The organism is Alkalilimnicola sp. S0819 (genome assembly GCF_009295635.1).
GTDB lineage: Bacteria > Pseudomonadota > Gammaproteobacteria > Nitrococcales > WHIW01 > S0819.
In genome coordinates this window covers 1-55,519 of the sequence record NZ_WHIW01000014.1, presented here as the reverse complement: position 1 = coordinate 55,519, position 55,519 = coordinate 1, and the positions used below count along the sequence as shown (strand labels likewise).

Annotated in this window: 51 protein-coding genes (1 of these 51 cut by a window edge); 30 read left to right on the top strand and 21 right to left on the bottom strand. The window is 66.6% G+C overall.

Annotated features, from left to right (window positions below; translation table 11 throughout):
• Positions 1–1,448: the 3' portion of a PHA/PHB synthase family protein gene (locus tag GBG68_RS11680; protein WP_152147522.1), read on the top strand. It extends 340 nt beyond the left edge of the window; the window shows 1,448 of its 1,788 coding nt (coding positions 341–1,788); its start codon lies off the left edge, out of view; its stop codon occupies positions 1,446–1,448.
• 168 nt (positions 1,449–1,616) lie between these two features.
• Here GBG68_RS11680 and GBG68_RS11675 read toward each other — a convergent pair whose 3' ends face one another.
• The 3 genes from GBG68_RS11675 to GBG68_RS11665 form a co-directional block, all read right to left on the bottom strand.
• Complete coding sequence (locus GBG68_RS11675; protein WP_152147520.1) at positions 1,617–2,180, bottom strand: nitroreductase; 564 nt, start codon at positions 2,178–2,180, stop codon at positions 1,617–1,619.
• Between the two features lie 133 nt (positions 2,181–2,313).
• Positions 2,314–4,287 (bottom strand): bifunctional tRNA (5-methylaminomethyl-2-thiouridine)(34)-methyltransferase MnmD/FAD-dependent 5-carboxymethylaminomethyl-2-thiouridine(34) oxidoreductase MnmC, encoded by a 1,974-nt coding sequence (gene mnmC / locus GBG68_RS11670; RefSeq protein WP_152147518.1) that lies wholly within the window; start codon positions 4,285–4,287, stop codon positions 2,314–2,316.
• A 61-nt stretch (positions 4,288–4,348) separates the two neighbouring features.
• Positions 4,349–5,869 (bottom strand): fumarate hydratase, encoded by a 1,521-nt coding sequence (locus tag GBG68_RS11665; RefSeq protein ID WP_152147516.1) that lies wholly within the window; start codon positions 5,867–5,869, stop codon positions 4,349–4,351.
• Positions 5,870–6,006: 137 nt separating this feature from the next.
• Here GBG68_RS11665 and GBG68_RS11660 point away from each other — a divergent pair, with 137 nt between their 5' ends.
• The 3 genes from GBG68_RS11660 (at position 6,007) to GBG68_RS11650 (ending at position 10,774) form a co-directional block, all read left to right on the top strand.
• Positions 6,007–8,715 (top strand): EAL domain-containing protein, encoded by a 2,709-nt coding sequence (locus tag GBG68_RS11660; protein ID WP_152147514.1) that lies wholly within the window; start codon positions 6,007–6,009, stop codon positions 8,713–8,715.
• 95 nt (positions 8,716–8,810) lie between these two features.
• Positions 8,811–9,800: a response regulator gene (locus GBG68_RS11655; protein WP_152147512.1), complete on the top strand. Its 990-nt coding sequence runs from the start codon at positions 8,811–8,813 to the stop codon at positions 9,798–9,800.
• On the top strand, positions 9,800–10,774 hold the full coding sequence (locus GBG68_RS11650; protein ID WP_152147509.1) for a GGDEF domain-containing protein: 975 nt from the start codon (positions 9,800–9,802) through the stop codon (positions 10,772–10,774). The genes GBG68_RS11655 and GBG68_RS11650 overlap by 1 nt, the downstream gene beginning before the upstream one ends.
• A 2-nt stretch (positions 10,775–10,776) precedes the next feature.
• Here GBG68_RS11650 and GBG68_RS11645 read toward each other — a convergent pair whose 3' ends face one another.
• Positions 10,777–11,448 (bottom strand): phospholipid-binding protein MlaC, encoded by a 672-nt coding sequence (locus GBG68_RS11645; protein ID WP_152147507.1) that lies wholly within the window; start codon positions 11,446–11,448, stop codon positions 10,777–10,779.
• 63 nt (positions 11,449–11,511) lie between these two features.
• On the opposite strand from GBG68_RS11645, the gene msrA reads away from it, so the two are divergent.
• From msrA to GBG68_RS11625, 4 genes are all read left to right on the top strand, one after another.
• Complete coding sequence (gene msrA, locus GBG68_RS11640; RefSeq protein ID WP_152147504.1) at positions 11,512–12,048, top strand: peptide-methionine (S)-S-oxide reductase MsrA; 537 nt, start codon at positions 11,512–11,514, stop codon at positions 12,046–12,048.
• Positions 12,049–12,194: 146 nt separating this feature from the next.
• The gene (locus GBG68_RS11635) at positions 12,195–13,640 is read left to right on the top strand and encodes a glyceraldehyde-3-phosphate dehydrogenase (protein WP_152147501.1); all 1,446 of its coding nucleotides are present in this window, start codon (positions 12,195–12,197) and stop codon (positions 13,638–13,640) included.
• Positions 13,641–13,721: 81 nt separating this feature from the next.
• Complete coding sequence (locus tag GBG68_RS11630; protein ID WP_152147500.1) at positions 13,722–15,941, top strand: tRNA(Met) cytidine acetyltransferase TmcA; 2,220 nt, start codon at positions 13,722–13,724, stop codon at positions 15,939–15,941.
• Between the two features lie 38 nt (positions 15,942–15,979).
• The gene (locus GBG68_RS11625; protein WP_152147498.1) at positions 15,980–16,282 is read left to right on the top strand and encodes a hypothetical protein; all 303 of its coding nucleotides are present in this window, start codon (positions 15,980–15,982) and stop codon (positions 16,280–16,282) included.
• Between the two features lie 137 nt (positions 16,283–16,419).
• Here the strand turns inward: GBG68_RS11625 and ilvD are convergent, their stop codons facing one another.
• Positions 16,420–18,270 (bottom strand): dihydroxy-acid dehydratase, encoded by a 1,851-nt coding sequence (gene ilvD, locus GBG68_RS11620; protein WP_152147496.1) that lies wholly within the window; start codon positions 18,268–18,270, stop codon positions 16,420–16,422.
• A gap of 179 nt (positions 18,271–18,449) precedes the next feature.
• Between ilvD and GBG68_RS11615 the strand changes: the two genes are divergently transcribed.
• Complete coding sequence (locus GBG68_RS11615; RefSeq protein WP_152147494.1) at positions 18,450–18,947, top strand: REP-associated tyrosine transposase; 498 nt, start codon at positions 18,450–18,452, stop codon at positions 18,945–18,947.
• A gap of 50 nt (positions 18,948–18,997) precedes the next feature.
• Here GBG68_RS11615 and metH read toward each other — a convergent pair whose 3' ends face one another.
• The 3 genes from metH to GBG68_RS11600 all read right to left on the bottom strand — a co-directional run bounded on the left by metH (position 18,998) and on the right by GBG68_RS11600 (position 24,626).
• Positions 18,998–22,687, bottom strand: coding sequence for a methionine synthase (gene metH / locus GBG68_RS11610; protein WP_152147492.1), 3,690 nt, complete (start codon positions 22,685–22,687; stop codon positions 18,998–19,000).
• Positions 22,688–22,860: 173 nt separating this feature from the next.
• Complete coding sequence (locus tag GBG68_RS11605) at positions 22,861–23,643, bottom strand: gamma-glutamyl-gamma-aminobutyrate hydrolase family protein (protein WP_152147490.1); 783 nt, start codon at positions 23,641–23,643, stop codon at positions 22,861–22,863.
• On the bottom strand, positions 23,619–24,626 hold the full coding sequence (locus tag GBG68_RS11600; RefSeq protein ID WP_152147488.1) for an amidoligase family protein: 1,008 nt from the start codon (positions 24,624–24,626) through the stop codon (positions 23,619–23,621). Before GBG68_RS11600 ends, GBG68_RS11605 begins: the two co-directional genes overlap by 25 nt.
• 123 nt (positions 24,627–24,749) lie before the next feature.
• On the opposite strand from GBG68_RS11600, the gene GBG68_RS14575 reads away from it, so the two are divergent.
• Both GBG68_RS14575 and GBG68_RS11590 read left to right on the top strand, forming a co-directional pair.
• Positions 24,750–24,884, top strand: coding sequence for a hypothetical protein (locus tag GBG68_RS14575; RefSeq protein ID WP_264297989.1), 135 nt, complete (start codon positions 24,750–24,752; stop codon positions 24,882–24,884).
• Positions 24,885–25,149: 265 nt separating this feature from the next.
• Positions 25,150–26,427, top strand: coding sequence for an O-acetylhomoserine aminocarboxypropyltransferase/cysteine synthase family protein (locus tag GBG68_RS11590; protein WP_152147486.1), 1,278 nt, complete (start codon positions 25,150–25,152; stop codon positions 26,425–26,427).
• Positions 26,428–27,072: 645 nt separating this feature from the next.
• On the opposite strand, the gene GBG68_RS11585 is transcribed toward GBG68_RS11590, so the two are convergent.
• The 5 genes from GBG68_RS11585 to ettA form a co-directional block, all read right to left on the bottom strand.
• Complete coding sequence (locus GBG68_RS11585; protein WP_152147484.1) at positions 27,073–27,882, bottom strand: M48 family metallopeptidase; 810 nt, start codon at positions 27,880–27,882, stop codon at positions 27,073–27,075.
• 47 nt (positions 27,883–27,929) lie between these two features.
• Positions 27,930–28,367 (bottom strand): thioredoxin TrxC, encoded by a 438-nt coding sequence (gene trxC / locus GBG68_RS11580; RefSeq protein ID WP_152147481.1) that lies wholly within the window; start codon positions 28,365–28,367, stop codon positions 27,930–27,932.
• 4 nt (positions 28,368–28,371) lie between these two features.
• A complete protein-coding gene (locus GBG68_RS11575; RefSeq protein WP_152147479.1) occupies positions 28,372–28,530 on the bottom strand; it encodes a YqaE/Pmp3 family membrane protein in 159 nt (52 codons plus the stop codon).
• A gap of 96 nt (positions 28,531–28,626) precedes the next feature.
• Complete coding sequence (gene purU / locus GBG68_RS11570) at positions 28,627–29,499, bottom strand: formyltetrahydrofolate deformylase (protein ID WP_152147477.1); 873 nt, start codon at positions 29,497–29,499, stop codon at positions 28,627–28,629.
• A 91-nt stretch (positions 29,500–29,590) separates the two neighbouring features.
• Positions 29,591–31,258, bottom strand: coding sequence for an energy-dependent translational throttle protein EttA (gene ettA / locus GBG68_RS11565; RefSeq protein ID WP_152147475.1), 1,668 nt, complete (start codon positions 31,256–31,258; stop codon positions 29,591–29,593).
• Positions 31,259–31,423: 165 nt separating this feature from the next.
• On the opposite strand from ettA, the gene GBG68_RS11560 reads away from it, so the two are divergent.
• Positions 31,424–32,581: an iron-containing alcohol dehydrogenase gene (locus GBG68_RS11560; protein WP_152147473.1), complete on the top strand. Its 1,158-nt coding sequence runs from the start codon at positions 31,424–31,426 to the stop codon at positions 32,579–32,581.
• A 96-nt stretch (positions 32,582–32,677) separates the two neighbouring features.
• Here the strand turns inward: GBG68_RS11560 and GBG68_RS11555 are convergent, their stop codons facing one another.
• A complete protein-coding gene (locus GBG68_RS11555; RefSeq protein ID WP_152147471.1) occupies positions 32,678–33,565 on the bottom strand; it encodes an AraC family transcriptional regulator in 888 nt (295 codons plus the stop codon).
• Between the two features lie 121 nt (positions 33,566–33,686).
• Between GBG68_RS11555 and GBG68_RS11550 the strand changes: the two genes are divergently transcribed.
• Together GBG68_RS11550 and mmsB are read left to right on the top strand one after the other, a co-directional pair.
• Positions 33,687–35,216 (top strand): CoA-acylating methylmalonate-semialdehyde dehydrogenase, encoded by a 1,530-nt coding sequence (locus GBG68_RS11550; protein ID WP_152147469.1) that lies wholly within the window; start codon positions 33,687–33,689, stop codon positions 35,214–35,216.
• Positions 35,217–35,313: 97 nt separating this feature from the next.
• Positions 35,314–36,210 carry a 3-hydroxyisobutyrate dehydrogenase gene (gene mmsB, locus GBG68_RS11545; RefSeq protein WP_152147467.1) on the top strand — a complete coding sequence of 299 codons (897 nt, stop codon included), beginning with the start codon at positions 35,314–35,316 and terminating at the stop codon, positions 36,208–36,210.
• Between the two features lie 48 nt (positions 36,211–36,258).
• On the opposite strand, the gene GBG68_RS11540 is transcribed toward mmsB, so the two are convergent.
• Positions 36,259–36,696 carry an SDR family NAD(P)-dependent oxidoreductase gene (locus GBG68_RS11540; protein WP_226801783.1) on the bottom strand — a complete coding sequence of 146 codons (438 nt, stop codon included), beginning with the start codon at positions 36,694–36,696 and terminating at the stop codon, positions 36,259–36,261.
• A gap of 25 nt (positions 36,697–36,721) precedes the next feature.
• The gene (locus GBG68_RS11535) at positions 36,722–37,552 is read right to left on the bottom strand and encodes a DODA-type extradiol aromatic ring-opening family dioxygenase (RefSeq protein ID WP_152147450.1); all 831 of its coding nucleotides are present in this window, start codon (positions 37,550–37,552) and stop codon (positions 36,722–36,724) included.
• A gap of 120 nt (positions 37,553–37,672) precedes the next feature.
• Here GBG68_RS11535 and GBG68_RS14455 point away from each other — a divergent pair, with 120 nt between their 5' ends.
• Entirely contained in the window at positions 37,673–38,095 is a 423-nt protein-coding gene (locus tag GBG68_RS14455) for a LysR family transcriptional regulator (protein WP_226801782.1), read from the top strand.
• Positions 38,019–38,465: a substrate binding domain-containing protein gene (locus tag GBG68_RS14450; protein WP_264297988.1), complete on the top strand. Its 447-nt coding sequence runs from the start codon at positions 38,019–38,021 to the stop codon at positions 38,463–38,465. The genes GBG68_RS14455 and GBG68_RS14450 overlap by 77 nt, the downstream gene beginning before the upstream one ends.
• Here the strand turns inward: GBG68_RS14450 and rimK are convergent.
• Positions 38,413–39,318 carry a 30S ribosomal protein S6--L-glutamate ligase gene (rimK, locus tag GBG68_RS11525; protein ID WP_152147568.1) on the bottom strand — a complete coding sequence of 302 codons (906 nt, stop codon included), beginning with the start codon at positions 39,316–39,318 and terminating at the stop codon, positions 38,413–38,415. The two genes, GBG68_RS14450 and rimK, sit on opposite strands and share 53 nt — an antisense overlap.
• 29 nt (positions 39,319–39,347) lie before the next feature.
• Positions 39,348–39,821, bottom strand: a complete 474-nt coding sequence (locus tag GBG68_RS11520) for an ATP-dependent zinc protease (RefSeq protein ID WP_152147448.1) — start codon at positions 39,819–39,821, stop codon at positions 39,348–39,350.
• Positions 39,822–39,952: 131 nt separating this feature from the next.
• On the opposite strand from GBG68_RS11520, the gene GBG68_RS11515 reads away from it, so the two are divergent.
• The 12 genes from GBG68_RS11515 to fnr all read left to right on the top strand — a co-directional run bounded on the left by GBG68_RS11515 (position 39,953) and on the right by fnr (position 49,753).
• Entirely contained in the window at positions 39,953–40,963 is a 1,011-nt protein-coding gene (locus tag GBG68_RS11515; protein WP_152147566.1) for an asparaginase, read from the top strand.
• Positions 40,964–41,202: 239 nt separating this feature from the next.
• On the top strand, positions 41,203–42,468 hold the full coding sequence (gene glyA / locus GBG68_RS11510; RefSeq protein ID WP_152147446.1) for a serine hydroxymethyltransferase: 1,266 nt from the start codon (positions 41,203–41,205) through the stop codon (positions 42,466–42,468).
• A 9-nt stretch (positions 42,469–42,477) separates the two neighbouring features.
• On the top strand, positions 42,478–42,930 hold the full coding sequence (nrdR, locus tag GBG68_RS11505) for a transcriptional regulator NrdR (protein ID WP_152147444.1): 453 nt from the start codon (positions 42,478–42,480) through the stop codon (positions 42,928–42,930).
• Between the two features lie 27 nt (positions 42,931–42,957).
• Positions 42,958–44,061 carry a bifunctional diaminohydroxyphosphoribosylaminopyrimidine deaminase/5-amino-6-(5-phosphoribosylamino)uracil reductase RibD gene (ribD, locus tag GBG68_RS11500; protein WP_226801780.1) on the top strand — a complete coding sequence of 368 codons (1,104 nt, stop codon included), beginning with the start codon at positions 42,958–42,960 and terminating at the stop codon, positions 44,059–44,061.
• 11 nt (positions 44,062–44,072) lie between these two features.
• The gene (locus tag GBG68_RS11495; RefSeq protein WP_152147441.1) at positions 44,073–44,738 is read left to right on the top strand and encodes a riboflavin synthase; all 666 of its coding nucleotides are present in this window, start codon (positions 44,073–44,075) and stop codon (positions 44,736–44,738) included.
• A gap of 67 nt (positions 44,739–44,805) precedes the next feature.
• Positions 44,806–45,921, top strand: a complete 1,116-nt coding sequence (gene ribBA, locus GBG68_RS11490; RefSeq protein ID WP_152147439.1) for a bifunctional 3,4-dihydroxy-2-butanone-4-phosphate synthase/GTP cyclohydrolase II — start codon at positions 44,806–44,808, stop codon at positions 45,919–45,921.
• Positions 45,918–46,379 (top strand): 6,7-dimethyl-8-ribityllumazine synthase, encoded by a 462-nt coding sequence (gene ribE / locus GBG68_RS11485; RefSeq protein ID WP_152147437.1) that lies wholly within the window; start codon positions 45,918–45,920, stop codon positions 46,377–46,379. Before ribBA ends, ribE begins: the two co-directional genes overlap by 4 nt.
• 13 nt (positions 46,380–46,392) lie before the next feature.
• Positions 46,393–46,857 carry a transcription antitermination factor NusB gene (nusB, locus tag GBG68_RS11480; RefSeq protein WP_193222313.1) on the top strand — a complete coding sequence of 155 codons (465 nt, stop codon included), beginning with the start codon at positions 46,393–46,395 and terminating at the stop codon, positions 46,855–46,857.
• A gap of 3 nt (positions 46,858–46,860) precedes the next feature.
• On the top strand, positions 46,861–47,406 hold the full coding sequence (locus GBG68_RS11475) for a DUF2889 domain-containing protein (RefSeq protein ID WP_152147435.1): 546 nt from the start codon (positions 46,861–46,863) through the stop codon (positions 47,404–47,406).
• Complete coding sequence (gene thiL, locus GBG68_RS11470; RefSeq protein WP_152147433.1) at positions 47,407–48,369, top strand: thiamine-phosphate kinase; 963 nt, start codon at positions 47,407–47,409, stop codon at positions 48,367–48,369.
• Between the two features lie 47 nt (positions 48,370–48,416).
• Positions 48,417–48,899, top strand: a complete 483-nt coding sequence (locus tag GBG68_RS11465) for a phosphatidylglycerophosphatase A (RefSeq protein WP_152147430.1) — start codon at positions 48,417–48,419, stop codon at positions 48,897–48,899.
• Positions 48,900–48,982: 83 nt separating this feature from the next.
• Complete coding sequence (gene fnr, locus GBG68_RS11460; protein ID WP_152147428.1) at positions 48,983–49,753, top strand: fumarate/nitrate reduction transcriptional regulator Fnr; 771 nt, start codon at positions 48,983–48,985, stop codon at positions 49,751–49,753.
• A 9-nt stretch (positions 49,754–49,762) separates the two neighbouring features.
• Here fnr and GBG68_RS11455 read toward each other — a convergent pair whose 3' ends face one another.
• Positions 49,763–50,029, bottom strand: a complete 267-nt coding sequence (locus tag GBG68_RS11455; RefSeq protein WP_152147426.1) for a hypothetical protein — start codon at positions 50,027–50,029, stop codon at positions 49,763–49,765.
• A 305-nt stretch (positions 50,030–50,334) separates the two neighbouring features.
• On the opposite strand from GBG68_RS11455, the gene GBG68_RS11450 reads away from it, so the two are divergent.
• Positions 50,335–51,204: a hypothetical protein gene (locus GBG68_RS11450; RefSeq protein WP_152147424.1), complete on the top strand. Its 870-nt coding sequence runs from the start codon at positions 50,335–50,337 to the stop codon at positions 51,202–51,204.
• A 91-nt stretch (positions 51,205–51,295) separates the two neighbouring features.
• Here the strand turns inward: GBG68_RS11450 and GBG68_RS11445 are convergent, their stop codons facing one another.
• Positions 51,296–52,540, bottom strand: a complete 1,245-nt coding sequence (locus tag GBG68_RS11445; protein WP_152147423.1) for a multidrug effflux MFS transporter — start codon at positions 52,538–52,540, stop codon at positions 51,296–51,298.
• A 120-nt stretch (positions 52,541–52,660) separates the two neighbouring features.
• The gene (locus GBG68_RS11440; RefSeq protein ID WP_152147422.1) at positions 52,661–53,581 is read right to left on the bottom strand and encodes a LysR family transcriptional regulator; all 921 of its coding nucleotides are present in this window, start codon (positions 53,579–53,581) and stop codon (positions 52,661–52,663) included.
• A 151-nt stretch (positions 53,582–53,732) separates the two neighbouring features.
• On the opposite strand from GBG68_RS11440, the gene GBG68_RS11435 reads away from it, so the two are divergent.
• Entirely contained in the window at positions 53,733–55,064 is a 1,332-nt protein-coding gene (locus GBG68_RS11435) for a replication-associated recombination protein A (protein ID WP_152147421.1), read from the top strand.
• Positions 55,065–55,519 lie beyond the last annotated feature (455 nt).

The window sequence follows — 55,519 nt, the reverse complement described above, 5'->3', positions numbered from 1 at the left end:
ACGAGGCCTGGGAAGAGAACCCGCTGTTCGACTTCATCAAGCAGTCCTACCTGCTGACCTCCGACTACATTCACTCGGTGGTGAAGAACGTCGAAGGCCTGGATGATCTCACCGCCAAGAAGGTGAACTTCTACACCCGCGCCTTCATCGATGCGCTGTCGCCCACCAACTTCGTGATGACCAATCCCGAAGTGCTGCGCAAGACCCTCGATACCCGCGGTCAGAACCTGCTGAACGGGCTGAACAACCTGCTCGACGACCTCTCCAAGGGTGGCGGCATCACCATGACCGACCTGGAGGCCTTCGAGGTGGGCAAGAACATTGCCATCACCCCGGGCAAGGTGGTCTACCAGACCGATATGATGCAGCTGATCCAGTACAGCCCCAGCACCGAGAAGGTGCACAAGCGGCCGGTGCTGTTCATTCCGCCCTGGATCAACAAGTTCTACATCGTCGATCTGCGCCCCAACAACTCGCTGCTGAAGTGGCTGGTGGATCAGGGCCACACCGTGTTCGCCATCTCCTGGAAGAACCCGCCGGCGGAATACGCCGACAAGGGCTTCGAGGACTATATGCTGGAAGGCCCCGTGGCCGCGCTGGACGCCATCGAACAGGCCACCGGCGAGCGCGAGATCAACTCCATCGGTTACTGCCTGGGCGGTACGCTGCAGGCCTGCACCCTGGCCTATCTGGCCGCCAAGGGCGATGACCGGGTCAAGAGCGCTACCTATTTCACTACCATGCTCGATTTCGAGCAGCCCGGTGAGCTGGAAGTGTTCATCGACGAGGAGCAGATCACCGCCCTCGAGAAGCGCATGAACGAGAAGGGCATGCTGGAAGGCAAAACCATGGCCACCACCATGAGCAGCCTGCGCGCCAACGACCTGATCTGGTCCTTCTTCGTCAACAACTACCTCCACGGCAACGATCCGTTCCCCTTCGATCTGCTGTACTGGAACTCCGACGCGACCAACATGCCGGCGCGTATGCACAGCTTCTATCTGCGCAATATGTACCAGCACAACCGTTTGAAGGAGCCGGGCGGCATCGAGCTGGCGGGCGAGAAGATCGACCTGAGCAAGATCACCATTCCGGTGTTCTTCATCTCCGCCATCGACGACCACATCGCCCCGTGGAAATCCACCTACGCCGGCACCCAGCTGCATGGCGGTCCGGTGAAGTTCGTGCTGGGCGGCTCCGGCCACATCGCCGGCATCGTCAACCCGCCGGAGAAGAACAAGTACGGCTACTGGACCAGCACCAAGAAGACCGCCGATCCGGACGAGTGGCTGGAATCCGCCACCCAGAATGAAGGTTCCTGGTGGCCGGAGTGGGGCAAGTGGATCGCCCACAAGGCCGGCGCCAAGGTCGAGGCGCGCCAGCCCGGCGACGGCAAGCTCAAGCCCATCGAGGACGCCCCTGGCTCCTACGTGAAAGAGAAGGCCTGAGCCCGCAGCCAGGCCTGAACCGAAAACGCCCGCGTAAGCGGGCGTTTTTTATTGTCGGGTTCTTAACCGCAGCGGCGCGGAGGATCACAGAGTTAAACAGAGGAATCTGGCACTCAACCTGCTCGGTGGATCGCTGTGAACCTCTGCGCCTCGGCGGTTAAAACACGCTCAGGGCAATTCCACCAGACTGGCGGAGGCGGGCCGGCGGCGGCTGTCCGGTTGCTCGTCCGGGTAGCCGTACCAGATCAGCCCCACCACCTGCTCGGCCTCGGGATCCACCCAGATCAGATCGTAGAAGTCCGCCTCGCGGGTGATCGGGCCGGTGCTCCACTTGCTGCCTATGCCCTGGCCCCAGAGCGCGAGCATCAGGTTCTGCACCAGACAGCAGCAGGCGGCGTAGTCCTCCTGCTGGCGCAGGGGGTCCTCGCTGCGCTCGCAGGTCACCACCAGCCAGCCCGGAATGGCGCTCCAGCGTTCCCGCTTCGCCTGGGCGGCCTCCGCGCCTTTGCTCCGCGCCACCAGGGTGCTGTTCAGGTCGAGGATCTGCGCTCTGGTTTCTTCACCGATCAGGTAAAAGTGCCAAGGTTCGCTCAGATAATGATTGGGCGCCCAGCGCGCCAGTTCCAGCGCCTCGTGAATGATCGCCGGGTCCACCGGGCGCGGCTGGAAGCGGTTGATGGTGCGTCGCCCGCGGATGGCGGCGACAAGATCGGTATCGGGCATCAGGCTCATGGGGGTTACCGTTGAATTGGTTGTGACATCGCTCATGGTAAAACAAGCCGGGCGAGGACGGGCGCTGGCCTTGATGGCGCCCCGGCGCAAGCCGGTTCGCCGCCAAGGCCCAAGGGGCTCGATCAGTGCGCCCCTAGAGTTCGCGCCGTCGCAGCGCGCGAATGAGAAAGCGCCCCGGGTGCACCGCCCGGATCAGCGTCTCGTCCAGCGGCGGGGTTTCGCCGCACAACTGTGCCGCCAGCAGTTCGCCGGCGAGCACGCTGCCGGCAATGCCTCGCGCGCCGTGTCCCAGGTTATAGTACAGCCCCGGTTGCCACTGTGGCGGCGGGTAGCGGCTGTGGGGGCTGCCTCGGCGCAGATCGGCGTAGTCCTCCAGCCAGCCGGCCCAGTGGGGCGCGGGCCCTATGACCGGCAAGCGGTCCGGGCTGGTCATGCGCACGCTGGCGCGCCCCTGGCAATCAGCGGGCGCGGAGCCCGATAAGGCCGCCGCCAGTGTCGGCAGATTCTCGCTCAGCGCGTGCAAGTTGCGCGCATGGTCGCTGGGACGTACGTGCGTATCCCGCTCCCGGTTGTCCACCGTGGCGCCCACGCTGTGCCAGCCGCGCACGGCCGGGGTGACGTAGCCCTTGTGGCATACCACGCAGCGCGGCAGGTCGGAGCCGGCGTCGGGTAGCAGGGTGACCGCACCGCGGGCGGGGCGCAGCGGCAGATAGCGACTGTTGAGCCAGGGCGCCGGCACGGCACCGCTGCATAGCACCACCGCGTCCGCGTCCAGGGTTTCACCGTCGTCCAGCGACACCCGCCAGGCGTTGGGCAGCGCCTGCAATTGCACCACGGTAGCGCCAAAGCGGCGCTGCAGGTGCCCCCGGTGTCGCGCCCATTCCAGCTGGCCTTCGCACAGGCCGGGGGGGTGCAGCCAGCCGCCACCGGGTATCCACAAGCCCGGCCCCAGCGCCAGGCCGGCGTAAGGGGTGCTGTCAGAGCTGAAGCGAAGCCCCAGCGCCGCCAGCGCCGGCTCCTCGGCAATGCGGGCATAGCGCGTCATTGCCTGCTCGCTGCGTGCGGCCAACCACACACCGCAACGCTGGCCCTCCACCGCGATTCCGGCGCTGTCCAGCTCCTTCAGGCGCGTTTGCAGCGTCTCCACGGCGCGCAGGGAATAGCGGCTCGCGGGGTTCAGATCCTGGCTGAGCAGCGGGTACCAGGCGCCCGCCAGATTCCCGGAGGCTTCGGCGGCGGCGTGGGGGTGTTGATCGAGCAGCACACAGTCCACGCCGCGCCGGGCCAGGCTGTAAACGGTGGCACTGCCGGCCAGCCCCGCGCCGACCACCAGTACGCGTTCTGGCCGCCCGGGCGCGGCGGGCCGAAACCAGGGGGCGGTGTGGTCCGGTTGGGGGGGCATCAGTTCGCCGCGGAGCATCTCGCGTTTGCGGCCGAAACCGGCGCGTTTCTCCACCCGAAAGCCGGCCTGCTCCAGGCCGCGGCGCACCCGCCCGGCGGCGGTGAACGTGCCAAAGCGCGCGCCCGCGCGGCTCAGGCGGGCCAGGGCATGGAAGACGTCCGCCGTCCACATCTGCGGGTTGCGGGCCGGCGCGAACCCATCGAGGAACCAGGTATCCATGCCCGCCGCTTTGCCGGTTCGCAGCGCCGCCAGGGCCTGGTCCACCGCCTGAAAGTGCAGGCTCAGGCGCAGCCCGTCCTCGGGCCAGTGTGCTTGCAGCACGTGTCCTGGCTGCTCCGGCCAGACGCTCAGCAGCGCCTCGGCGCCGTCGGCAAGCTCCGGCCAGGCGGCAAGCGCCCGGCGCAGTTGTTCTCGGCTCAGTGGCCAGGCTTCGATGGAGATAAAATGCAGCTGGTCGGTTTGGCGTTGCGACCGCAGCGAACGCCACAGCGCCCGGCAGGCGAGAAAATTGAGCCCGGTGCCGAAACCCAGTTCGCCGATGCGAAAGTCAGGACGCGCTTCCTCCCGCCAGCGGCGGGCAAGTTCGGTGCTCTCCAGAAAGACATGGCGGGATTCCGCCAGCCCGTTCTCGGCGCTGAAATAGACGTCGCCGAAGCGCAGGCTGCGCGGCGCGCCTTGTTCGGTCCAGTCCAATTCGGGATTCATAAGGTTGGGGGGCGCCTGTTGCCCGGGCAGGCGACGCTTGCCCGGGCAACAGGCGGCGGCATCAGGCGGGTTCGACGGTGACCGGGATCTTGCCGATGCGCTCGCGCCAGATCCGCGGGCCGGTCTGATGAACCGATTCGCCCTGGGCGTCCACGGCCACGGTCACCGGCATGTCCTCCACCACGAACTCATGAATGGCTTCCATCCCCAAGTCCTCGAAGGCCACCACCCGGGATTTCCGGATAGCCTTGGAGACCAGGTAGGCGGCACCGCCCACGGCCATCAGATAGACGGCCTGGTGCTTCTTGATCGCCTCGATGGCGCCCGGGCCGCGTTCGGCCTTGCCGATCATGCCCAGCAGCCCGGTGCGCTCCAGCATCATGTCGGTGAACTTGTCCATGCGGGTGGCGGTGGTGGGGCCGGCCGGGCCCACGACTTCGTCGCGCACCGGATCCACCGGGCCCACGTAGTAGATGAACTTGCCGCGGAAATCCACCGGCAGCTCCTCGCCCCGCGCCAGCATGTCCTGGATGCGCTTGTGGGCCGCGTCCCGGCCGGTGAGCATGGTGCCGGAGACCAGCAGGCTCTCGCCGGGCTTCCAGCTGCGCACGTCCTCCGCGGTGACGGTGTCCAGATTGACCCGGCGCGCCTCGCCGCCGCTGCGGCTGACTTGCGGCCAGTCGTCCAGCGAGGGGGCGGGCAGGGCGGCCACGCCGGAGCCGTCCAGCACGAAGTGGGCATGGCGGGTGGCTGCGCAGTTGGGGATCATGGCCACGGGCTTGTTGGCCGCGTGGGTGGGATAATCCAGCACCTTCACGTCCAGCACGGTGGTCAAACCGCCCAGGCCCTGGGCGCCGATGCCCAGCTGGTTGACCTTCTCGTAGAGTTCCAGGCGCAGTTCCTCGGCGGCGTTTCGCGGGCCGCGGGCCTTCAGCTCCTGGATGTCGATGGACTCCATGCAGGCTTCCTTCGCCAACAGCATGGCCTTCTCGGCGGTGCCGCCGATGCCGATGCCCAGAATCCCCGGCGGGCACCAGCCCGCGCCCATGGTGGGCACGGTCTTCAGCACCCAGTCGACGATGGAGTCGGAGGGGTTGAGCATGACGAACTTGGATTTGGCCTCGGAACCACCGCCCTTGGCGGCGACCACCACGTCCACCGTATCGCCGGGGACCAGCTGGGTGTGGATCACCGCCGGGGTGTTGTCGCGGGTGTTCTGGCGCTTGCCGGCGGGGTCGGCCAGCACCGAGGCGCGCAGCACGTTGTCCGGGTGCTGGTAGGCTCGGCGCACGCCTTCGTTGATCATCTCCTCCAGGCTCAGCGAGGCATCCCAGCGCACGTTCATGCCCACTTTCACCAGCACGGTAACGATGCCCGTGTCCTGGCAGATGGGCCGGCGGCCTTCAGCGCACATGCGCGAGTTGATCAGGATCTGTGCCAGCGCGTCCTTCGCCGCCGGGGATTCCTCGTTTTCCCAGGCCTGGGTCACGGCCTGAATGAAATCCTTCGGGTGATAATAGGAGATGTACTGCAGGGCGTCGGCGACGCTCTGTATCAGGTCGTCCTGGCGAATAAGGCTCATGGTGTGCTCCGGGCCGGGCTGTTCCTAAGGATGTGATCTTTCGGGCGGCATGTTATACCACAGGCAGGTTTCGGGCCCTAAGGAGGCCGATGGGAATTGGATCAGCGTCTCCTCGAACAGCAACGATAACGGAAAGAATGCCCTTCAAGTCGAACAGCGAATCCGTGAGCGAGGCACCCTGGGCCCTCTGGCTTCCACTGCTGGCCCTGCCGGCGGCGCTGCTCATCATCTGGGCGGTGGCCTTCGCGGTGGTGAAGCTGCAGCGTGAGGAAGTGATCGCGGTGCTGGAGAAGGAGCAGCAGGCGTCGCTGGCCGTGCTCGCCAGCCATGCCGAGGGGGAGTTGCGGCTCTACGGCCGAGCCCTGCAGATCGCCGCCGACGCCTTGCCCGTGGACGATTTCGAGGATCCCGAGGCGCTCACCGCCTTTCTGAAAGCCCGTGAGCCGCTGCGAACCCTGTTCGACGACGCGCTCATCGTGGTCTCGCCGGACGGGCGCATCATCGGCTCGGCCCCCGTTACCCATGCGGGGCAGGACGTGAGCCAGCGGCTGTATTTTCAGGAGGGCCAGTACGCCTACGAGCCCTTCGTCGCCAGACCCTTCGTGGCCTATCGCACCGGCGAGCCGGTGATTCCCGTGGTGGTGCCGCGCCGTGACCGGCGGGGCGATCTGCGTGTGCTGGTGGTGGGGGGGGTGAACCTGGCGCGGCGCAATGTGCTGGCCAACCTGGATACCCACAGCCTGGGGGAGACCGGCTTTTTCTTTCTGTTGACCGCGGACGGTACCGTGCTCAGTCACCCGCGCTGGGAGCCCATGAGCAGCCCGCCGCAAGCCTGGGCACTGGCGGAATCCGTGGGGCCGGGTGGACGCAATCTGATTCACGAGGAGGTGCTCTACAGTTTGCGCCCCTTCAACGAGGGTCGCTGGCTGCTGGGGGTAGGGTTTCCGCTGGCCGAGGCCCTGGCGCCGGTGCAGGATCTGCGCGAGCGGGTGTTTGCCGTGGGCCTGGTGGTGAGCCTGCTGGCCATGTTGCTGGCATTCTCCGCTTTTCGCGGAATCTCCCGGCTCAAGCGCAGTGAAGCCCGCTATCGGGAGTTCAGCCGATCCCTGGAGGTGCGGGTGGACGAGCGCACCCTGGCCTTGAAGCAGAGTCGGGAGCGTTTGAGCATGGCCGTGCAGGCTGGTGGCGTGGGCCTGTGGGACTGGGATCTGGAGCAGGACCAGGTCTCCCTGTACCGGCCGGAACGGCCGGATCTGCCCCCGCGCAGCATGGGGGCTTTGCTCGATCGGGTGCACCCGGCCGACCAGGAGCGGGTCCGTGAGATCATCCAGCGCTATCTGGACGAGCCCTCCAGCATCTACGAGTGCGAGTATCGGTATCGACGGGAGAACGGCTCCTACGCCTGGGCGCTGAGCCGGGGGCGGGTATTCGAATGGGCCGCCGATGGCAGCCCCCGGCGTATGACCGGGGTGGTGCAGGACATCACCCAGCGGAAACAGGCCGAACAGCGTATCGAGTACATGGCCCACTACGATGCGCTCACCGAACTTCCCAACCGGGTGCTGTTCCGTGACCGTGTCAGTCAGGAACTGGCCGCGGGTCGCCGCGAAGGCAGGCGCTTCGCGCTGTTCTTCATCGACCTGGACCAGTTCAAGCACGTCAACGATGCCCTGGGGCATCAGGTGGGCGATGAGCTGCTGCGCATCGTCGCCGGGCGGCTGCAGGCCTGCCTGCGCGAGCCCGATACCCTCTCGCGCCAGGGGGGCGATGAGTTCCTGCTGCTGGCACCGGATATAACGAGCCCCGGCGACGCGGCGGTGGTGGCCGAGAAGCTGCTGGAGGCCATGCGAGAGCCGGTGGCGGTGCAGGGGCAGGAGCTGCGCGTTTCGGGCAGCGTCGGCATCGCTCTGTATCCCGACGACGGCGATACGGTGGATGCGCTGATCAAGCATGCGGATCTGGCCATGTACCAGAGCAAATCCGCCGGGCGCAATGCCTATCATTTCTTCACCGCCTGCATGGATCAGCAGGTGGAAGAGCTGGTGACCCTGGGCAGCGATCTGCGCTCGGCGCTGAGCGGCGATCAGTTCCATCTGGTGTATCAGCCCCAGGTCGACAGCAGCAGCGGGCGAGTGATCGGCGCCGAGGCGCTGCTGCGCTGGGAACACCCGCGCCGCGGACCGGTAAGCCCCGGCAGCTTTATCCCCATCGCCGAGGATACCGGCCAGATACTCGCCGTGGGGGAGTGGGTGCTGCGCGCCGCCATAAGGCAGCTGCGGGAATGGCGGCGCATGGGCCTGGCGGATCTGCCGGTGGCCGTGAACCTCTCACCGCGTCAGTTCCGCCAGCCGGACCTGGCCGAGCAGATCGGCGCGATGCTGGACGAGGCCGGGGTGCCGGCCGCGCTACTGGGGCTGGAGATCACCGAGAGCGCGCTGGTGGAGGAGGCCGAGAGCACCCTGGAGGCCCTGCACGAGATGGGGTGTCGTCTGTCGGTGGACGATTTCGGCACCGGGTATTCCAATCTGCGCTACCTCAAGCGCTTCCATATCGACAAGCTCAAGATCGACCAGTGTTTTGTGCGTGATGTGCCCGGTGACAAGGAAGACGAGGCGGTGGTGGAAGCGGTGATCAGCCTGGCCCGCTCCCTGGGGATGGGCGTGGTGGCCGAAGGGGTGGAGACCGCCCGGCAGCTGGAGTTCCTGCTCGCCCGCGAGTGCACGGAAGTGCAAGGCTTCTATTACAGCCGGCCGCGCTCCGCCGCCGACTTCACGACATTGCTGCGTGGTAGTCGCCGGCTGGCGGGCGCCGACGTGCGGCAAAACCAGCGGACGGGCACGCGCTGATGGGGTGTTCCGGGGGGCGATTGGTCAAGAGAGCGCGGTGCTGCTATAAATGGCAGACTTCCGAAAGGCCCAAAAACCATAAGACGAACGGCTGAATGAGCACTCCGGTCCTGATCTGTGATGATTCCAGCATGGCGCGCAAGCAGATTGCACGCGCCCTGCCGGAGGGCTGGGGCGTGGAGCTCAGCTTTGCTGGCGATGGCGCCGAGGCCCTGGACGCCTTACGTCAGGGCAAGGGCGATATCCTGTTCCTGGACCTGACCATGCCGGTGCTGGATGGCTACCAGACGCTGGAAGCCATCGCCGAGGAAGGCCTGAGCACCAAGGTCATCGTGGTATCCGGTGATATCCAGCCCGATGCCCGGCGTCGGGTGCTGGAGCTTGGCGCGCTGGAATTCATCAAGAAGCCGGTGGACGGCGAACAGCTCGCCGCCGTGCTGGAGCGCTTTCATCTGATCGGTCGCAAGGCCGCGGCGGCGCGAGGCGCCCCCGAGATCGCGGTGGACATCTGGGACTGCTACCGGGAAGTGGCCAATGTGGCCATGGGCCAGGCGGCGGACCTGCTGGCGCGTATGCTGGACGTGTTCGTGATCCTGCCCGTGCCCAACGTCAATTACCTGGAAGCCAGTGAGCTGCGTATGGCGCTTACGGCCACCGAGGACTACGACAGCATCTCCGCGGTCTGCCAGGGCTACATCGGCGCGGGCATCGCCGGCGAGGCGCTGCTGCTGTTCAACGACGCCAGCTTCAAGGACATGGCGCGGCTGATGAAGTTCGAGGGGCGGCTGGACAGCTGCGCCGAGCGTGAGCTGCTGATGGACGTCTCCAACATCCTCATCGGCGCCTGCCTCAAGGGTGTGGCGGACCAGCTGGACATACGCTTCAGCCAGGGACACCCCACGGTGCTCGGCCAGCACAGCAAGATCTCCGATCTGCTCCAGGCCAACGCCGGGCGCTGGGCGCGCACCCTGGCCATCGAGATCAATTACGCCATCGAGGACTACAACATCAATTGCGATCTGCTGTTGCTGTTCACCGATGAATCCATCCCGGTTCTCAACGACAAGCTGACGCATCTGCTGTAATGAGCGCACCCACCCAAAGCAATATGGCCGAAATCCACTGGATGATGGAGATGTTCCAGAACATCGACGTCGGCCTGGTGGTGCTGGATCGCACTTACAGCATCCATGTCTGGAACAGCTTCATGGAGAACCACAGCGGCCTGAGCCCCGAGCGGGTGCGCGGCGAGACAATCTTCCGGCTGTTTCCGGAAGTGCAGGAGGACTGGCTGCGGCGCAAGTGCGACACCGCCTTCCTGCTCAATAACCGCGCCTTCCTGATCTGGGAGCAGCGTCCCTATCTGTTCCGTTTCCGCAACTATCGGCCCATCACCGGCACTGCGGAGTACATGTATCAGAACGTCACCATCATCCCGCTGACCTCGGCCAGCGGCGAGGTGGACAATATCTGCCTGATCGTCTACGACGTCACCGACGAGGCCGTGGCCAAGCAGTCCATGCAGGAGGCCAACAGCCAGTTGGAGCAGCTCAGCCGCACCGACCGGCTGACGCGGTTGAACAACCGGGGTTTCTGGGAAGAGTGCCTGGAGCGGGAATTCCAGCGCTGCCAGCGCAACGGCGCGGCGGCGACCCTGGTCATGTTCGACATCGACCACTTCAAGGCGGTCAACGACACCTACGGTCACCAGGCGGGCGACGAGGTGATCCGCAAGGTCTCCGACGTGCTGCGCAAGAACCTGCGGGCCACCGACATCGCCGGGCGTTACGGCGGCGAGGAATTCGGTGTCGTGCTGGTGGATACCGACGCGCCGGCGGCGCGCTTTTTCGCCGAGCGGCTGCGCAAGCAGTGTGCCGCGCTCAAGGTGGAGCACGACGGCCAGATCATCGAATTCACCATCAGCCTGGGTATCGCCCAGTTCGGCTCGCGCATGGTCAACCACCAGGCCTGGATCGAGCAGTCCGATCAGGCGCTCTATCAGGCCAAGGAGGGCGGGAGAAACCAGGTGGTGGTGTACGGCGAGGCCGCACCGGCCTGAGTTCAGCGCGCGGCGCTCTTCGGTCGGGCTCCGGCCAGGCGCCGGTTGCGCGCCTCCAGCTGGGCGATCAGCTCATCCAGGCTCTGCCGCCCCAGCAGCGAGGCCAGCTCCGCCCGGCGATTGGCGATGAAGCTGATGCCCTCGATGATCACGTCGTAGACCTTCCAGCGATCTTCATCCACGCGCATGCGGTAATCGATGCTCACCGCCGGGCCGTTGGTCAGCAGCCGGGTGCGCAGCAGCATGCGGCCATTGCGCACTTCGCGCACGGGTTCGGTCTCCAGTAATCGCTCGCGCCCCTCCAGATGCGCCACGGCGGTGGTCGCGTGCTCGGCCAGCAACAGGGCGTAGGTGCGCAGCAGGGATTCCCGGAAAGCGGCCACGAAGGCCTGGCGCTGGCGCGGATTCGCCCCCCGCCAGTGGCGGGCCAGCACCAGGCGGCTGACCAGTTCGAAATCGATGTGCGGGGCCAGCTCCGACTCCAGCAGCGCGTAGGCGGCGCCGGGGTCTTCGCGAATGGCCTGCTCGCGGGCCTGCAGGCCCTCCACCGCCCGGGTGAAGCTGCGCTCGATCAGCCGCGCCCCGTCCTCGGGGGCCGGCGCGGCCAGGGCCGTACCCAGGCACAGGGCGAGCAGGGCGATCAGGTGGCGGCTTCGCTTGCAGAATTGGCGCATGGGCCTGATGCTTCCCTGTCTGATGGAACGGATTCCCGTACATAGTAGCCGAGGTGAGCGCCCATGCAGTCCGAAACCCTTGAAACGGCCACCCTGGGTGGCGGTTGCTTCTGGTGCCTGGAGGCGGTCTTCCAGGCCCTGGACGGCGTCGAATCGGTGGTATCCGGCTACGCCGGCGGCTCCTTGCCCGACCCGGATTACCGCCAGGTCTGCTCCGGCGCCTCGGGGCACGCCGAAGTGGTGCAGATCCGCTATGACCCTCGGCGCCTGAGCTTCGAGGGCCTGCTGGAGGTGTTCTTCGCCATCCACAACCCCACCACGCCCAACCGTCAGGGTCATGATGTGGGGCCCCAGTACCGCTCCATCATCCTCTACGCCGACGATGATCAGCAGGCTCGGGCCCGAGAGGTCATGGCGCGGGTGGCCGATCAATGGGCCGACCCGCTGGTCACCGAGCTGGTGCCGCTGGAGCGCTTCTATCCGGCGGAGGATCATCACCAGAATTATTACCGCAACAACGCCGGCGCGCCCTACTGCCAGATGGTGATCGCGCCCAAGCTGGCCCGGGCGCGCGAGTATTTCCACCTTCATGAGGGCTGAGGCGCGACGCGCTTCCTTTGCCGCGCCGCCGCGTTTGTCGTAAAGTTCGCGCCGCCAAGGGCGGCTTTTCGTTGCCCGCCAACGCTTCATCAGATAGAGCCGCGTCCAGGGACGGGGGTGGCCAGCGCCTACGTGGGGGTTGAGGTATGGAACAGCAGGAAACCGTGTTGAAGAACTGGCGAGAGCAGCAGGAGCTCGCCGAGCGCATGCTGCCCTTGCTGGGCAAGCTCTACCGCGACCGGGGCATCGTCATGAAGATGTATGGCCGGCCGCTGAACAATGCCTCCACCGTGGATATCCTCAAGGCCCATCGCTTCGTCAAGCAGTACGAGCGCAAGATGCTGGACATCCGTGACAGCTTCCCGGTGCTGGAGGCCATGGCTGCGCTGGAACTGGGTCCGGCCCGCGTTGACCTGGGCCGCCTCACCGCCAATTACCTCAAGCTCGAAGGCGACAAGCCGGCGCTGGATGCGTACCTGCGCGGCGAGCTGGCCGAGATCGTCGGCCGCGACGGTCAGCCCCTGGCCGAACCCCAGGACGTGGTGCTCTACGGCTTCGGCCGCATCGGCCGCCTGCTGGCCCGTCTGCTGATCGAGCGCACCGGCGCCGGCAACAAGATGCGCCTGCGCGCCATCGTGGTCCGCGGCAAGAAGGGCGACGACATTCACAAGCGTGCCAGCCTGCTGCGCCGCGACTCCGTGCACGGCCCCTTCAACGGCTCCATCTGGGTCGAGGAAGACGAGAGCGCCATCGTTGCCAACGGCAACTACATCAAGGTGATCTACGCCGACTCCCCGGACCAGGTGGACTACACCGAGTACGGGATCAAGAACGCCATCGTGGTGGACAACACCGGCAAGTGGCGTGACGAGGAAGGCCTGGGCCTGCATCTCAAGAGCAAGGGTGTGTCCAAGGTGCTGCTCACCGCCCCCGGCAAGGGCGAGATGAAGAACGTGGTGTTCGGCGTCAATGACGATGTCATCGGCCCGGACGACACGCTGATCTCCGCGGCCAGCTGCACCACCAACGCCATCACGCCGGTGCTCAAGGCGCTGCACGACAAGTACGGCGTGCAAAGCGGCCACGTGGAAACGGTGCACTCCTACACCAACGATCAGAACCTGATCGACAACTACCACAACGGCGCCCGGCGCGGCCGCAGCGCGGCGCTGAACATGGTGATGACCGAGACCGGTGCCGCCAAGGCCGTGGCCAAGGCTCTGCCCGAGCTCAAGGGCAAGCTCACCGGCAACGCCATCCGCGTGCCCACCCCCAACGTCTCGCTGGCGGTACTGAACCTGAACCTGGACAAGAACGCCACGGTCGAGGAACTCAACGCCTACCTGCGGGAAATGGCGCTGTACTCGCAGCTCTCCGAGCAGATCGACTACACCGCCTCCACCGAGATCGTCTCCACCGACCTGGTGGGCTCGCGACACGCCGGCGTGGTGGATTCCTCCTCCACCATCGCCAACGGCAACAGCTGTGTGCTCTACGTCTGGTACGACAACGAGATGGGCTACAGCTGCCAGGTGGTGCGCACCATGCAGAAGATGGCGGGGCTGAGCTTCCCCTTCCTGCCGCGGGCCTGAGCCCTCGGGCCATCGGTTTGAGAAACGGCGCCCGCGGGCGCCGTTTTGCTTTGTGGGCGGGGCACTATACTGGCCGGCAAGATGAACACAGCACCCTCGGAACAGTTTAGCCTCGCGGTGCGGCGTCTGCGTGAGCAGGCCTTGGCCGCGGGGCAGCGTCGACTGCTGGTGCTGGCGGGCGAGCGCGGCTGGGGTCAGGCAGCCGCGGAGCGCGCCCTGGCAACGGCCGGGATCGAGGACGCCCCCTGGCTCAGTGACCAGGGGCCCGAGGCCCTGCGCCTGTCTCGAGAGCAGGCGCACGGGGAGCTGGGGCGCGAGCTCGGCGGGCTGGTTTTCGATGCCTGGGCGGGCTTCGATCCGGATGCCTTCGGCCTGCTCAGTGGCGCGCTGAGCGCCGGTGGTTTGTTGATCCTGCTCTGCCCGCCGCTGGCCGCCTGGCCGGAGTACCCCGACCCCGATCGTGCCCGCCTGGCGGTGCTGCCCTGGCGGCCCGAGCAACTGGCCGGGCGTTTCGTGGCGCGGCTGGTACGAGTGATACGGGAAGACCCCCATGTCCTGGTGATAGAGCAGGACAAGCCTGTGGCGCACCCCAAGCCGCCCGGCGATCCCCCCCGCAGGCGCGGTGCCTGGCCGCGAATGCCTTTATCCCGATCAGTGTTGGAACCAGCCCCATTGCGGCCAGAAGCCGTGCTTGCAGGGAGCGTCGAGCCCTGGGCCGCCGCCTGCCGGACGCCGGACCAGTGGCAGGCCGTGGAAGCCCTGCTGGCGGTGTGCCGTGGCCGCGCGCGGCGGCCACTGGTGCTGTTGGCCGATCGGGGGCGGGGAAAGTCCGCGGCCTTCGGCATTGCGGCGGCGGAGTTGCTGCGAACCGGGGTGGAGCGCATCCTGGTCAGCGGCCCACGCATCAATGCGGTGGATGCGGTGTTCCGGCATGCCGCGCAAGGCCTGCCGGGCGCCCAGTGTCGTCGTGGCCTGCTGCAGTGGCAGGGGCGGGAGCTGCGCTACGCCGCGGCAGATGCCATGGTCCGCGAGACCCCGCCGGCGGACCTGCTGCTGGTGGACGAGGCTGCCAGCCTGCCCGAGCCGACCCTGCTGGCCTTGCTGGAGTATTATCCGCGGCTGGCCTTCGCCAGCACGGTGCACGGTTACGAGGGCACGGGGCGTGGTTTCGAACTGCGCTTCAAGCCCGCGCTGCAACGGCTGGCCCGGGATTGGCGAGAACGGCGTCTGGAGACGCCGGTGCGCTGGGCACCCGGTGACCCGCTGGAAGCCTTCACCTCGCAGGCATTGCTGCTGGCGGCGGAGCCCCCGCCCGCGAAGACGCCGGACTCCGAGCGGATGCGGGTGGAGCGGCTGGACCGGGATGCGCTGCTCGCTGATGAAGCCTCGCTGAGCGGCTTGTTCGGCCTGCTGGTGCAGGCCCATTACCGTACCCGGCCCTTCGATCTGCGCCACCTGCTGGACGGCCCGAATCTGAGCGTCTACGTGCTGCGCCAAGAGGAAGTGCTGCTGGGCACCGCGCTGGTCGCCGCCGAAGGTGACCTGCCCGAGAATCTGGTGCCCGAGGTGCTGGCCAACCGGCGCCGGCCCCAGGGGCACCTGGTGGCGCAGTCCCTGGCGGCACATCTGGATCTGGCCGAGGGCGCTCGACTGCGTACCGCGCGCATCATCCGCATTGCGGTGCATCCGGACCTGCAGGGGCAGGGATTGGGCAGCGCCCTGCTCGCAGCCTTGCCCCGGGCGCTGGCGGCCCAGGGGTTCGATATGCTCGCCTCCAGCTTCGGCGCCACCGCGCCGCTGCTGCGTTTCTGGCGGCGTCAGGCCTTGTATCCGGTGCGGGTGGGGGTGAAGCGCGCGGCCAGCAGCGGCGCGCATTCGGTGATGGTGCTGCGGGGACTCAGCGCGGCGGGTGAGCGGCTCGCGGCCCAGGCGCGCGGATACCTGGCCGCGCAGCTGCCCACGCAGCTTGGAGACGTGCTGCGCGAACTGGAGCCGGCTATCGCCAGGGAGCTGCTCTACGGGCTGGAGAGCCCGCCGGCCGATACGCATGACCGAGCGCAATTGCAGGCCTTTCTGGCGCAACGCCGGGCCTATGAGGATGTGCCGGGCTCCCTGCGCCGCTGTGCGCTGCGGGCCTTGAGCCAAGGCTCACGGGGAGAGGCCGAGGCGGTGGTGATGAAACTGCTGCAGGGGCGCCCCTGGGAGGACGTGGCGCAGGCCCTGGGGCTGCCCGGACGGCGGGGCGTGCTGGACGCGCTGCGCGAGGAGCTGCGCATGGCATGTTTCGGCCAGGGTGACTAGAATGCCCGGCCTTGGAACCGGGTCGGAGAACTGGGTATATGAGCGACGATCATCAGGCTGTATACGACGCGGCGGCGCAGCAGACCGTGGAGCTGGGCAACCAGATGGCCGATGCCGATGAGCAGGCGGATCTGTGGGACATCGCCGACGGCATCCTGGCCGGGGCCGTGCAGTATTGGCTCTACACCCGCCAGCCCTGCGACGATCCGGCTTGCGAGGATTGCGCGTCCATACGCACCGGCGAGCTGCGTCTGGCGGACCTGCGCAAGCTGGTGGACGATTTCGCCCGCAACAGCGAGTATTTCCACTCGCCCAATGATTTCGGTGCCGGCCGGGCCTGAGCGCGACGGCCAGGTTGGTGGGGGGCGGCGGCTTCCCGCCTTCGGCTCTGGCCGGGCGACCGGGTGGGGCCGGAGTCGCCCCACCCGGTCGCCGCCGTGCTGAGCAGCGGAATCGTGGATCCCGCGGCCCCAGGCCGTTAGTCCAGCATCTCCAGGTCGCGCACCGCGCCCTTGTCGGCACTGGTGGCGAACTTGGCGTACACCTTGAGCGCCGTGCTCACCTTTCGCGTCCGCTGGATGCTCGGCTTCCAGGCATCCGCCCCTTTCGCCTCCATCGCTTCCCGACGCCGCTGCAGTTCCGCCTCGTCCACCGCGATCTCGATGCGGCGGTTGGGGATGTCGATGCGGATGGTGTCACCCGGCTCGATCAGCGCGATATCGCCGCCGGCCGCGGCCTCCGGCGAGACGTGGCCGATGGACAGCCCCGAGGTGCCGCCGGAGAAGCGCCCGTCGGTGATCAGCGCGCAGTCCTTGCCCAGGCCCTTTGATTTCAGGTAACTGGTGGGATAGAGCATCTCCTGCATGCCGGGGCCGCCCTTGGGGCCCTCGTAGCGGATGATGACCACATCGCCGGCCTGCACCTGATCACCCAGAATGCCCTCCACGGCGCTGTCCTGGCTCTCGAAGATCACCGCCGGGCCCTCGAATTTGAGGATGCTCTCGTCCACCCCGGCGGTCTTCACGATGCAGCCGTCCTCGGCCAGGTTGCCGTAGAGCACGGCAAGCCCGCCGTCCTGGCTGTAGGCGTTCTCCACGGTGCGAATGCAGCCGCCGGCCCGATCGTTGTCCAGGCTCGGGTAGCGGGTGGATTGGCTGAAGGCCTGCTGGGTGGGAATGCCGGCGGGGCCGGCCTGATAGAACCGGTGCACCGCCTCGTCGTCGGTGCGCATCACATCCCACTGATCCAGCGCTTCTTTCAGGGTGGCGCTGTGCACGGTGGGCAGGCTGGTATCCAGCAGCCCGCCCCGGTCCAGCTCACCCAGGATGCCCATGATGCCACCGGCCCGGTGTACGTCTTCCATGTGGTAATGGGCCACGGCGGGGGCGACCTTGCACAGGGTGGGCACGCGGCGGGAGAGGCGGTCGATGTCGCTCATGTCGAAATCCACCTCGCCCTCCCGGGCGGCGGCGAGCAGATGCAGCACGGTGTTGCTGGAGCCGCCCATGGCGATGTCCAGGCTCATGGCGTTCTCGAAGGCGGCGCGGCTGGCGATGTTGCGAGGCAGGGCGCGCTCGTCGTCATCCCGGTAGTAGCGCTGGGCCAGTTCGACGATGGTGCGCCCGGCGCGGCGGAACAGCTGTTCGCGATCGGCATGGGTGGCCAGCAGCGAGCCGTTGCCCGGCAGGGACAGGCCCAGCGCCTCGGTCAGGCAGTTCATGGAGTTGGCGGTGAACATGCCCGAGCAGGAGCCGCAGGTGGGGCAGGCGGAGCGTTCCACCTGTTCCACCTCCTTATCGGAGACCGTGGGGTCGGCGGCGGCCACCATGGCATCCACCAGGTCCAGGAACACGTCCTTGCCGGCGAGCTTCGTCTTGCCGGCTTCCATGGGGCCGCCGGAGACGAACACCACGGGGATGTTCAGCCGCAGCGCGGCCAGCAGCATGCCCGGGGTGATCTTGTCGCAGTTGGAGATGCACACCAGCGCATCGGCGCAGTGGGCGTTGACCATGTACTCCACGGAGTCGGCGATCAGCTCCCGGGAGGGCAGGGAGTAGAGCATGCCGTCGTGGCCCATGGCGATGCCGTCGTCCACCGCGATGGTATCGAACTCCTTGCCCACGCCGCCGGCTTTCTCGATCTCCTCGATTACCAGCTGGCCCAGATCCTTCAGGTGTACGTGTCCGGGCACGAACTGGGTGAAGGAGTTGGCCACCGCGATGATGGGCTTGCTGAAATCCTCGTCCTTCATGCCGGTGGCGCGCCACAGGGCGCGGGCGCCGGCCATGTTACGGCCGAAGGTGGAGGTGCGTGAGCGGTAGGCGGGCATGGGGTCGGATCCTCTGCGAACGCTTCAGGTTTGTTTTGACACAAGGACGAAGTTTAACAGGCCGCGCAGTGCCGCGGGCAATGCCCCGCTCGGCACGCCCTTGAATTGCGTGGATTCGGACCAGAACTGGTTGGATAACCAGTGGTCGAAGAACAAGCGAATCCACCAAGGGAGCGTGAATGGTCAATTATCGTCACACACGGGTACCCGGCGGCACCTACTTCTTCACGCTCACACTGCAGGATCGGCGCTCGGACCTGCTGATACGGGAGGTGGCCTTGCTGCGGGAGTTGATCTCCCAAGTGCGGCAGGCGCGGCCCTTCCATATCCTGGCGGCCGTGGTAATGCCGGAACATCTGCACATGGTCTGGCGGTTGCCGGTGGGCGATGCGGACTATCCCGAGCGCTGGCGGGCGATCAAGGCGGGTTTCAGTCGGCGCCTGAAGCTGCCGGGCAGCCCCTGGCAGCGGCGGTGTTGGGAGCATTGCATCCGCAACGCGCATGACCTGGCGCGGCATGTGGACTACATCCATTACAACCCGGTGAAGCATGGTCTGGTCGCGCGGGCGGTGGACTGGCGGTATTCGTCCATGCACCGGTACATCGCCCGGGGGGAGATGTCGGCGGATTGGGGCTGTGCGCCGGTGGTGATGGCGAGCGGACGGTTTGGAGATTAGGCGCCATCGGCCGGGCGGATTGGCCCGGCCTGCCGTCGCTCATTCGCCGCTCAGTTTTCCGGTTCGTACCCCAGCACCGGGGCCAGCGCCTGCTCGGCTTCCGCCAGGCTCCAGCCCTTGCGCGCGGCATAGTCGTCCACTTGGTCGCGGTAAATCCTGCCGATACCGAAGTAGCGCGAGTCCGGGTGGCCCATGTACCAGCCGGAGACCGCGGCCGTGGGCACCATGGCGTAGCCGTGGCTGAGGGTGATGCCGGCACGGCGTTCCACGTCCAGCAATTCCCACAGCAGCGCCTTCTCGGTGTGGTCCGGGCAGGCGGGGTAGCCGGGGGCCGGGCGTATGCCGCGGTATTCCTCGCGGATCAGCGCATCGTTCTCCAGCTGCTCATCGGCGGCGTAGCCCCAGTATTGCTTGCGCACCCGTTCGTGCAGGCGCTCGGCGAAGGCTTCGGCCAGGCGGTCGGCCAGGGCCTTCAGCAGGATGGCGTTGTAGTCGTCGTGGTCGGCCTCGAACTCCGCCAGCTTCTCTTCGATGCCGATGCCCGCGGTCACCGCGAAGGCGCCCATGTAGTCGGCCAGGCCGCTCTCCTTCGGGGCGACGAAGTCGGCGAGTGACTGGTTGGGCTTGTTGCGAGGTTTTTCCGCCTGCTGGCGCAGGTGGTGCAGGGTGGTCAGCACCTCGGTGCGCGTCTCGTCGGTGTAAAGCTCGGTATCGTCCCCCACGGCGTTGGCCGGGAACAGGCCGAACACGCCCCGGGCGGTGAGCCATTTCTCGTCGACGATCCGCCGCAACAGGGCCTGGGCGTCATCGAACAGCTTGCGTGCTTCCGCACCCTTGTGGGTGTCCACCAGAATCTTCGGGTAGCTGCCGGGCATCTCCCAGGCGTGGAAGAAGGGCGACCAGTCGATGCGCTCGACCAGTTCCTCCAGCGGGAAGTCATCCAGCACCTGCACGCCCAGTTGGGCGGGCCGCACCGGCTGGTAGTCGGACCAGTCGATGGGGGTGCGGTTCTCGCGGGCGGCGTCCAGGGAAATCCACTTGGCCTTCTTCTGACGCGCGGCGTGCTGTTCGCGCACTTTCTGGTACTCGGCGCGGATGCCCGCGGCATAGTCCTCGTAGAGGGTGTCGCTGATCAGGTTGGACACCACGCCCACGGCGCGGGAGGCATCCTTCACATAGATCACGTCCCCCTGGTAATGCGGGGCGATCTTCACCGCGGTATGCACCCGGGAGGTGGTCGCGCCGCCGATCAGCAGCGGGTGCTCGAAGCCCTGGCGCTGCATCTCCTTCGCCACATTGGCCATTTCCTCCAGCGAGGGGGTGATCAGGCCGGACAGCCCGATGATGTCGCAACCTTCCTCCCGCGCGGTGTCGAGGATTTTCTGGGCGGGCACCATCACCCCCAGATCCACTACTTCGTAGTTGTTGCACTGGAGCACCACGCCGACGATGTTCTTGCCGATGTCGTGCACATCGCCCTTGACCGTGGCCAGCACCACCTTGCCCTTGGCCCGGGCGCTGGTGTCCTTCTCGGCCTCGATGTAGGGCAGCAGGTAGGCCACGGCCTTCTTCATTACCCGGGCGGATTTGACCACCTGGGGCAGGAACATCTTGCCGGCGCCGAACAGATCGCCCACCACGTTCATGCCGTCCATCAAGGGGCCTTCGATCACGTGGATGGGGCGCTCGGCCTGCTGTCGGGCCTCTTCGGTGTCTTCCTCGATGAAATCGGCGATGCCCTTCACCAGGGCGTGCTCCATGCGCTTGGCCACGGGCAGCTCGCGCCAGGCCAGGTCCTGCTTGCGCTCCCGGGCGCCGCCGTTCTTCACGGTTTCGGCGAACTCCAGCAGCCGCTCGGTGGCGTCCGGGCGGCGGGCGAGGATCACGTCCTCGCAGCGCTCCCGCAGCTCCGGGTCGATCTCCTCGTAGACCTCCAGTTGCCCGGCGTTGACGATGGCCATGTCCAGCCCCGCCTGGATGGCGTGGTAGAGGAACACCGAGTGCATGGCCTCGCGCACCGGGTTGTTGCCGCGGAAGGAGAAGGACAGATTGGACAGCCCGCCGGAAATGCGTGCATGGGGCAGCTTCTCCTTGAGGATGCGCACCGCCTCTATGAAGTCGACGGCGTAGCGGTCGTGCTCCTCGATGCCGGTGGCCACGGCGAAGATATTGGGGTCGAAGATGATGTCCGCCGGGTCGAAGCCCACCTCGTGGACCAGCAGTTCGTAGGCCCGGCTGCAGATGTCCACGCGGCGCTGCAGGGTGTCCGCCTGGCCCTGCTCGTCGAAGGCCATGACCACGGCGGCCGCACCGTAGCGCTTCACCAGCCGGGCCTGCTCCATGAAGGCGGCCTCGCCCTCCTTCATGGAGATGGAGTTGACGATGCCCTTGCCCTGGATGCACTTCAGGCCCGCCTCGATGATCTCCCACTTGGAGGAGTCGAGCATGATGGGCACTCGGGCAATGTCCGGCTCGGCGGCGATCAGGTGGAGAAAGCGCACCATGGCCTCTTTCGAGTCCAGCATGCCCTCGTCCATGTTGATGTCGATCACCTGGGCACCGTTCTCCACCTGCTCCCGGGCCACCTCCAGGGCGGTGTCGAAGTCGTCTTCCTTGATCAGGCGCTTGAAGCGCGCGGAGCCGGTGACGTTGGTGCGCTCGCCGATGTTCACGAACAGCGAGTCGGCGCCGATGTTGAAGGCCTCCAGGCCCGACAGGCGCATCTCCCGGGGCAGTTCGGGGATGGCGCGGGGCGTGAGATCGGCCACGGCCTCCGCCATGGCCGCCACGTGCTCGGGCGTGGTACCGCAGCAGCCGCCGATGATGTTGACGAAACCGCTCTCGGCGAATTCGCGCACCAGCTTTGCCATGTGTTCGGGCGACTGGTCATACTCGCCCATCTCGTTGGGCAGGCCGGCGTTGGGGTAGATGCATACCCGGGCGTCGGCCACGCGGCTGATCTCCTGCACGAAGGGGCGCATTTGCTCCGCGCCCAGGGCGCAGTTGAGCCCCACGGACCAGGGGCGTGCGTGGCGCACGGAGTTCCAGAAGGCCTCGGTGGTCTGGCCGGAGAGGGTGCGGCCCGAGGCGTCGGTGATGGTCCCGGAGATCATGATGGGGTACTCGCGCCCCAGTTCCTCGAACACTTCCTGGCAGGCGACGATCGCCGCCTTGGCGTTCAGGGTGTCGAAGACGGTTTCGATCAGGAGCAGGTCCGCGCCACCCTCGATCAGGCCGTGGGCCGCCTGCATGTAAGCGGTCTTGAGTTCGTCGAAGCTGATGTTGCGAAAGCCCGGGTTGTTCACGTCCGGGGAGAGGGAGGCAGTGCGGTTGGTCGGCCCCAGCGCGCCGGCCACCAGACGGGGGCGATCGGGGGTGCGGGCGGTCATTTCGTCGGCGGCGGCCCGGGCGATGCGAGCGGCCTCCACGTTCAGCTCATGGGCCAGGGCCTCCAGCTGATAGTCCGCCTGGGCGATGGTGGTGGAGCTGAAGGTGTTGGTCTCCAGGATGTCCGCGCCGGCTTCCAGGTTCTGCCAGTGGATCTCGCGGATGATGTCGGGGCGAGTCAGCACCAGCAGATCGTTGTTGCCCTTGATATCGCAGGGGTGGTCCTTGAAGCGCTCGCCGCGGAAGTCCGCCTCGTCCAGCGGGTAGGACTGGATCATGGTGCCCATGCCGGAATCCAGCACCAGGATACGGCGGGTGGCAGCGTCTTGCAGGCGGTACAGGCGATCGCTCATGGCGGTGTCGAGGTCTCCGGGCGTGAGTGAACAGCTAAGTATACGGCAGTGCGGCAGGCTCGGCTAAATTGGCGCTGGTTCTATATTTTCAAGGGGCGCTGATAGATTCCCCCGGGGCCTCTGGCCGTCTGGCGAGTTCGCCGCCCAGGCCGAGGGGGGGAGCGGTGCCTTCTTTAAGTATTCGCTGCGCGCACCAGCGCGGCGAACAGCCGCTGCTGACTCTCTTGTTGGGGCAAATATTCCGGATGCCACTGCACGCCCAGCACAAAAGGGTGGTGACTGTGCTCGATGGCCTGGATGACGCCGCTGTGCTCCCATGCCACCACACGCATGTCCTTCCCCAGTCGATCTATGCCCTGGCGGTGCAGGGAGTTCACCAGACAGTCGCTGGTGCCGAGGATCGCCGCCAGGTGGCTGCCCGGCTCCACCACGATGGGCTTGGCGGGCCAGACGGTGTGAGCCTGGGGGATTTCCTCGTAGAAGTCCGATAGATCCTGATGCAAAGTGCCGCCACTGCGCACGTTCAGCAGCTGCAGGCCACGACAGATACCGAGTATGGGCAGACCGCGGTGCAGGGCCTGGTCGATCAATGAGCTCTCCAGCTCGTCTCGGGCCGCGTCCCGGCCCTGGTGGCGGGGCAGAGAGAAGAGCTTGCGCAGCAGGAAGATCAGCGGGAACAGCAGCAGCCCGAGGAGATAGCGCCAGCGGGAAGGCTCACGGCGGCGGAACTCTCCCAATTCCGCGGCTTCGGCGCCATAGAGCTCCGGCGCCACATCGGCGCCGCCGCCCACGATCAGGCCATCCAGCCGCGCCAGGTCGCGCGGGGGGCGCGACGGGGTGATACGGCAGGCGCGGGCGCCGGCGCGGCGCAGGGCGCGGCGGGTGAACCACCAGGCCACCGCGCCGCCGCGATCCGGACCCGTGACTCCGATCAGTGGTCGAGCTTTTCCAGCCATGCAGGAGTCTCTGCGGCCCAGTTCTCGTCGTGCCCCGCGAAGGGTTCCCGGCGGCGCTCCAGATACGCGCGGCTCATGGCCTGCAGAAGTTCCGGGGCATCGGCCAGCGCCTCCACCGCCGCCCAACCGTTCCACTCGAAGCCGATGCTCCAATTGGCATCGTCGATGCGGCAATTGGGCAGGCGGTAATGGAAGGTGGGCCGGGCCTTCACCTGGGCCATATTGTCGATGGCCCCCACCAGGCGTTCCTCGTCCAGCAGCCGGAACAGGGGCAGCAGATCCAGGGGCCGGTTGCGGGTGGGGTTGGATTCCAGGTAGTCGTTGATCAGCCGACGCTGGTTGGGTCGGTAGTCCGGGTCCACCACCATGCGCTGGTAATCGTCGGGGAAGGGTTTGATGTAGGGGGTGAAATAGCGTCGCGAGACATCGGTGTCGCCGCGCTCGTGGATCCAGTCCAGCAGCAGGAAGAAGGCCCGCAGATAGCCGAGGATGGTCTCGGTTGCCAGGTCCGGCAGTTCCGGGTTGAGGTGCAGGCCGAAGGCGTACAGGGGCGAGGCGCTGGTGCCCAGGGCGTGGCGTTCGCGCAGTCGCTCGCGCAGTTGTTCGATGGCCTCGACCTCGTCCAAGGGGATGGGTGGCGAGGCGATCTCGTAGGGCACCACGGTGGCGGCCAGCCGTTCCAGGCTGTCCTCCAGGCGGTTGCGCCGGTTGTCTTCGTTCAGGTTCACCCCCAGGCGCTGCAGAAATCGCTCGTAGCCCCGGTCCTTGAGCAGCGCGGCGTCGATCTCCACCGTGAAATCCCCCCAGCGGGCACCGCGGATCTTGCGCAGGAAGCGGTTCTCGCGTTCCTCGGTGCCGCCGTAGCAATCGATCACCGCTTCGCAGGCACTGTTCAGGTCCACCCCCGCGAATTCCAGTTCGATGCCCAGACGGCGGGTTTCGCCATCCTGGTTCCGCAGGCGGCGAGGCAGCTGGAAAGGCATGCGTGCTCCTTGGGTCAGGGGTTGCTTGCTTTCCTACAGTGTGGTCCCAATCTGCTCTAGGAGCCAAGAGCAACCTTGCTTCCAAGGTCATCAATCTTCAATAAAGGCACAAGGAGGTGTTCCGTGCGCAAATTCATCGCGCTGATCCTTTTCAGTCTGCCGCTGCTTCTGCTCGGCTGTGACAACGAAGGCCCCATGGAGCAGGCCGGTGAGAACCTGGACGAGACCGCCGAGGAGGCTGGCGAAGTCGTGGAATAACCGTGGCATAAATGGCCTGCGGTCTGGTCTGCCGGCTTGAGGCACTCTGAATGGGGCCTTGCCGTCGTGCCACCGCGCCAGTTCCCTACGACCGGCCGGCGCCACCCTTCCCCCTGATTGCCGCGCCGGTCCTTTTTATATCTACGACCCGCCAGCTATATCCAAATTACCGTTTGGCTCTTTGTCGGCGGCCTGGTCGGCGGTAGGCTGTGGTCGCGCGAACCCCATAAAGCGGGACCCAGGCAATGACAAGAGGGAACAGGCCTTGAAGATCGAAACCATCGCAGTTCACGGCGGCTACAAGCCCGACCCCACCACCAAGGCGGTGGCGGTGCCCATCTACCAGACCACGTCCTACGCCTTCGACAGCACCCAGCACGGGGCGGACCTGTTCGACCTGAAGGTGGAAGGCAATATCTATACCCGCATCACGAATCCCACCAATGCGGTGCTGGAACAGCGGGTGGCGGAGATGGAAGGCGGCATCGGCGGTCTGGCCTTGGCTTCCGGCATGGCGGCCATCACCTACGCCATCCAGTGCATCAGCCGTACCGGCGACAACATCGTCAGCACCAGCCAGCTCTACGGCGGCACCTACAACCTGTTTGCCCACACCATGCCCACCCTGGGCATCGATGTGCGCTTCGCCGCCGCCGATGACTACCAGCGCATCGAGAGCCTGATCGACGGCAAGACCCGCGCGATCTTCTGCGAGAGCGTGGGCAACCCGCTGGGCAATATCATCGATGTGGAGCGCCTGGCACAGATCGCCCACGCCCACGGCCTGCCGCTGATCGTGGATAACACTGTGCCCAGCCCTTACCTGTGGCGGCCCATCGAGCACGGCGCCGACATTGTGGTGCACAGCCTGACCAAGTACCTGGGCGGCCACGGCACCACGGTGGGCGGTGTCATCGTCGATTCCGGCAAGTTCCCCTGGGCCGAGCACGGTGATCGCTTCCCGATGATGGTGGAGCCGGACCCGTCCTACCATGGCGTGGTGTACACCGAGGCGCTGGGCGCGGCGGCCTATATCGCCCGTTGTCGGGTCGTGCCGCTGCGGAATATGGGGGCGGCGCTGTCACCCCTCAGCGCCTTCCAGATCCTGCAGGGCATCGAGACGCTGCCGCTGCGCATGGACCGGATCTGCGAGAATGCGCAGAAAGTGGCCGAGTATCTGGAAAGCCACCCGCAGGTGAAGTGGGTGCGCTACGCGGGTCTGAAGAGCAGCCCGGAACATGCGCTGGCTCAGAAGTACATGAATGGCCGCGCCTCGGGCATCGTCACCTTCGGCATCGAGGGCGGCGTGGAAGCGGGTGCGAAGTTCATCGACGCGCTGCAGCTGCTGACTCGCCTGGTGAACATCGGTGATGCCAAGTCCCTGGCCTGCCACCCGGCGAGCACCACGCACCGTCAGCTCAACGAGGAGGAGCTGGCCTCCGCCGGTGTCAGCCCCGACATGACCCGTCTGTCCCTGGGCATCGAGCACGTGGACGATATCCTGGCGGACGTGGAGCAGGCCCTGGCCGCCGCCAAGGGCTGATGTGCGGGCACAGCCGCCGCCTTCGCGCGGCGGCAGCGCAAAAAAACGGGCGTGCCGGTCTATGCCGGCACGCCCGTTTTTTAGGTTCATCGCGTTTAAGCGGGAAAATGGCGGCATAGGGAATCGGCCCTGTGACTAGCCTTATGGAGTAGGTGCCGGTCCCGGGGTGGGTGCGGCCTGGGGCGGCCCACGATTTGGCCCGGCTGCGCCGGGCTCCCCTGCGCTTCTCGCCGGAAAGGGGCGGGTTGCAAACTCGCTACGCTCAAACAGGCAACCCGCTTTTCCCCTTTCCGGCTGCGATGCTCGGCTGCATCGACGTCCGCCCCAGGCCGCACCCACCCCGGAACCCCATCTGTCGGCGCAAGCTCCACCGCTGAAAGCGGGGAGAGATGCGCTCGCGCCGGCGCGATGTCGCGAAGCGAAAGCGTGGTCTCTCTTTGTTTCACTCTGGATCGAGCAGCAGCCACCCGGACACGGCGGCAGCCACCGACGCTCATGCCTGACTTCTCATGCTGCCCGGATCGGCAAAGCAATGGTGGTTTCCCCCTAACCCGCGATGAACCGTTTTCAATGGGTATTCACCGGGGGAGTCTGCGCGGCCTGTGTGCTCTGTGTGTGGGAGCGGCTCCGTCCCGGGGGCGCAGGCTATAGTCGGCAGCCGGGGCGTCGCCCCTGGCTGCGGGCCTGTTCATACAGCGGCAGCGCCTGCTCCATGCGGCGCTGCAGGCCTTCTATGCGCGTGTCGTGCCCCGGGTGGGTGGACAGGAACTCCGGCCCCTGGCCGCCACCGGCCTGGGCCATGTTCTGCCATAGCTGCACCGATTCACGTGGGTCGAAGCCGGCGCGCGCCATGGCGTCCAGGCCGATCTGGTCGGCTTCGCTTTCCTGGGTGCGGCTGAAGGGGAGCAGAATGCCCACCTGCGCGCCCAGCCCCAGCACGGCCATGGCGATCTGCTGCTGCTCGCCGCCCTGGGTGCCGGCGAGCACTTGCGCGACCTGCAGGCCGGCTTGGGTGGCGTAGGTGGTGGACATGCGCTCGTTGCCGTGTTCGGCGATGACGTGACCGATTTCATGACCGATGACGGTGGCCAGCTGGGCGGGGGTCTTCGCGACCTTCAGCAAACCGGTGTTCACGCCGATCTTGCCACCGGGCAGGGCGAAGGCATTGGCGCTGTCATCCTCGAACAGCACCACTTCCCAGTTGTCGCGGGCGTACGCGGGGGGCAGGGTGTCGGTGATGTGTCGGGTCACGCAGTCCACGTAGCGTTGCGCGGCGGCATCCTGGCTGCGGGGTGTCTGCTGCTGGATTTCCTGGAAGGCGGTCGCCCCCATCTCCACCATCTGCGCGTCATCGAAGAGCTGCAACTGGGAGCGGCCGGTGGGGGAGGTGGCACAGGCGCCGAGCAGGGCGCCGAACAACAGGCTGTAGGCCAGGGTGCGCAGGGCGTGCTTCATGGTGTTTCTCTCTCCTGACAAGGCCGCCGGCGGCGGCTTGCATCGATTTATTGCAGCTGGCCGTGCAGCCAGCGATCCAGCCCCGTGGCGTCCAGCGCGCCCGACTGGCGCGCCACTTCCCGCCCGTGGCGGAACAGGATAAGGGTGGGGATACTGCGGATGCCGTACCGGGCCGCCGCCTGGGGGGCGGCTTCGGTGTCGAGTTTGGCGAAGCGCAGCCGCGGCTCCCAGTGGGCGGCGGCCTGGGCGAAGATCGGCGCCATCATCTTGCACGGGCCGCACCAGGCGGCCCAGAAATCCACCAGCACGGGGATATCGTTCCCCCGCAGATGCTTCGCCAGGGTGTCCTCGTTGAGCTCTACCGGTTCGCCGCTGAACAGGGGGCGTTTGCAGCGCCCGCAGCGGGGGGAGGCGGCCGAGCGCTCGGCCGGGAGCCGGTTGGTGGTGGCGCAGTGCGGGCAAGTGATGTGCAGGGCTTCGCTCATGGTGCTACTTGCGCAGGATCACCCACACGGCGTGGATGATGCCGGGGATATAACCCAGGATCGTGAGCAGGATGTTCAGCCAGAAGTGCAGGCCGATGCCCACCTGCAGAAACACTCCCAGCGGCGGGAGAATGATAGCCAGCAGTATGCGCAAGACGTCCACGGGTGTCCGGCCCTCGGTCCATGGTGAGTGGGATCACTCTCAGTCTTGGGCTGTGCCGCGTAAAAGTAAAGCATCGGCCCGGCCGGTGGTGCCGCCTCAGCCCAGCACCACGGTGCGGTTGTCGTAGCAGAGCACCTTGCGTTTGATGTGGTGCCAGATGGCCCGGGCCAGGACCAGCTTTTCCAGATCCCGCCCCTTGCGTACCAGGTCATCCACGGCGTCTCGATGGCTCACATGGGCGACGTCCTGGGCGATGATGGGGCCGGCGTCGAGTTCGCTGGTGACGTAGTGGCTGGTCGCGCCGATGATCTTCACGCCCCGGGCATGGGCGGCGTGGTAGGGGCGCGCGCCGGCAAACGCCGGCAGGAAGGAGTGGTGGATGTTGATGATCCGCTCCGGGTACCGGGCGATGAACTCCGGCGAGAGAATCTGCATGTAGCGCGCGAGCACCACGAAGTCCACCTGATGGCGCGCCAGCAGCTCGAGCTGGGCGGCTTCCTGCTCGGGCTTGTTCTCCGGCGTGATGGGCAGGTGGTAGTAGGGGATGTCGAAGCGCTCGGCGATGTGCGCCAGGTCCTGATGATTGCTGATGATCAGCGGCACCTCCACCTGCCACTCCCGCGCCTGGATGCGCGAGAGAATGTCGTACAGGCAGTGGGAGAGGCGCGAGACGAACAGCGCCATGCGCGGCACCTCGTTGGAGAAGTGCAGCTGCCAGCGCATCTGCAGCGGCTGTGCCAGCTCGTATTCGAAGCGGTTGGCGATCTGCTCGGCCGGAATGTCGAATTGCTCGATGTCCCAGACCACGCGCATGAAGAACACCTGTTTTTCGGCATCCACATGCTGATCCAGATCGAGGATGTTGCCACCGTTGCGGGCGATGAAGCCGGTGATCTCGCCCACCAGCCCGCTGCGGTCGGGGCAGTGGATCAGCAGGGTGGCGGCGCGCGGTTCGTGGCTCGGGCTCATGGGGTGTCCTGAATGTTGGTGTAGGAGCGGCTCATGGCCGCGATTGTTGTCAGGCCAAAGGCAGTCGCGGCCCTGAGCCGCTCCTACGGTGTTAGTCCGCCAAGCGGCGGTACTTGATCCGGTGCGGGTTCAAGGCATCGTCGCCCAGACGGCGTTTACGGTCCGCCTCGTAGTCCTGGTAGTTACCCTCGAACCAGGTGACCTGGCTGTCGCCCTCGAAGGCGAGGATGTGGGTGGCGATGCGGTCCAGGAACCAGCGGTCATGGGAGATGACGATGGCGCAGCCGGGGAAGGTCAGCAGGCCTTCCTCCAGGGCGCGCAGGGTCTCCACGTCCAGGTCGTTGGTGGGTTCGTCCAGCAGCAGCACGTTGCCGCCGCTCTTGAGCAGCTTGGCCAGGTGTACCCGGTTGCGCTCGCCCCCGGACAGATCGCCGATGTACTTCTGCTGGTCCGAGCCCTTGAAGTTGAAGCGGCCCACGTAGGCGCGGCTGGGCATCTCCCAGCGGCCCACCTGCACCACGTCCAGCCCGTCGGTGATCTCCTCGAACACGGTCTTTTGCGCGTCCAGGCTCTGCCGGCTCTGGTCCACGTAGGACAGCTGCACCGTCTGGCCGAGCTTGATCTCGCCCGCGTCCGGCTGCTGCTCGCCCACCAGCATGCGGAACAAGGTGGTCTTGCCCGCGCCGTTGGGACCGATGATGCCGACGATGGCGCCGGGGGGGATCTGGAAGTTCAGGTCGTCGAACAGCAGCTTCTCGCCGAAGGCCTTGCGCACCTGCTCGGCCTCGATGACCTGATCACCCAGCCGCGGGCCCGGCGGAATGTACAGCTCCTGGGTCTCGTTGCGCTGCTGGAAGTCCTGGCTCTGCAGTTCCTCGAACTGGCGCAGGCGCGCCTTGCTCTTGGCCTGGCGGCCCTTGGGGTTGGAGCGCACCCACTCCAGCTCTTTCTCGATGGTCTTGCGCCGGGCCTGTTCCTGCTTGGCTTCCTGCTGCAGGCGTTGGTCCTTTTGTTCCAGCCAGGAGGAGTAGTTGCCCTCCCAGGGGATGCCGTGGCCGCGGTCCAGCTCCAGGATCCAGCCGGCGACATTGTCCAGGAAGTAGCGGTCATGGGTGACCGCCACCACGGTGCCCGGGAATTCCTTCAAGAAGCGCTCCAGCCAGGCCACGGATTCCGCATCCAGGTGGTTGGTAGGCTCGTCCAGCAGCAGCATGTCCGGGTTTTCCAGCAGCAGCTTGCACAGCGCCACGCGGCGGCGCTCACCGCCGGAGAGGGTGGCCACATCGGCATCCCAGGGGGGCAGGCGCAGGGCTTCGGCGGCCTGGTCCAGCTTGCGGTCCAGTTCCCAGGCGCCGGCGGCGTCGATCTTGTCCTGCAGCTTGCCCTGTTCTTCCATCAGGGCCTCGAAGTCCGCGTCCGGCTCGGCGAACAGGGCGGAGACCTCGTTGAAGCGATCCAGCAGCGCCTTGGTCTCGGCCACCGCCTCTTCCACGTTGCCGCGCACGTCCTTGCTCTCGTCCAGCTCCGGCTCCTGGGGCAGGTAGCCGATCCGGGTGCCCGGTTGCGGGCGGGCCTCGCCCTCGATGTCCGTGTCCACCCCGGCCATGATGCGCAGCAGGGTGGACTTGCCCGAGCCGTTCAGGCCCAGCACGCCGATCTTGGCGCCGGGGAAGAAAGACAGGGAAATGTCGCGCAGGATGTGCTGCTTGGGCGGCACGACCTTGCCGACCCGGTTCATGGTGTAGATGTATTGGGCCATGGATTCCTTGCTGCCTTTGAAGACGGGTAAGCGACCCATTATCGGAACGAAGCGCGCGGCATTCAATCTGCGCGCAAGATTGTCCATCCGCGGGTCGGTTTTGCCAATCCCGAGCGCCGTATCGCTGCTATAGGTTCTAGAACAAAGGAACGAGGAGGAGTGTCCATGTCCGCGATGATTCTCTTGCCGCGCATCATGCACGTAGGCGCCGGCGCCAGCAGCCAGGTGGCTGCCGTGGTGAAGCAGTTGCGGGTGGGGCGGCCGCTGATCGTCACCGACGGGTTCATGCTGGAGCACGGCCCCGTGCGCCAGGTTCAGGCCATGCTGGCCGAGGCCGGCATCGAGTCGGGCGTATTCGCCGAGACCGTGCCGGACCCGACGGTGGCCTGCATCGATCAGGGGCTGCGGGCGCTGCAGGCCGGCGACCACGACAGCCTCATCGCGGTGGGCGGCGGCAGCCCCATGGACACCGCCAAGGCGATTGCCATCCTCGGCGCCCACGGTGGCGAGATGAAAGATTACAAGGTGCCCTTCGATGTGAGCGAGCCGGGCCTGCCGGTGATCGCCATGCCCACCACGGCGGGCACGGGGTCCGAGGTTACCAGGGCGGCGGTGATCACCGATGAGGCCACCGACGAGAAGATGCTCTGCATGGGGCTCGGGTTGGTGCCGGTGGCCGCGCTGGTGGATTTCGAGCTGACCATGAGCATGCCCCTGCGGCTGACCGCCGATACCGGTCTGGACAGCCTCACCCACGCCATCGAGGCCTACGTCAGCAAGAAACGCAACCCCTTCACCGACGAAGTGGCCAAATCGGCCATGCGGGCCATTGCCGGCAATATCCGCACCGCCTGCCGGGAGCCGGACAACCGCGCCGCTCGCGAGGCGATGATGCTGGGTGCGACCCAGGGCGGCATGGCCTTCTCCAATTCCTCGGTCTGCCTGGTACACGGCATGAGCCGGCCCATCGGCGCCTTCTTCCACGTACCCCATGGCCTGAGCAACGCCATGCTGTTGCCGGCGGTGACAGAATTCTCGGTGCCCGCCGCCGAGGATCGCTACGCCGACTGCGCCCGGGCCATGGGTGTGGCGGGCGAAGATGACAGCGACCCGGTGGCGGTGGAGAAGTTGCTCGCCGAGCTGCGCCAGTTGAACCAGGATCTGCGGGTGCCTACGCCGAAAGACTACGGCATCGACAAGGACCGCTACTTCTCCCTGTTGCCCACCATGGCCGAGCAGGCCCTGGCCTCGGGTTCCCCGGGCAACAACCCGCGGGTGCCCAGCGTGGACGAGATCATGGCGCTTTACGAACAGGTCTTCTGAGCGTGGCGTGCGACCGCGGAGGCGCAGAGGACGCGGAGCGGGAAAATCAAAATGGCTTTCCCTGCGCCCTCTGCGCCTCCGCGGTCAAATCCCCCCTTAGCCATGCTTCATCGCCCGATACTGGCTGGGCGACACCCCGATGACCTTGCGGAACAGCCGCGAGAAATAATAAAGATCCTCGTAGCCCAGCACATCGGCGATCTGGCTGATGTTCTTCTCGCTCACATCCAGCAGATAACAGGCCCGTTCCATCTTCAGATGGATGAAGTGCTGGATGGGCGGCCGGCCGGTGAGCTGCTTGTACTTGCGGGAAAACGTGTACTTGGAAAGGTTCACCCGGGCGGCGAGCTGCGCCAGGTCCAGCTGCCCGTGCAGGTTCTCCTGCATCAGCGCGTGGATTTCGTCCAGATCCAGCCCCGAGGCCTGGCGTCGGGCGCTGCGGGCGACGATGCCCAGATAGGTGAGCATCTGCCGCAGATGATTGGCGGCATGCACGAAAAGCGGCACCTGGTAACCCGTCTGGCGAACCTCCAGCAGGATCTCGAAATCCGCCACCAGCTTGGTCAGCGGCCCCAGCGAGAGCACCGGGCGCTGGGGGTCGAAGTGCAGCATCTCCCAGATGGCGGGGCTGAGCGGGCCGTCGAAATGCACCCAGTACAGCGTCCAGGGATCGGCCTCCGATGCGCTGTAGCGGTGCGTGAGCTCCCGGGGCAGCAGCATGAGGTCGCCGCGCCGTACCCGGTGGCAGTGGCCGGCGGCGCAGAGCTCGCCTTCCCCCTCGGCGCAGTAGAGCAGCAGATCGTCGTGATGCTCGGCCCGCGCCACCGCGTGGCCTTTTGCACTGGGGTAGTAGCCGATGGCGGCGGGGTAGAGCTCCCGGCTCAGCGGGTGCTCGGCCAGGGCCTGGCGGACGAAGGTCGGGACCAGGAAGCGCACCCCTTCCGGTGGCAGGGGCCAGTCCGAGGGGCCGGTGCGGGTTTGCATAGTTGTTGCTCTGCGGCTCGCGTGCTGCGCAAGATCGTCCATCCATCCAGTGGTTTAGTCAATCCAAGACGGCCGGGGGGCGGCTATATTTTGTAGGTACATCAACGGAGGAGCCCCATTCATGAGCACCGTAGCAAAAGAAGTCTCGTTCCAGGCGGGCGAGCAAATCGATCATTACATCGGCGGTCAGCGGGTGGCCGGCAAGAGCGGTCGCACGGCTCCGGTGTACAACCCGGCCAGCGGTGCGCAGAGCGCTCAGGTGGCGCTGGCCAGCGCCGACGAGGCCCGCGCGGCCATTGCCGCCGCCGACGCCGCCTTCGAGGGTTGGGCCAACACCACCCCGCTGACCCGGGCGCGGGTGCTGTTTCGCTTCAAGGCCCTGGTGGAGCAGAACTTCGACAAGATGGCCGAGCTGATCACCCGGGAGCATGGCAAGACCTTCTCCGATGCCAAGGGCGAAGTGACCCGCGGCCTGGAGGTGGTGGAATTCGCCTGTGGCATTCCGCACCTGCTGAAGGGCGAGCATTCCATGAACGTGGGCGGCGGTGTCGATTCCTTCTCCCTGATGGAGCCGCTGGGCGTGGTGGCGGGCATCACCCCGTTCAACTTCCCGGCCATGGTGCCCATGTGGATGTATCCCATCGCCATCGCCTGCGGCAACACCTTCGTGTTGAAGCCCTCGGAGAAGGATCCCAGTGCGCCGCTGTACATGGCTGAGCTGCTGAAGGAGGCCGGTCTGCCCGATGGCGTATTCAATGTGCTCCAGGGCGACAAGGAAGCCGTGGACGTGTTGCTGGAAGACCCGCGGGTGCAGGCGGTGAGCTTCGTCGGTTCCACACCCATCGCCGAGTACATCTATGCCACCGGCTCGGCCAACGGCAAGCGGGTACAGGCCCTGGGCGGCGCCAAGAATCACATGGTGGTGATGCCCGATGCAGACATGGACCAGGTGGTGGATGCGCTGATGGGCGCCGCCTACGGCTCCGCCGGCGAGCGCTGCATGGCCATTTCCGTGGCCGTGCCGGTGGGCGAGGAAACCGCCGATGAGCTGATCCGCCGCCTCAAGCCCCGGGTGGAGGCGCTGAAGATCGGCGACGGCATGAGCCGGCCCGAGCCGGAAATGGGCCCGCTGGTCACCGCCGAGCACGCCGCCAAGGTGCGCGCCTACATCGACATCGGCGAGCAGGAGGGCGCGGAGCTGGTGGTCGACGGCCGCGGCTTCGATAATGACGGCCAGGGCTTTTTCCTCGGCGGCACCCTGTTCGACCGGGTCACCGACAAGATGCGCATCCATGCCGAGGAAATCTTCGGCCCGGTGCTGAGCGTGGTGCGCGCCGGCGACTTCGACGAGGCCTGCCGCATCATCAACGCGCATGAGTTCGGCAACGGCACCTCCATCTTCACCCGGGACGGCGATGCGGCGCGGCAGTACGCCAAGAAGATCCAGGTGGGCATGGTGGGTATCAATGTGCCGATTCCCGTGCCCATGGCCTTCCACAGCTTCGGCGGCTGGAAGCGCTCGCGCTTTGGCGTGCTCAATGCCCATGGCGAGGAAGGCGTGCGCTTCTACACCCAGCTGAAGACCGTCACCCAGCGCTGGCCCACGGGCATCCGCAAGGGCGGCGAGTTCGTCATGCCGACCATGAAGTAAGGCGCGCCGAGGCCTTGCCGTGAACAAGGGCCCGTCTGCGCGCGCAGCGGGCCTTTTTCATGAGCTGAAAAGTACAAGACCCCGGAGGAAGATAGACATGGCGAAGATAGGCTTTATTGGTCTGGGCAATATGGGTGGGCCCATGGCGGCGAACCTGGTCCGAGCCGGGCACGAGGTGAGCGGCTTCGATCTGGCCGCGACCGCGGTGGAAAAATTCACGGCCGCGGGCGGGCGCGGCGCGGCGTCCGCCGAGGAGGCGGTGGTGGGCGCCGAGGTGGTGATCTCCATGTTGCCCGCCGGCCGACATGTGGCGGGTCTTTATCTGGGCGAGCGGGGTCTGCTGGCGCGACTGCCTCCGGGCACGCTGGTGATCGACAGCTCCACCATCGATGCCGAGACCGCTCGCCAAGTGGCCGCGGCCGCTGTCGAGCGGGATCTGGCCATGATCGACGCGCCGGTCTCCGGCGGTGTGGCGGGTGCGGCGGCCGGCACCCTGACCTTCATCTGCGGCGGCGAGGAAGCCACCCTGGAGCGGGCGCGCGCTATCCTGGAGCCCATGGCCAAGGCCGTGTTCCACGCCGGTGGGGCCGGCGCGGGGCAGGTGGCGAAGATGTGCAACAACATGCTGCTCGGCATTCTCATGACCGGTACCGCCGAGGCGCTGAGCCTGGGCGAGGCCAACGGACTGGACCCGGCGGTGCTCTCCGAGATCATGAAAGCGAGCTCCGGCAACAACTGGGCGCTGCAGGTCTACAACCCCTGGCCCGGGGTGATGGAGAACGCGCCGGCGAGTCGTGACTACCAGGGCGGCTTCGCGGTGGACCTGATCGCCAAGGATCTGGGCCTGGCCAATGGCGCGGCCCTGAACAGTGCCACCGGCATTCCGCTGGGTGCGCTGGTGCGCCAGCTGTACCTCACCCACGCCAAGCAGGGCGCGGGCGGCAAGGATTTTTCCAGCATTCTGGCGTTTCTGCGCGGCGAGCGGCCAGGCTGAGCATCGCTATTTCATCTGCAGGAGCGGCTCATGGCCGCTCCTGCAGGTCTACGCGATGCTCTCGACGATGCCACCCTCCACCCGCAGGGCGGCGCCGGTGGTGGCGCTGGCCTGGGGCGAGGCCGCATACACACTGAGGCTGGCGACTTCCTTGGGGCTGGCGAAGCGCCCCAGCAGTGTCGACGGGCGGTTCTCCTGCAGGAACAGGGCCTCCATTTCCTCCACCGAAACGCCGCGTTCCTCGGCCGGTTTCGCCATCATGGCCTGCGCGCCTTCGGTGCGGGTGGGGCCGGGCAGGATGGTGTTCACGGTCACGCCGCTGCCGGCCAGCACCTTGGCCAGTCCGCGCGAGACGCCCTGCGGCGCCGCCTTGCTGACGCCGTAGTGCACCATCTCGGCCGGGATGTTCAGCGCCGATTCGCTGGAGATGAACGGGATACGGCCCCAGCCACGCGCCTGCTTTCCGGACAGTTCGCTCCGTATCATCAATCTCCTTGCGTGGTTGCTCGCCTCAGCCGAAGCGGAAGGCGGACAGCTGGGTCTTTAATACCTGCTCCGAGTACACCTTGCGGCCGGGGTCCGTGCCGGCGGCGCCGGCGGCGACCATCAACGGGATCAGGTGTTCCTCCAGGCTTGGCGGGTGACACTCTCTGGCATGGGGGGCATCGGCCCAGTCGCACAGGGCGGCATGGCGCGCCTCGGGGTCGGCGCTCACGGCCCCGCTCAACCACTCATCGAAGGCTTCCGACGGGGCGGTGAAGTGGGCATCCCCGTAGCCGCGCATATTGTGAAAGCTCATGCCGCTGCCGACGATCAGCACGCCTTCCTCGCGCAGCGGCGCCAGGGCGCGCCCGGCGGCAAGGTGGGCCGCGGGGTCCAGATTTTCACGCAGCGACAGCTGCACCACCGGAACGTCGGCCGCCGGGAACATCAGCTTCAAGGGTACGAACATGCCGTGATCGAAGCCTCGCTCGGCGTCCTCGCGGCTGTCCAGGCCGGCCTCGGACAGAAGCGCCCGGACCCGCGTGGCGAGCGACGGTGCGCCGGGCGCCGGGTAGTTCAGTGCGTAGGTGTGGCTGGGAAAACCGTGGTAGTCGTAGATCAGCTTCGGTTGTTCCCCGGCGGTGACGCTGAACGACGGCATCAGCCAGTGGGCGGAGACCATCAGGATCGCCCGCGGCCGGGCCGGTAGCGTGTCGGCGACCCCGGAGAGAAAGCGTGCCATGCCGTCCCAGGTGTCGGGCGGGTTCCAATCCATGAAAAAGCAGGGTCCCGCGCCGTGGGGGATGAATAGCGTGGGCTGGCGCGGGGTGTTGCCGGGTGACGTGTTTGCGTGGCTCATGATCCATGTCCTGCGGCCTGTGTGGGGCCGGGTTGCCGATTGAGTCCACTCTAACCTCCTTGCGACAGGAGGATAAGATGGCATATTGATCGAACACCTTTAACTCAGAGTGTTAGATGCATGCTGGATCGTGTGACCGGAATGCGGGTCTTCAGCCGGGCGGCGGCCCAGGGGAGTCTGTCGGCGGCCGGGCGCGCGCTGGGCATGTCGCCGGCCATGGCCACCAAGCACATGGATGCCCTGGAGGCGCGGCTGGGCGTGAAACTGCTGCATCGAACCACCCGACGACTGACGCTGACCGAGGCCGGTCGGGACTATCTGGAGGCCTGCCAGCGCATCCTCCAGGATCTCGACGAGGCGGACTCCGCGGTGGCGGCCCAGCGCACCGAAGCCGTGGGCCGCCTGCGCATGAATCTGCCACTCTCCTTCGGGGTGCGCTTCATCGCGCCGGCTGGGGGATTGCCCCATGCGGGTCTGCGCCGCACCGTCCTACCTGGCGCGCCACGGCACGCCGCGGACGGTGGCCGAGCTGGCCGCCCATGACTGCCTGAGCTACACGCTCTCGCCCCTGCAGGGGCGGGGGAGCTGGTTCTTCGGTCGCCAGGGCGAGGTGCAGGTTCCGGTGCGGGGGAGCCTGAAGGCCAACAACGGTGATGCGCTGCTGGCGGCGGCGCTGGGCGGGCAGGGGCTGATCTATCAGCCCACCTTCATCGTCAACGAGGCCTTGGCCAGTGGAGCCCTGGTGGCCCTGGACCTGGACCAGCCCCCGATCGATCTCGGGGGGCTGCATGTGCTGTTTCCGGCGGACCCGCGTCCGCCGGCGAAACTGCGGGCGATGATCGATTACCTGGCCGAGGCCTTCAGCCCCGACCGCGGGTGCGGGTCTTCCCGGCCCGCCCGCTCTTCTCGATGAAGCCGACGATGGTGCCGGCGATGTCCTTGCCGGTGGAGGTCTCTATGCCCTCCAGCCCCGGGGAGGAGTTTACCTCCAGCACCACCGGGCCATGGTTGGAGCGCATGATGTCCACGCCCGCCACGTTCAGCCCCAGGATCTTGGCCGCGCGCACCGCGGTGGAGCGCTCCTCGGGAGTGATCTTGATGGCTCGGGCGACACCGCCCCGGTGCACATTGGAGCGGAACTCCCCTTCCTTGGCCTGGCGCATCATCGACGCCACCACCTTCTCGCCCACCACGAAGCAGCGGATATCCGAACCGCCGGCCTCCTTGATGAACTCCTGGGTGAGGAAGTAGGCGCGCAGGCCGCGAAAGGCGTCGATGACGCTCTCGGCCGCCTTGTTGGTCTCGGCCAGCACCACGCCCTTGCCCTGGGTGCCTTCCAGCAGCTTGATCACCAGCGGCGCGCCGCCCACCAGGTTGATCAGGTCCAGGTTGTCGTCCGGCGAGTAGCCGAAGCCGGTCACCGGCAGGCCGATGCCCTTGCGCGAGAGCAGTTGCAGCGAGCGCAGCTTGTCCCGGGAGCGGCTGATGGCCACCGATTCATTCAGGCTGAAGGTGCCCATCATCTCGAACTGGCGGACCACGGCAGTGCCGTAAAAGGTAATCGAGGCGCCGATGCGGGGGATCACCGCATCCACTTTCTCCAGCATCTCGCCCTTGTAGTGGATTTCCGGACGGTGGGAGCTGATGTTCATGTAACAGCGTAGCGGGTCGATTACCCGAACCTCGTGACCGCGCTCGCGAGCGGCCTCTACCAGGCGGCTCGTGGAGTAGAGCTTGCTGTTGCGCGAGAGGATGACAATGTTCAGAGGTTCAGCCATGACGGCTCCGGTGTGGGTTAGTGCTCAAAGCCCGGCGGCGCGCCGCCGCTGTCCGCGGCACCGGCCAGGTATGAGGCGCCCGGGTCTACAAGAATATGGTGATGCATGGCCCGCCGCCCCAACAACATGCGAAAGCCCATGCTGTCGCGGTTGGTGAGCGTGAGTTCGATCGGCCAGCTCTGGTCGCCGACGCGCAAGGGCGTACGGATGACCAGGCGTTTTTCCCGATGCCCCGTGGAGCTGGTGACCATCCGTTCGTCGTGCAGGTCCGCCACGCAGTGCACGGTCACATCGGTGCGCCGCTGCAATGGGTGCACATCGAAGCTCACCCGAGCCCGGCCGTTCTCGGTAAAGCGGCGGATGTGAATCGCATGCAGTGCGGAGGTGGCGGCGCCGGTGTCCACCTTGGCCTTGATACCGTCTATGCCCAGCCCGGGCAGGGCGACGACTTCACGCCAGCCCACCCAGAGCCGCGGTTTGCTTCTTCGCATGCCTGTCCCGCGCCTGCTTGAATTCTGCGGCTAGTCTATAACCCCACAGAGCTCCTGCGAAGCACTAAGATAGTCGGAGCCTTATCCCTCTTCAGCGACTGCAGGAGCGGCTCATGGCCGCGAAAAGACCCATGCCACAGCCAAAACCCGACATCGCCCTGTTTGCCCTTGGCGGCACCATCGCCATGACCACGGGGGACGCCCCCGGCGTCGTTCCCAGCTTGAGCGGCGAGAGCCTGGTGCAGGCTGTGCCGGCGCTGGCGGAGCACGCGCGCTTGCGGGTGCGGTCCTTTCGCCAACTGCCCGGGTCCCATCTGAGCTATGCGGATCTGGAGGCCCTGGTCGTGGCCATCGAGCGGGCAGTGGCCGAGGGCGCGCGTGGCGTGGTGGTGACCCAGGGCACCGACAGCATCGAGGAGAGCGCCTTCATACTCGATCGGCTGTTGGCGCTCGATGCGCCGGTGGTGGTGACCGGCGCCATGCGCAACCCCGTCCAGAGTGGCGCCGACGGGCCGGCGAACCTGCTCGCCGCCGTGCAGGTCGCCGCCAGCGAGCAGGCGCGAGGCATGGGTTGCCTGGTGGTCTTCAACGAGCGGATTCATGCCGCCCGCTTTGTGCGCAAGGCGCACACCAGCAACCCGGGTGCCTTCGATACGCCCTTGGCCGGCCCGCTGGGCTGGGTGGCCGAGGGGCGGGTGCGGATCGTGCTGCGCCCGGAGTCGGTGCCGCCCCTGCCGCCCTGCGATGAGATTCGCGAGGCGCCCGTCGCGCTGCTCACCATGAGCCTGGGGGACGGGCCCGAGCTGGTTCGGGCCTTGGCCGGGCAGGGTTTCGCGGGCCTGGTAATGGCCGGTGCGGGTGCCGGGCACGTCAGTCCGCCCCTGGCCGAGGCCCTGGGGGAGCTGGCCTCGCGGATGCCGGTGGTGCTGGCTTCGCGCATAGCTTACGGCGAGGTGTTGCGCGACACCTACGGTTATCCGGGCAGCGAAATTGACCTGCTGAAGCGCGGCCTGCTTCACGCCGGCTGGCTGGATCCGCTCAAGGCCAAGGCGTTGTTGGCCTTGTGCCTGCGCTACGGTTTACGGAATGCCGACCAGCTGCACGCACGCTTCGCTCCCTGGGGTGGTGGATACTTGGGTTGAGGCCGCACGACGGCCACTCCCGCCTGTAGGCGCGGCTTAAGGCCGCGGTGGCCCCAATTCGTGCCGGCAGGGTGGGAGAGTCGCGGCCATGGGGCGCTCCTGCGCTGGCGCTGACCGGCGTACTCTCTTGTGCCTGGATGTTCAGTGTTCCCCCAATATCCTGTATGCTGGCGTGCCTTCCGCCGCGTCGTTAGAGGCGCGGGTTTCCTTATCCGCTGCCTGAACCCAGAGGGAGCCGCATGTTTTCCAGCGATATGACGATTGCCAGCTTCGATCCGGATCTCGCCGAGGCCATTGCCCGGGAAACCCGGCGCCAGGAAGATCACATTGAATTGATCGCCTCGGAAAACTACGCCAGCCCCCGGGTGTTGGAAGCCCAGGGCTCGGCGCTCACCAACAAGTACGCCGAAGGCTACCCCGGCAAGCGCTACTATGGTGGCTGCGAGTACGTGGACGTGGCCGAACAGCTGGCCATAGACCGGGCGAAGGAACTGTTCGGCGCCGATTTCGCCAACGTGCAACCCCATTCCGGCTCCCAGGCCAATGCCGCCGTCTACATGGCGCTTTGCCAGCCCGGCGACGTCATCCTGGGGATGAGCCTGGATCATGGCGGTCACCTCACCCACGGCGCCAAGCCGAATTTCTCGGGCAAGATCTATCAGGCCGTGCAGTACGGCGTGGTCCCGGAAACCGGCGAAATCGACTACGAACAAGTGGCGCGCCTGGCCCGGGAGCACCGGCCGAAGATGATCGTTGCCGGCTTCTCCGCCTATTCCCGGGTGGTGGACTGGCAGCGCTTCCGTGAGATTGCCGATGAAGTAGGTGCTTACCTGCTGGTGGACATGGCTCACGTGGCGGGGCTGGTCGCCGCCGGGCAGTACCCCAACCCGGTGCAGATCGCCGATGTGACCACCACCACCACCCACAAGACCCTTCGCGGTCCCCGTGGCGGCCTGATCCTGGCGAAGAGCAACCCGGAAATCGAGAAGAAGCTGAATTCGCTGATCTTCCCCGGCACCCAGGGCGGGCCCTTGATGCACGCCATCGCCGCCAAGGCCGTGGCCTTCAAGGAAGCGCTGGAGCCGAGCTTCAAGCAGTACCAGACCCAGGTGGTGGCCAATGCCCGCGCCATGGCCGAGACGGTGCAGAGCCGCGGCTACAAGGTGGTTTCCGGCGGCACCGACAATCACCTGTTCCTGATTGATCTGATCGACAAGGGCCTGACCGGCAAGGACGCGGACGCCGCTCTGGGACGCGCGCACATCACGGTGAACAAGAACACCGTGCCCAACGACCCCCAGTCACCCTTCGTTACCTCCGGCCTGCGCCTCGGTACGCCGGCCATCACCACCCGCGGCTTCGGCGAGAGCGAGTGTCGCGAGCTGGCCGGCTGGATCTGCGATGTGCTGGACGATATCGGCAACGAGTCGGTGATCGAACAGGTGCGCGGCAAGGTGCAGGCGGTCTGTGCTCGCCTGCCGGTTTACCAGTCCAACCAGGGCTGAGCCGAGACGATGCGTTGCCCTTTCTGCCAGGCACAGGATACGCGGGTCATCGATTCGCGACTGGCCAGCGAGGGCGACCAGGTGCGCAGGCGACGCGAGTGCGTCGCCTGCAGCGAGCGCTTCACCACCTACGAGAACGCCGAGTTGCTCCTGCCCCGCATGGTCAAGAGCGACGGCACCCGCGAACCCTTCGATGAAGGCAAGCTGCGCACCGGCATGCAGCGGGCGCTGGAGAAGCGCCCGGTGAGCGTCGAGGACGTGGAAGCGGCCATCCACCGCATCAAGAAGCGTCTGCAGGGCAGCGGCGAGCGCGAGCTGCCCGCCCGCCAGTTGGGCGAGTGGGTCATGGACGAGCTGCGGGAGCTGGATCAGGTGGCCTATGTGCGCTTTGCCTCCGTCTACCGCAGCTTCCAGGACGTCAGCGCCTTCCGTGAAGTGATCGACGGCCTGGAGCGCCGCTAGGCTGCCTGCGTGGCGTCCTCCCGAACCATGGCCGAATTCACCGCCGATGATCATCGCCACATGGCCCATGCCCTGCAGCTCGCCGAGCGTGGCCTGTACGGCAGCGACCCCAACCCGCGTGTGGGCTGCGTGCTGGTGCGTGACGCTGAGCGGGTCGGCGAGGGCTGGCACGCCCGCGCCGGTGAGGCCCACGCCGAGGTGCACGCCCTGCGCATGGCCGGCGAACGGGCTCGGGGCGCCACCGCCTACGTCACCCTGGAGCCCTGCGCTCACCATGGCCGTACACCCCCCTGCGCCGAGGCGCTGATCGAGGCGGGGGTGGCCCGGGTGGTCGCCGCCATGGTGGACCCGAACCCGCAAGTCGCGGGGAAGGGCTTGGCGCGACTGGCCGAATCCGGCATCGATGCGCAAAGCGGGCTGCTGGCCGAGCAGGCCGAGGCCCTCAACCCGGGATTCGCGCGGCGCATGCGCGGTGGCCGCCCCTGGGTGCGGGTGAAACTGGCCGGCTCCCTGGATGGACGCACCGCCATGGCCTCGGGCGAGAGCCAATGGATCACCGGCGTGCCCGCGCGGCGCGATGTGCACCGCCTGCGGGCCCGCTCCAGCGTGGTGCTCACCGGTGTGGGTACGGTGTTGGCCGATAACCCGCGGCTGAACGTGCGGGATTTCCAGCCCAATTATGACGAGCTGCGCCAGCCCCGGGTGGTGGTGCTGGACAGCTTCCTGCGCACGCCGCCCGCCGCCCGGGTCGCGCGGGAAGGGGCGCTGATCTTCTACTCCGACGCCGCCCCTGACGCGGCGCGGAGCCTGAGCGGGGCCGGCGCGGAGCTGCGGCTCTCGCCGGGCGAGGGCGGCCAACTGGATCTGGCCGCGGTGCTTGAAGCCCTGGCGCAGCGTGAATACAACGAGGTGATGGTGGAGGCGGGCCCCACCCTGGCCGGCGCCTTCGTGCAGGCGGGGCTGGTGGATGAGCTGATCCTCTATCAGGCCTCGCACCTGATGGGCCACGAAGGCCGACCGCTGCTCACGCTGGTCGGCCTGGAGCGCATGAACCAGCGACTGGAGTGGCAGTATGAGGACGTGCGGCAACTGGGCGCGGATCTGCGCCTGACTCTGAGGCCGAAATCCTGAGGTGTAAGCCCATGTTTACCGGAATCATTCAGGCCCTGGGGCGTATCGAGGGCCAACAGGCCCGCGGCGGCGATGTGCGGCTCGCCATAGATGCCGGCACCCTGGACCTGAGCCGCGCGCAGCTCGGCGACAGCATCGCGGTCAACGGCGTGTGCCTGACCGCCATCGAATTCACCCCCCGGGGCTTCGCGGCGGATGTCTCCGCCGAGACCCTGAACCGCACCACACTCGGCAATCTGCAGCCGGGCGCCGCGGTGAACCTGGAGCAGGCGCTCACCCCCAGCACACCGCTGGGCGGACACCTGGTCAGCGGCCATGTGGACGGCCTGGGCGAGGTGCTGGAGCGGCGCGCCGACGCCCGCTCCGAGCGTATGCGCATCGCCGCGCCGGCGCAGTTGGCACGCTACATCGCCGAGAAGGGCTCGATCTGTATCGACGGGGTGAGTCTCACGGTCAACGGCGTGGACGGCGCGGAATTCGACATCAACGTGGTGCCCCACACCCTGCGGGTCACCACCCTGGGCGAGTATCGCCCTGGTCGCCGGGTGAACCTGGAAGTGGATCAGATCGCCCGGTATCTGGAGCGGCTCATGCTCGGTGAGCGGGCCGCGCAAAAGGGCGGCGGCATCAGCGAAACCTTCCTGCGCGAGCACGGCTTCGGCGGTTCAAAATCCTGAAGGCCGGGTTTAGACTGAGCGGTTACGCTCACACCAGCAACTGCGCGCATCGCGCGCCGGGTTCATCATGTCACTGAACAGCATCGAAGAGATCATCGAGGACCTCCGCCAAGGAAAGATGGTGGTGATCATGGACGATGAGGATCGCGAGAACGAAGGCGATCTGCTCATGGCGTCCAGCATGGTGCGTCCCGAAGACATCAACTTCATGGCCCGCTACGGCCGCGGCCTGATCTGCCTGACCCTCACCCGGGACCGCTGCGAGCAGCTGCGGCTGCCGCTGATGGTCAGCGACACCGACCGCAAGCAGTCCACCAACTTTACCGTCTCCATCGAGGCGGCCACCGGTGTGACCACCGGCATTTCCGCCGCCGACCGTGCCCGCACGGTGCAGGCGGCGGTGGCACCCAATGCCCGCCCGGAAGACCTCACCCAGCCCGGGCATGTGTTCCCGCTGGTGGCCCAGGCCGGGGGCGTGTTGACCCGCGCCGGGCACACCGAGGCGGGCTGCGATTTTGCGCGCCTGGCAGGCTTCGAGCCGTCTGCGGTGATCGTCGAGATCCTCAACGAGGACGGCACCATGGCGCGGCGGGACGATCTGGAGAAATTTGCCCGCGAGCACGGGTTGAAGATCGGCACCGTGGCGGACCTGATCAGCTACCGCATCCGCAACGAGCGCAGCGTGGAGCGAGTGTCCGATTGCGAACTGCCCACCGAGTTCGGCGTTTTCCACCTCTACGCCTATCAGGACAACGTCGACAACGCCCTGCATTTCGCCCTGGTCAAGGGTCGGCCCAGCCCGGAAGAGCCCTCCCTGGTGCGGGTGCATATCCAGAACACCTTGTCCGATGTGCTGGCCAGCGAGGGACCCTTCTGCGGCTGGCCGCTGCGCTCGGCGCTCAAGCAGGTGGCGGAGGCGGGCGAGGGCGTCGTGGTGGTGCTGCGCCGGCCCAACGACGTCCCCGACATCCTGCGGCGCATGCGCGATTTCCAGTTCCGCGCCGCCGAGCCCCAGCACACCGAGGCGCAGACCAGCAATGATCTGCGCACCTATGGGCTGGGCGCACAGATACTGTCCGATCTGGGCGTGCGCAAGATGCGCGTGCTCAGTTCCCCGAAACGCATGCACGCGCTTTCCGGCTTCGGCATGGAAGTGGTCGAGTACGTGGAGCAAAGTCAATGAAAGTTCTCGAAGGTGATTTCACCGTGCGCGATGTGCGCATCGCCCTGGTGGCGACCCGCTTCAATGCCTTCATCGTCGACAGCCTGCTGGAAGGCGCGCTGGACACCCTGCGCCGTCACGGCGTGCCCGACGAGCGGCTGGACGTGGTCAAGGCGCCGGGGGCCTACGAGCTGCCCCTGGTGGTCTCGCGGCTGGCCAAGAGCGGCCGTTACGACGGCATCATCGCGCTCGGCTGCGTGATTCGCGGTGGCACCGCCCATTTCGAGTACGTGGCCGGCGAATGCGCCAAGGGCCTGGGTCAGGCGATGATGCAGCATGAGCTGCCTATCGCCTTCGGCGTGTTGACCACCGAGACCATCGAGCAGGCCATCGAACGGGCAGGCACCAAGGCCGGCAACAAGGGCGCGGAAGCGGCCCTGTCGACCTTGGAGATGATCAGCCTGCTGCGCAAGCTGTAAGGGCCGGGAGCCGATGAGCGCCAAGCGTAAGCCCGATATGAACCGTCGCCGCAGCGCCGCCCGCCGGCGCGCCCTGCAGGCCCTGTACCAGTGGCAGATGGCGGGGCAGAACCTGGCCGACATCGAGGCCCAGTTCTTCGCCGAGATGAATATGGAAGAGGTGGATCAGGGCCTGTTCCGTGCGCTGCTGCACGGCGTGCCCACCCAGGTGGATACACTGGATGCGCGGATTGCCCCCCTGCTGGATCGCCCCGTGGCGCAGCTGGACCCGGTGGAGCGGGCCGTGCTGAGGCTGGGGCTGTTCGAGCTGCAGGAGCATCTGGACGTGCCCTACAAGGTGATCATCACCGAGGCGGTGGAGCTCACCAAGGCCTTCGGCGGCACGGACAGCCACAAGTACGTCAATGGCGTGCTGGACAAGCTCGCCCGCGCTAACACCTTCCGCGCCGCGGAGCGTCAGGCCGGCGGCGGGGAGTAGTCCATGCCCCTGTCCGAACCGGTTGCCCGCAAGCCCATACACGCCAGGCGTATCAGCCTGGACGCCTGGCAGCGTGAAGATGGGCTGTGGGACGTGGAAGGGCACCTGCGCGATACCAAGCACTATGCTTTCAGCAACCGCTTTCGCGGCGAGATCCGCCCCGGAGAGCCCATCCATGACATGTCTCTGCGTCTCACCCTGGACGAGGACATGCTCATTCATGCCGCCGAAGGGGTGATCGAGTACCACCCCTTTCCCAGCTGCCATCAGGCCGGGCCGCGTTACGAGGCGCTGGCCGGCTTGCGCATAGGGCCGGGCTGGATGTCTCAGGTGCGCGCGCGGCTGTCCGCCGCCAGCGGCTGCACCCATCTGTTCGAGTTGCTGCCGCCCATGGCCACGGCCGCCTTCCAGGCTATCGCGCCCTTGCGCAAGAGCTGGACGAAGGCCGGCGACAAACGCCCGGCGCTGATCAACAGCTGCCATGGCTGGCGCGAGGACGGCGAGGCGGTGAAGGCCATTCACCCGGCCTGGTTCCGCGGACGGGACTGAATGGTCGGAGAGTTCGAACTCATCCGGCAGTTCTTCGCGGGCGATGCCGGCGACGATGTGCTGCTCGGCATAGGCGATGACGCCGCCCTGGTGCGCCCGCGCGCCGATCTGGCCATGGCGCTGGATACCCTGGTGGCGGGGGTGCATTTCCCTTTGGATGCGCCACCCGAGAGCATCGGCCACAAGGCGCTGGCCGTGAACCTCAGCGATCTGGCCGCCATGGGCGCGCGCCCTGCCTGGTTTCTCCTGGGCTTGACCCTGGAGCGGGCCGACTCAACCTGGTTGGCCGCCTTCAGCGAAGGCTTGCGGGGGCTTGGCCGGACGCACGGCGTGGCGCTTGTCGGCGGCGATGTGACCCGCGGCCCGCTGACGCTGAGCGTGCAGGTCAGTGGGGAAGTGCCCGCCGAACAGGCGCTGCGACGTGATGGGGCGCGCCCCGGCGATGGCATCTATGTCAGCGGCACCCTGGGTGATGCGGCCCTGGGGCTCGCCTTGTGGCAATCCGGGCAGCGCCGCGGCGAATATGCCGACTGGCTCGTGGAGCGCCTGCACCGGCCGACGCCGCGCGTGGCGTTGGGCCTACGGCTGCGCGGCCTGGCCAGCGCCTGTATCGATGTCTCCGATGGCCTGTATGCGGATCTGGGGCATGTGCTGGAAGCCAGCGGGGTGGGCGCGCGGGTGGAACTTGCACGGCTGCCTCTGTCAAAGCCCCTACGTGCTCTGGTGCCTGGTGCAGAGCTGTGGGATACCGCGCTGTGCGGCGGCGATGACTACGAATTGTGCTTCACGGTGCCGCCGGATCGCGAGGCGGCCCTGGCGCGAGTGAGCGCGGAACTGAGTCTGCCGTTGAGCCGTATCGGTGAGGTGCGTGATGAGCCCGGGCTGGCGCTGTGCCTGGCCGACGGCCGGTTCTGGCAGCCCGGCCGGCGCGCTTATGCCCACTTCCGCGCCGAAGACGATTAACCAGCAACACCAAAAGGACAGGGGCGCCGTCACCGCGCGCAAACGACATGCTGTTGAATCCTCGCAAGGCTTTCAATCTCAAGAACCCCATTCATCTGCTGGCACTGGGTTTCGGCACCGGCCTGGCGCCGAAGGCGCCGGGCACCGCGGGAACCCTGGTGGGCATCCCCTTCTACCTGCTGGCGGCGCCGCTGCATGGCATGGCTTATCTGGGGGTGGTGCTGTTGCTGTTCGCCGCCGGGGTGCTGATCTGCGACCAGGCCGCCCGCGATGCCGGCGTCCACGACCACCCGGCCATCGTCTGGGATGAGGTGGTGGGCTTCATGCTCGCCATGTTGCTGATACCGCCTCATTGGGGCTGGATTCTGGCCGGCTTCCTGGCGTTTCGCTTCTTTGACGTGCTGAAACCCTGGCCCATCGGCTGGCTGGATAGGCGCGTCACGGGAGGGCTGGGGATCATGCTCGACGATATGCTCGCCGGGCTCTACGCCGCCGCCGTGCTGCACGGGGCGCGTCTGTTGTTGGCGTGAGCGGCTTCCTGCGCGGTTATCCGGGCTGTGTTACCGTTCGGCGCGAGCCTACATTCACCGTCGCTTAAGGAGTGTATCCGGCCATGGCTGAGTCGTCTGGGGCACGGGTGGTGCAGCTATCGGGCATTCGCAATGCCTGTCAGGATTGCAGCCTTTTCCAGCTTTGTTTGCCCGTCTCGCTGGGAGCAGCGGATGTGGAGATGCTCGACAATATTGTCGAGCGACGCAAGCCCATGGCCCGCGGGGCGCATCTCTACCGCGCCGGCGACGAATTTGTCTCCATCTATGCGGTGCGTGCGGGTGCCCTGAAGACCTATGCCATCAGCGCCGATGGCGAAGAGCAGGTGACCGGCTTCCATCTGCCCGGCGAGATCGTGGGTCTGGACGCCATCAGCCGCGGCACCCACCCGTGCTACGCCGTGGCGCTGGAAACCACCAGCCTGTGCGAGATTCCCTTCGTTACTCTGGAAGACCTGGCGGGCAAGGTGCCAGGCCTGCAGCACCAGTTGCTGCGCATCATGAGCCAGGAGATCTTCGGGGACAACGAGATGCTGAACGCGGTGGCTCGCCGCTCCGCCGAGGAGCGTCTGGTCATCGCGCTGCTCAGCTTCTCCAGCCGCTTCGGTGCCCGCGGCCTCTCCCCCGTGCGCTTTCGCCTGCCCATGTCCCGGGGCGATCTGAGCAACTATCTGGGGCTGGCGCCCGAGACCATGAGCCGGCTGTTCCGGCGCCTGCAGGACCAGGGCCTGCTGCGCAGCGAGGGCAAGGAAGTGCATCTGACGGACCTGTCCGCTATGCGCGTCATGGCGGGGCAGGTGCCGGACACTGCCTGTGAGCGCACGCACCGGGGCTGAGCCCTGCGCTCAGCCGTAGGGCTGCCGCTCGGCGTGAATGATCCGTTCCCAATGGACCAGATCGCGGCGCTCGGGATAGCGCTGGCGCAGATCGGCCACGCGCCGGCGCAATTCGCTCAAGTGTTTTCCCCGTGCCTCGGCATCCAGGGTGCGGGCATGCTGCCAGCGCGCGTGTATATCCTGCAGGTCCTGATCCAGCGAAGCTTGTGCGGAGAGACCAGCGATGCTGCCGAGTACAAACAGCGCGAACAGCAGACGGTAGATGGGCTTCATCATGAGCTATTGGGCCTCCTTGCGTTCTTGTGCTTGCCTTTCAGGAGAGACTGACTGATTCCCACAGGCCTTTGACGATCTGGCCCGCCGACCATAGGGGGGTATGGGTGTGCCTGCTTCCTGCTGCAAACGCACATCGAAAGTTTCCCGTGACCTCCTGTTCGCAAGAAGACCTCGATGCTCGCGCAAATGTTCCCGACGCCGAGCCGATGGGGCGAAGCCACACGTGCGGCGGCCGACACCGTCGGCCCTCGACCCCGAGGTTCTTTCTCACTAAAGTGTCGGCTTTCAATGATCGGGAGTGGAGCATGAAATTCAGGACCTTACTGGTCGCGCTGGGGGTGGTCGCGGTGTTGGCGGTGGTTGCTGGCGTGGTCGCCCAGCAGCGCATCGAGGGTCAGGTGCTGGCGCAGCTCGATGAGAGCATTGCCCAGCTGCCGGCCGGCATGAACGCCAGCTACGGCGCGGTGGAGGTGGGCCTGTTCGGCCGCCGGGTGGAAGTGCGTGACATGGTGGTCAGCGCCCAGGAAGGGGGTACCACCCGCATTGAGCGGTTGTTGTTCACCGAATACGACAAGGCCAATGATCCGCCCCATTATCTGAGCATGCGCGCCGAGGGTGTGAGCCAGGATCTCGGCGAACTGGGCGATGACCAGGCGCGGATGCTGAGTGCCATGGGCTATGACAGCATCCGGGGCACCTACGAGATGGCCTACCGCTACGAACCCGAAACCCAGGTGCTGAACCTCAGCCGGTTGCGCGGCGAGCTCGACGAGATGGGCGGGCTGGGATTGTCCATGACCCTCAGCGAGTTCGACCTGGAGAAGTCCGTGACCGGTCCGCAGAGCCTGCCGGCGTTCCGGGTGGACGATTTCACGCTCAGCTACACCGACGCCTCGCTGATGCGCCGCTTGATCAGTCAGAGCGCCGCGGAGCAGGACATGAGCGAGGAGGCCTTCGTGCAGCAGATGCTCGGCGAGCTGGAGCAGCAGGCCGGTGATAACGCCTTCGTCCAGGCCTCCCTGCCGGAGATTCGGCGCTTCCTCATGGAACCCGGCGAGCTGACCCTGACCGGCCAGCCCGAGGCGCCGGTGAGCGCCATGGAGTTCATGGCCACCGCGATGATGCGCACCCACGCGCTGCCGGAATTGATGAACCTGAATCTGAAAGCGGACTGATCGACACCCGGCGGCCCGGGGAAAACATTCGCCAAGGAACCCGCCGGTCTTTGTGACCGGCGGGTTTTTGGTTTTTCGCGGATAACCGTGCTCAGCAGCTTTTCACGACCTGGCCAGCCGGGGGCTGGTTCGCGGCGCGGCGCTGCTGCGCTCGGCGCACCGGCTGTACGACGCCCAGATACAGCAGCAGGGCCGAGCAGCCCGCCACGCAGCTTACCGCCGCCATGGACAGCGGTGTGCCGTCATGCCAGAACCCCACGGCACTGCCGGCGAGGGCGGCGATTACCATCTGCAGGAAACCCGCCAGGGCCGAGGCGGAGCCGGCCATGTGGGGAAACGGACCCATCAGCCCGGCCATGGCCTGGGGGGCGATGATGCCGGCGCCGATCATGATGATGACCTGCGGGCCCACCACGGTGAGGGCGGAGTAGTCGCCGCCCAGGGCAAAGGTGAGCATCAGCGCGCCGCCGCCCGCGGTGAGCAGCCCGGCGAGCAGCAGCAGCCGGTCTATCCCCAGCCGGCGGGTGTTGCGCCCCGCGATGAAGCTGCCCACCATGAAACCGAACACACCCAGCATGAAGTAGTAGCCGTAGTGGTGTGCCGGGATGCCCAGGAATTCGATCAGCACGAAGCTAGAGCCGGAAATGAAGGCGAACATCGCCGCGAAGCCGGCGGCATTGATCAGGGTGTAGCCCAGGTACAATCGGTTGCCGCACAGGGTGCGGTAGTTGCGCAGTATTTCCGTCGGCGCGATGGATTGCCGGTGCTCCGGGGCGAGCGTCTCCGGCAGCGAGGTGAACAGCAACAGCGCCAGCGCGCCGCCGTAGACCGCGAGCGCGGCGAAGTTGGACGGCCAGTCGAAGAAGATCAGCAATTGCCCGCCGATGATGGGCGCCAGCGCCGGCGCCAGCGAGAAGATCAGCCCCATGTAGGCGAGTATCCGCGCCGCCTCCAGGGGGCCATAGATGTCGCGCACCGCCGCGCGGCCCAGCACCGGGGGCGCGGCGCCGCCCACCGCCTGCAACAGGCGGGCAAGCAGCAGGGTCTCTATGCTCTGAGCGAAGGTCGCCAGCACGCTGGCGCCGGTGAACAGCAGCAGGCCCCCCACCAGTACCGGCTTGCGTCCGTAGCGGTCCGAGAGCGGGCCCACCAGGATCTGCGCCAGTGCGAAGCCCAGCACATAGACGCTGAGGGTGAGCTGCACCTTGTCCGCGCCCACGCCCAGGGCCTCCCCGATCGCCGGCATGGCCGGAAGGTAGAGATCCAGTGCCAGGGGGCCTATGGCCACGGCGGCGGCGAGCATCAGAGTGGTGGGCGTGGAACGTAGCTTGAGCATGGCGCCTCGGCGGGGGGTGGGGGATGAGATGCCGCTATCCTACCGTTCAGGCGCAGGAAAATGAGCGGGGAAGCGGTCATGCGACCCATGAGAGAATCGCATGATTGGCGGCGGAACTATTCAGTAATCCGGCGGTAACGTGGCCAGCAATTGCTGCGCGATGTCTTCCAGGCGTTGCCGCAGCCAGCGCTGGGCGGGGTCGATGTGGCTGCGCTCGTGCCAGATCATGTACAGATGGATGCGCGGCAATTCCACGGGCACGGGCGCCCACTGCAGGTGTTGCAGGGTGGAGAAGCGCAGCAGACTGGGCAAGGTGGCGATCAGGTCCGTGCCCTTGAGGAAAGGCGCCACCCCCGAGAAGTTGGATACCGTCAGCGCGATGCGCCGGTGCAGGCCACGGCTCTCCAGAATGCGATCCACATTGGAGCGCTCGCCGTCGGGGAACAGCAGACTGAGATGATGGGCCGCCAGGTATTCCTGGGTACTGCGGGGCGCCTCGCGCATCTCGGCGTCGTAGTAACAGATGTGGTGCTCGTCCAGCAGACGCTTCTGGCGAATGTCGCCATCGTCCGGTGGAAAGGGGGTGATCATCAGATCGCAATCCCCGCCACGCAGCATGTCCGCGTTGGGAATCCCCGAGGGAATGATGCTCAGCTCCGCCCCCGGTGCTTCCCGGCGCATGCGCCGGAACAGCTGCGGCAGCAGCAGATCCCGCTGCATATCGTTGGCGGCGATGGTGAAGTGGGCCCGGGTGCTGGACGGGTCGAACGCCGGCGCCACGGTGAGCGCCTGCAGGCCGTCCAGCAGCGGTCGTATACGCGCGCCCAAGGCCTGGGCGTGGGGGGTGGGGCGTATGCCTCGGCCGGCTTTCACGAACAGCGGATCCCCCAGCAGCCCGCGCAGCTTGTCCAGGGTATGGCTGACCGCGGATTGGCTCACCCCCAGCCGCTCCGCCGCCCGGGAAACCGACTGCTCCTCCAGCACGGTGAGCAGCAGCTTGAGGGCGCGTCCGTCCAGATTGAGGTGGTCCTGAGTGCTCATCGCGGGGCTTGCCGACTGCGGATACAGCGTTCAGTGTACCGCGCCGGGAGGCGAGGGCGTACGACAGCGCTTGCCCCGTCCCCGCGCGGCGGTGGCACAATGGCGGGCTGCCCCACAGCCTTGATAGGCGCATCTTCAGGAGCCGACACCCATGGATCTGTTCAGCAGCAGCGCTCAGGCGGACAACGAGCCGCTGGCCTACCGACTGCGCCCCCGCAGTCTGGACGACTACATCGGCCAGGAGGCCCTGGTGGGGCCGGGCAAGCCGCTGCGACGCATGGTGGAATCCGGCAGCGTGCGTTCCATGATCCTCTGGGGGCCGCCAGGGGTGGGCAAGACCACGCTGGCGGAGATTCTCGCCGAGGCGGGCGGCGCCCGGCTGGTGCGCCTTTCCGCGGTGATGGCGGGGGTCAAGGATTTGCGCGAGGCGGTGGAACAGGCCCGCGGGGCGCTGGCTCGCCAGGAGCGCACCATTCTGTTCCTGGACGAGATCCATCGGCTCAACAAGAGCCAGCAGGATGCGTTGCTGCCCCATGTGGAGTCCGGATTGCTGACGCTGATCGGTGCCACCACCGAGAACCCCTCCTTCGAGGTCAACTCCGCGCTGCTCTCCCGGGCGCGGGTCTATGTGCTGAAGAAACTGGCTGAGGATGACCTGCTGCGCGTGCTGCGCCGGGCGCTGAGTGATGAGCGTCGGGGCCTGGGTGAGCGCCGTATCCAGGCCGAGGAGGCGGTGTTGAAGATCCTCGCCCGGGCCGCCGGGGGCGATGCCCGCCGGGCGCTGGGCTTGCTGGAAACCGCCGCCGACTTCACCCAGGCGGATGCCGGCGGCGAGCGCCTGGACGAGGACTCGGTACGGGAAGTGATCGGGCATCAGGCGGCGCGCTTCGACAAATCCGGCGATGCCTACTACGACCTGCTCTCCGCCATCCACAAATCCGTGCGCTCCTCCCGCCCGGATGCCGCGCTGTTGTATATGGCCCGCTTCATCGAAGGGGGCGGAGACCCGCTGGATGTGGTGCGCCGGCTCACGGCCATTGCCTCCGAAGACGTGGGCAATGCCGACCCGCGGGCGCTGCCCCTGGTGATCAGCGCCTGGGATGCCTTCCTGCGCCTGGGCGACTACGAGGGAGGCCGGGCCATTGCCCACGCCGCCGTGCATCTGGCGGTGGCGCCGAAGAGCAACGCGGTGGAGAAGGCCTGGAAGGGCGCCCAGCGTTTCGTCAAGGAGAACCCGGATTTCGAGGTGCCGGTGTACCTGCGCAACGCGCCCACCAAGCTCATGAAATCCCTGGGTCATGGCGAGGGTTATCGGTACGCCCACAATGAGCCCAATGCCTACCCGGCGGGGCAGCGCCATAACTGCTGGCCGGAAGAGGTTCCCGAGCAGGCGTTCTACCAGCCCACCGAATACGGTCAGGAGCGTCGTTACAAGGAACTGTTGGCTTGGCGCCGTTCGCTGGATGAGGGCGCCGATTCTTAGTGTGCGCCCAGCGCGCAACTGGAGTGGGTCCCCGCCGCCGGATGCTGGGTTCTTCCCGTGCTCACGGACATTTCATGGAAGGCCCCTGATGGGCCGAAGGAGTGTCTAAGTTAAAACGAAGAAGGTACAGCGTCGAGTTCGTGCGCGAGGCCGTGGAGTTGACCCGGCGGCCCGGTGTCAGCTGCCGCTGGATACTAATATCAATCACAACATGCTCACGCGCTGGGTGCGTGAGAACGGGGTAGACCCCCCGACAACCAGCCCTTCGCCGGGATCACCCCGCATCAGAAGCTGACCATGGCCGCATACCCTCGTAAGCGCTCCACCAACCCCATCTTCTGAAGCTCACCAGGACCGCTGACACTATCGTCTCCATCACTAAAGGAGGCGATCACGATGCTTTGGCTTTCCCCGGCTCGAGCCCGCTGGCTCGGCTATTTGTACCACGCCGCGTC

What these genes read in the sequence shown, in the direction of transcription:
- GBG68_RS11675 (WP_152147520.1), bottom strand. Translation starts at nt 2,180, where the DNA reads ATGAGCCTGATGCCCGATACCGATCTTGTCGCCGCCATCCGCGGGCGA.
- mnmC (WP_152147518.1), bottom strand. Translation starts at nt 4,287, where the DNA reads ATGAATCCCGAATTGGACTGGACCGAACAAGGCGCGCCGCGCAGCCTG.
- GBG68_RS11665 (WP_152147516.1), bottom strand. Translation starts at nt 5,869, where the DNA reads ATGAGCCTTATTCGCCAGGACGACCTGATACAGAGCGTCGCCGACGCC.
- GBG68_RS11660 (WP_152147514.1), top strand. Translation starts at nt 6,007, where the DNA reads ATGCCCTTCAAGTCGAACAGCGAATCCGTGAGCGAGGCACCCTGGGCC.
- GBG68_RS11655 (WP_152147512.1), top strand. Translation starts at nt 8,811, where the DNA reads ATGAGCACTCCGGTCCTGATCTGTGATGATTCCAGCATGGCGCGCAAG.
- GBG68_RS11650 (WP_152147509.1), top strand. Translation starts at nt 9,800, where the DNA reads ATGAGCGCACCCACCCAAAGCAATATGGCCGAAATCCACTGGATGATG.
- GBG68_RS11645 (WP_152147507.1), bottom strand. Translation starts at nt 11,448, where the DNA reads ATGCGCCAATTCTGCAAGCGAAGCCGCCACCTGATCGCCCTGCTCGCC.
- msrA (WP_152147504.1), top strand. Translation starts at nt 11,512, where the DNA reads ATGCAGTCCGAAACCCTTGAAACGGCCACCCTGGGTGGCGGTTGCTTC.
- GBG68_RS11635 (WP_152147501.1), top strand. Translation starts at nt 12,195, where the DNA reads ATGGAACAGCAGGAAACCGTGTTGAAGAACTGGCGAGAGCAGCAGGAG.
- GBG68_RS11630 (WP_152147500.1), top strand. Translation starts at nt 13,722, where the DNA reads ATGAACACAGCACCCTCGGAACAGTTTAGCCTCGCGGTGCGGCGTCTG.
- GBG68_RS11625 (WP_152147498.1), top strand. Translation starts at nt 15,980, where the DNA reads ATGAGCGACGATCATCAGGCTGTATACGACGCGGCGGCGCAGCAGACC.
- ilvD (WP_152147496.1), bottom strand. Translation starts at nt 18,270, where the DNA reads ATGCCCGCCTACCGCTCACGCACCTCCACCTTCGGCCGTAACATGGCC.
- GBG68_RS11615 (WP_152147494.1), top strand. Translation starts at nt 18,450, where the DNA reads ATGGTCAATTATCGTCACACACGGGTACCCGGCGGCACCTACTTCTTC.
- metH (WP_152147492.1), bottom strand. Translation starts at nt 22,687, where the DNA reads ATGAGCGATCGCCTGTACCGCCTGCAAGACGCTGCCACCCGCCGTATC.
- GBG68_RS11605 (WP_152147490.1), bottom strand. Translation starts at nt 23,643, where the DNA reads ATGGCTGGAAAAGCTCGACCACTGATCGGAGTCACGGGTCCGGATCGC.
- GBG68_RS11600 (WP_152147488.1), bottom strand. Translation starts at nt 24,626, where the DNA reads ATGCCTTTCCAGCTGCCTCGCCGCCTGCGGAACCAGGATGGCGAAACC.
- GBG68_RS11585 (WP_152147484.1), bottom strand. Translation starts at nt 27,882, where the DNA reads ATGAAGCACGCCCTGCGCACCCTGGCCTACAGCCTGTTGTTCGGCGCC.
- trxC (WP_152147481.1), bottom strand. Translation starts at nt 28,367, where the DNA reads ATGAGCGAAGCCCTGCACATCACTTGCCCGCACTGCGCCACCACCAAC.
- purU (WP_152147477.1), bottom strand. Translation starts at nt 29,499, where the DNA reads ATGAGCCCGAGCCACGAACCGCGCGCCGCCACCCTGCTGATCCACTGC.
- ettA (WP_152147475.1), bottom strand. Translation starts at nt 31,258, where the DNA reads ATGGCCCAATACATCTACACCATGAACCGGGTCGGCAAGGTCGTGCCG.
- GBG68_RS11560 (WP_152147473.1), top strand. Translation starts at nt 31,424, where the DNA reads ATGTCCGCGATGATTCTCTTGCCGCGCATCATGCACGTAGGCGCCGGC.
- GBG68_RS11555 (WP_152147471.1), bottom strand. Translation starts at nt 33,565, where the DNA reads ATGCAAACCCGCACCGGCCCCTCGGACTGGCCCCTGCCACCGGAAGGG.
- GBG68_RS11550 (WP_152147469.1), top strand. Translation starts at nt 33,687, where the DNA reads ATGAGCACCGTAGCAAAAGAAGTCTCGTTCCAGGCGGGCGAGCAAATC.
- mmsB (WP_152147467.1), top strand. Translation starts at nt 35,314, where the DNA reads ATGGCGAAGATAGGCTTTATTGGTCTGGGCAATATGGGTGGGCCCATG.
- GBG68_RS11540 (WP_226801783.1), bottom strand. Translation starts at nt 36,696, where the DNA reads ATGATACGGAGCGAACTGTCCGGAAAGCAGGCGCGTGGCTGGGGCCGT.
- GBG68_RS11535 (WP_152147450.1), bottom strand. Translation starts at nt 37,552, where the DNA reads ATGAGCCACGCAAACACGTCACCCGGCAACACCCCGCGCCAGCCCACG.
- GBG68_RS14455 (WP_226801782.1), top strand. Translation starts at nt 37,673, where the DNA reads ATGCTGGATCGTGTGACCGGAATGCGGGTCTTCAGCCGGGCGGCGGCC.
- GBG68_RS14450 (WP_264297988.1), top strand. Translation starts at nt 38,019, where the DNA reads ATGCGGGTCTGCGCCGCACCGTCCTACCTGGCGCGCCACGGCACGCCG.
- GBG68_RS11520 (WP_152147448.1), bottom strand. Translation starts at nt 39,821, where the DNA reads ATGCGAAGAAGCAAACCGCGGCTCTGGGTGGGCTGGCGTGAAGTCGTC.
- GBG68_RS11515 (WP_152147566.1), top strand. Translation starts at nt 39,953, where the DNA reads ATGCCACAGCCAAAACCCGACATCGCCCTGTTTGCCCTTGGCGGCACC.
- glyA (WP_152147446.1), top strand. Translation starts at nt 41,203, where the DNA reads ATGTTTTCCAGCGATATGACGATTGCCAGCTTCGATCCGGATCTCGCC.
- nrdR (WP_152147444.1), top strand. Translation starts at nt 42,478, where the DNA reads ATGCGTTGCCCTTTCTGCCAGGCACAGGATACGCGGGTCATCGATTCG.
- ribD (WP_226801780.1), top strand. Translation starts at nt 42,958, where the DNA reads ATGGCCGAATTCACCGCCGATGATCATCGCCACATGGCCCATGCCCTG.
- GBG68_RS11495 (WP_152147441.1), top strand. Translation starts at nt 44,073, where the DNA reads ATGTTTACCGGAATCATTCAGGCCCTGGGGCGTATCGAGGGCCAACAG.
- ribBA (WP_152147439.1), top strand. Translation starts at nt 44,806, where the DNA reads ATGTCACTGAACAGCATCGAAGAGATCATCGAGGACCTCCGCCAAGGA.
- ribE (WP_152147437.1), top strand. Translation starts at nt 45,918, where the DNA reads ATGAAAGTTCTCGAAGGTGATTTCACCGTGCGCGATGTGCGCATCGCC.
- nusB (WP_193222313.1), top strand. Translation starts at nt 46,393, where the DNA reads ATGAGCGCCAAGCGTAAGCCCGATATGAACCGTCGCCGCAGCGCCGCC.
- GBG68_RS11475 (WP_152147435.1), top strand. Translation starts at nt 46,861, where the DNA reads ATGCCCCTGTCCGAACCGGTTGCCCGCAAGCCCATACACGCCAGGCGT.
- thiL (WP_152147433.1), top strand. Translation starts at nt 47,407, where the DNA reads ATGGTCGGAGAGTTCGAACTCATCCGGCAGTTCTTCGCGGGCGATGCC.
- GBG68_RS11465 (WP_152147430.1), top strand. Translation starts at nt 48,417, where the DNA reads ATGCTGTTGAATCCTCGCAAGGCTTTCAATCTCAAGAACCCCATTCAT.
- fnr (WP_152147428.1), top strand. Translation starts at nt 48,983, where the DNA reads ATGGCTGAGTCGTCTGGGGCACGGGTGGTGCAGCTATCGGGCATTCGC.
- GBG68_RS11455 (WP_152147426.1), bottom strand. Translation starts at nt 50,029, where the DNA reads ATGATGAAGCCCATCTACCGTCTGCTGTTCGCGCTGTTTGTACTCGGC.
- GBG68_RS11450 (WP_152147424.1), top strand. Translation starts at nt 50,335, where the DNA reads ATGAAATTCAGGACCTTACTGGTCGCGCTGGGGGTGGTCGCGGTGTTG.
- GBG68_RS11445 (WP_152147423.1), bottom strand. Translation starts at nt 52,540, where the DNA reads ATGCTCAAGCTACGTTCCACGCCCACCACTCTGATGCTCGCCGCCGCC.
- GBG68_RS11440 (WP_152147422.1), bottom strand. Translation starts at nt 53,581, where the DNA reads ATGAGCACTCAGGACCACCTCAATCTGGACGGACGCGCCCTCAAGCTG.
- GBG68_RS11435 (WP_152147421.1), top strand. Translation starts at nt 53,733, where the DNA reads ATGGATCTGTTCAGCAGCAGCGCTCAGGCGGACAACGAGCCGCTGGCC.